Source organism: Streptomyces sp. NPDC030809 (genome assembly GCF_055572195.1).
In genome coordinates this window covers 1-56,295 of the sequence record NZ_JBVIDV010000022.1, presented here as the reverse complement: position 1 = coordinate 56,295, position 56,295 = coordinate 1, and the positions used below count along the sequence as shown (strand labels likewise).

50 protein-coding genes, 5 tRNA genes and 1 pseudogene (1 of these 56 only partly in view) are annotated in these 56,295 nt (G+C 72.5%); 16 read left to right on the top strand and 40 right to left on the bottom strand.

What is annotated here, in order from left to right; all coding sequences use genetic code 11:
• Positions 1-1,407 carry the 5' portion of a proline--tRNA ligase gene (proS, locus tag ACZ407_RS26535; protein ID WP_468132433.1) on the bottom strand. The gene continues 6 nt to the left of window position 1, outside the view, so only the first 1,407 of its 1,413 coding nucleotides appear in the window; its start codon is at positions 1,405-1,407; its stop codon lies off the left edge, out of view.
• A gap of 120 nt (positions 1,408-1,527) precedes the next feature.
• Here proS and ACZ407_RS26530 point away from each other — a divergent pair, with 120 nt between their 5' ends.
• Positions 1,528-2,229, top strand: a complete 702-nt coding sequence (locus tag ACZ407_RS26530) for a methyltransferase type 11 (RefSeq protein WP_468132431.1) — start codon at positions 1,528-1,530, stop codon at positions 2,227-2,229.
• Positions 2,230-2,304: 75 nt separating this feature from the next.
• Here the strand turns inward: ACZ407_RS26530 and ftsH are convergent, their stop codons facing one another.
• The 6 genes from ftsH to nsdA form a co-directional block, all read right to left on the bottom strand.
• Positions 2,305-4,224 (bottom strand): ATP-dependent zinc metalloprotease FtsH, encoded by a 1,920-nt coding sequence (gene ftsH, locus ACZ407_RS26525; protein ID WP_468132429.1) that lies wholly within the window; start codon positions 4,222-4,224, stop codon positions 2,305-2,307.
• Between the two features lie 206 nt (positions 4,225-4,430).
• Positions 4,431-5,996 (bottom strand): signal recognition particle protein, encoded by a 1,566-nt coding sequence (ffh, locus tag ACZ407_RS26520; RefSeq protein WP_468132427.1) that lies wholly within the window; start codon positions 5,994-5,996, stop codon positions 4,431-4,433.
• 101 nt (positions 5,997-6,097) lie between these two features.
• On the bottom strand, positions 6,098-8,530 hold the full coding sequence (locus ACZ407_RS26515) for a [protein-PII] uridylyltransferase (protein ID WP_468132425.1): 2,433 nt from the start codon (positions 8,528-8,530) through the stop codon (positions 6,098-6,100).
• Positions 8,531-8,581: 51 nt separating this feature from the next.
• Positions 8,582-8,920, bottom strand: a complete 339-nt coding sequence (locus ACZ407_RS26510) for a P-II family nitrogen regulator (RefSeq protein ID WP_468132423.1) — start codon at positions 8,918-8,920, stop codon at positions 8,582-8,584.
• Positions 8,917-10,263 carry an ammonium transporter gene (locus tag ACZ407_RS26505; protein ID WP_468132421.1) on the bottom strand — a complete coding sequence of 449 codons (1,347 nt, stop codon included), beginning with the start codon at positions 10,261-10,263 and terminating at the stop codon, positions 8,917-8,919. The genes ACZ407_RS26510 and ACZ407_RS26505 overlap by 4 nt, the downstream gene beginning before the upstream one ends.
• 315 nt (positions 10,264-10,578) lie before the next feature.
• A complete protein-coding gene (gene nsdA / locus ACZ407_RS26500; RefSeq protein WP_468132419.1) occupies positions 10,579-12,078 on the bottom strand; it encodes a transcriptional repressor NsdA in 1,500 nt (499 codons plus the stop codon).
• A gap of 343 nt (positions 12,079-12,421) precedes the next feature.
• Between nsdA and ACZ407_RS26495 the strand changes: the two genes are divergently transcribed.
• The gene (locus tag ACZ407_RS26495; protein WP_468132417.1) at positions 12,422-13,090 is read left to right on the top strand and encodes a bifunctional DNA primase/polymerase; all 669 of its coding nucleotides are present in this window, start codon (positions 12,422-12,424) and stop codon (positions 13,088-13,090) included.
• A 94-nt stretch (positions 13,091-13,184) separates the two neighbouring features.
• Here ACZ407_RS26495 and ftsY read toward each other — a convergent pair whose 3' ends face one another.
• Positions 13,185-14,411 (bottom strand): signal recognition particle-docking protein FtsY, encoded by a 1,227-nt coding sequence (gene ftsY, locus ACZ407_RS26490; protein WP_468132415.1) that lies wholly within the window; start codon positions 14,409-14,411, stop codon positions 13,185-13,187.
• Between the two features lie 139 nt (positions 14,412-14,550).
• On the opposite strand from ftsY, the gene ACZ407_RS26485 reads away from it, so the two are divergent.
• Entirely contained in the window at positions 14,551-16,029 is a 1,479-nt protein-coding gene (locus ACZ407_RS26485; RefSeq protein ID WP_468132413.1) for a purine-cytosine permease family protein, read from the top strand.
• Positions 16,030-16,108: 79 nt separating this feature from the next.
• Positions 16,109-17,095, top strand: a complete 987-nt coding sequence (locus ACZ407_RS26480; protein ID WP_468132411.1) for an LLM class flavin-dependent oxidoreductase — start codon at positions 16,109-16,111, stop codon at positions 17,093-17,095.
• A gap of 45 nt (positions 17,096-17,140) precedes the next feature.
• Here the strand turns inward: ACZ407_RS26480 and ACZ407_RS26475 are convergent, their stop codons facing one another.
• From ACZ407_RS26475 to ACZ407_RS26460, 4 genes are all read right to left on the bottom strand, one after another.
• Positions 17,141-18,571 (bottom strand): sugar porter family MFS transporter, encoded by a 1,431-nt coding sequence (locus ACZ407_RS26475; RefSeq protein ID WP_468132409.1) that lies wholly within the window; start codon positions 18,569-18,571, stop codon positions 17,141-17,143.
• Between the two features lie 183 nt (positions 18,572-18,754).
• Positions 18,755-22,747 carry an AAA family ATPase gene (locus ACZ407_RS26470; RefSeq protein WP_468132407.1) on the bottom strand — a complete coding sequence of 1,331 codons (3,993 nt, stop codon included), beginning with the start codon at positions 22,745-22,747 and terminating at the stop codon, positions 18,755-18,757.
• A 164-nt stretch (positions 22,748-22,911) separates the two neighbouring features.
• On the bottom strand, positions 22,912-23,124 hold the full coding sequence (locus ACZ407_RS26465; protein WP_150207136.1) for a hypothetical protein: 213 nt from the start codon (positions 23,122-23,124) through the stop codon (positions 22,912-22,914).
• A 336-nt stretch (positions 23,125-23,460) separates the two neighbouring features.
• Positions 23,461-23,742 carry an acylphosphatase gene (locus tag ACZ407_RS26460; RefSeq protein WP_468132405.1) on the bottom strand — a complete coding sequence of 94 codons (282 nt, stop codon included), beginning with the start codon at positions 23,740-23,742 and terminating at the stop codon, positions 23,461-23,463.
• Positions 23,743-23,898: 156 nt separating this feature from the next.
• On the opposite strand from ACZ407_RS26460, the gene ACZ407_RS26455 reads away from it, so the two are divergent.
• The gene (locus tag ACZ407_RS26455; RefSeq protein WP_468132403.1) at positions 23,899-24,744 is read left to right on the top strand and encodes a CAP domain-containing protein; all 846 of its coding nucleotides are present in this window, start codon (positions 23,899-23,901) and stop codon (positions 24,742-24,744) included.
• A gap of 87 nt (positions 24,745-24,831) precedes the next feature.
• Here the strand turns inward: ACZ407_RS26455 and ACZ407_RS26450 are convergent, their stop codons facing one another.
• Complete coding sequence (locus ACZ407_RS26450; RefSeq protein WP_468132401.1) at positions 24,832-25,431, bottom strand: flavodoxin family protein; 600 nt, start codon at positions 25,429-25,431, stop codon at positions 24,832-24,834.
• A 133-nt stretch (positions 25,432-25,564) separates the two neighbouring features.
• On the opposite strand from ACZ407_RS26450, the gene ACZ407_RS26445 reads away from it, so the two are divergent.
• Complete coding sequence (locus tag ACZ407_RS26445; protein WP_468132399.1) at positions 25,565-25,960, top strand: winged helix-turn-helix transcriptional regulator; 396 nt, start codon at positions 25,565-25,567, stop codon at positions 25,958-25,960.
• Here the strand turns inward: ACZ407_RS26445 and mutM are convergent.
• The 9 genes from mutM to ACZ407_RS26400 form a co-directional block, all read right to left on the bottom strand.
• Entirely contained in the window at positions 25,933-26,802 is an 870-nt protein-coding gene (mutM, locus tag ACZ407_RS26440) for a bifunctional DNA-formamidopyrimidine glycosylase/DNA-(apurinic or apyrimidinic site) lyase (RefSeq protein WP_468132397.1), read from the bottom strand. The two genes, ACZ407_RS26445 and mutM, sit on opposite strands and share 28 nt — an antisense overlap.
• A 141-nt stretch (positions 26,803-26,943) precedes the next feature.
• Positions 26,944-27,771 carry a ribonuclease III gene (gene rnc / locus ACZ407_RS26435; protein WP_468132395.1) on the bottom strand — a complete coding sequence of 276 codons (828 nt, stop codon included), beginning with the start codon at positions 27,769-27,771 and terminating at the stop codon, positions 26,944-26,946.
• A 19-nt stretch (positions 27,772-27,790) separates the two neighbouring features.
• Positions 27,791-27,964, bottom strand: a complete 174-nt coding sequence (rpmF, locus tag ACZ407_RS26430; protein WP_030195083.1) for a 50S ribosomal protein L32 — start codon at positions 27,962-27,964, stop codon at positions 27,791-27,793.
• Between the two features lie 2 nt (positions 27,965-27,966).
• Complete coding sequence (locus ACZ407_RS26425; RefSeq protein WP_468132589.1) at positions 27,967-28,614, bottom strand: YceD family protein; 648 nt, start codon at positions 28,612-28,614, stop codon at positions 27,967-27,969.
• Positions 28,615-28,767: 153 nt separating this feature from the next.
• A complete protein-coding gene (locus ACZ407_RS26420; RefSeq protein ID WP_468132587.1) occupies positions 28,768-29,793 on the bottom strand; it encodes a cell division initiation protein in 1,026 nt (341 codons plus the stop codon).
• Between the two features lie 94 nt (positions 29,794-29,887).
• Positions 29,888-30,367 (bottom strand): pantetheine-phosphate adenylyltransferase, encoded by a 480-nt coding sequence (coaD, locus tag ACZ407_RS26415; protein WP_468132393.1) that lies wholly within the window; start codon positions 30,365-30,367, stop codon positions 29,888-29,890.
• 26 nt (positions 30,368-30,393) lie between these two features.
• A complete protein-coding gene (gene rsmD, locus ACZ407_RS26410; protein ID WP_468132391.1) occupies positions 30,394-30,975 on the bottom strand; it encodes a 16S rRNA (guanine(966)-N(2))-methyltransferase RsmD in 582 nt (193 codons plus the stop codon).
• 52 nt (positions 30,976-31,027) lie between these two features.
• Positions 31,028-33,226 carry an ATP-dependent DNA helicase RecG gene (gene recG, locus ACZ407_RS26405; protein WP_468132389.1) on the bottom strand — a complete coding sequence of 733 codons (2,199 nt, stop codon included), beginning with the start codon at positions 33,224-33,226 and terminating at the stop codon, positions 31,028-31,030.
• A gap of 49 nt (positions 33,227-33,275) precedes the next feature.
• Positions 33,276-34,964: a DAK2 domain-containing protein gene (locus tag ACZ407_RS26400; protein ID WP_468132387.1), complete on the bottom strand. Its 1,689-nt coding sequence runs from the start codon at positions 34,962-34,964 to the stop codon at positions 33,276-33,278.
• Positions 34,965-35,208: 244 nt separating this feature from the next.
• Between ACZ407_RS26400 and rpmB the strand changes: the two genes are divergently transcribed.
• A complete protein-coding gene (gene rpmB / locus ACZ407_RS26395; RefSeq protein ID WP_064070327.1) occupies positions 35,209-35,394 on the top strand; it encodes a 50S ribosomal protein L28 in 186 nt (61 codons plus the stop codon).
• 185 nt (positions 35,395-35,579) lie between these two features.
• On the opposite strand, the gene thiD is transcribed toward rpmB, so the two are convergent.
• Positions 35,580-36,383: a bifunctional hydroxymethylpyrimidine kinase/phosphomethylpyrimidine kinase gene (thiD, locus tag ACZ407_RS26390; RefSeq protein WP_468132385.1), complete on the bottom strand. Its 804-nt coding sequence runs from the start codon at positions 36,381-36,383 to the stop codon at positions 35,580-35,582.
• The gene (locus ACZ407_RS26385) at positions 36,380-37,357 is read right to left on the bottom strand and encodes a thiamine-phosphate kinase (RefSeq protein WP_468132383.1); all 978 of its coding nucleotides are present in this window, start codon (positions 37,355-37,357) and stop codon (positions 36,380-36,382) included. The genes thiD and ACZ407_RS26385 overlap by 4 nt, the downstream gene beginning before the upstream one ends.
• 257 nt (positions 37,358-37,614) lie before the next feature.
• On the opposite strand from ACZ407_RS26385, the gene ACZ407_RS26380 reads away from it, so the two are divergent.
• Together ACZ407_RS26380 and ACZ407_RS26375 are read left to right on the top strand one after the other, a co-directional pair.
• Positions 37,615-37,848 (top strand): Lrp/AsnC family transcriptional regulator, encoded by a 234-nt coding sequence (locus ACZ407_RS26380; protein WP_468132381.1) that lies wholly within the window; start codon positions 37,615-37,617, stop codon positions 37,846-37,848.
• A 20-nt stretch (positions 37,849-37,868) separates the two neighbouring features.
• Positions 37,869-38,354, top strand: a complete 486-nt coding sequence (locus tag ACZ407_RS26375; RefSeq protein ID WP_468132379.1) for a DUF3515 domain-containing protein — start codon at positions 37,869-37,871, stop codon at positions 38,352-38,354.
• Positions 38,355-38,373: 19 nt separating this feature from the next.
• On the opposite strand, the gene ACZ407_RS26370 is transcribed toward ACZ407_RS26375, so the two are convergent.
• From ACZ407_RS26370 to ACZ407_RS26360, 3 genes are read right to left on the bottom strand one after another with little or no spacing between them, the layout of a single operon-like run.
• A complete protein-coding gene (locus ACZ407_RS26370; RefSeq protein WP_468132377.1) occupies positions 38,374-39,531 on the bottom strand; it encodes a D-alanine--D-alanine ligase family protein in 1,158 nt (385 codons plus the stop codon).
• A 39-nt stretch (positions 39,532-39,570) separates the two neighbouring features.
• Complete coding sequence (locus ACZ407_RS26365) at positions 39,571-40,581, bottom strand: NAD(P)H-dependent glycerol-3-phosphate dehydrogenase (RefSeq protein ID WP_468132375.1); 1,011 nt, start codon at positions 40,579-40,581, stop codon at positions 39,571-39,573.
• Positions 40,578-41,330: a lysophospholipid acyltransferase family protein gene (locus ACZ407_RS26360; protein WP_468132373.1), complete on the bottom strand. Its 753-nt coding sequence runs from the start codon at positions 41,328-41,330 to the stop codon at positions 40,578-40,580. The genes ACZ407_RS26365 and ACZ407_RS26360 overlap by 4 nt, the downstream gene beginning before the upstream one ends.
• A 209-nt stretch (positions 41,331-41,539) precedes the next feature.
• Between ACZ407_RS26360 and cofC the strand changes: the two genes are divergently transcribed.
• Positions 41,540-42,163, top strand: a complete 624-nt coding sequence (gene cofC / locus ACZ407_RS26355) for a 2-phospho-L-lactate guanylyltransferase (RefSeq protein WP_468132371.1) — start codon at positions 41,540-41,542, stop codon at positions 42,161-42,163.
• 9 nt (positions 42,164-42,172) lie between these two features.
• The gene (locus ACZ407_RS26350) at positions 42,173-42,376 is read left to right on the top strand and encodes a hypothetical protein (RefSeq protein ID WP_468132369.1); all 204 of its coding nucleotides are present in this window, start codon (positions 42,173-42,175) and stop codon (positions 42,374-42,376) included.
• A 129-nt stretch (positions 42,377-42,505) separates the two neighbouring features.
• Here the strand turns inward: ACZ407_RS26350 and ACZ407_RS26345 are convergent, their stop codons facing one another.
• The 4 genes from ACZ407_RS26345 to leuC form a co-directional block, all read right to left on the bottom strand.
• Positions 42,506-43,183 carry an HU family DNA-binding protein gene (locus ACZ407_RS26345; RefSeq protein WP_468132367.1) on the bottom strand — a complete coding sequence of 226 codons (678 nt, stop codon included), beginning with the start codon at positions 43,181-43,183 and terminating at the stop codon, positions 42,506-42,508.
• 143 nt (positions 43,184-43,326) lie between these two features.
• On the bottom strand, positions 43,327-43,554 hold the full coding sequence (locus ACZ407_RS26340) for an SCO5555 family protein (protein WP_468132365.1): 228 nt from the start codon (positions 43,552-43,554) through the stop codon (positions 43,327-43,329).
• A 137-nt stretch (positions 43,555-43,691) separates the two neighbouring features.
• Positions 43,692-44,285, bottom strand: coding sequence for a 3-isopropylmalate dehydratase small subunit (gene leuD, locus ACZ407_RS26335; RefSeq protein WP_468132363.1), 594 nt, complete (start codon positions 44,283-44,285; stop codon positions 43,692-43,694).
• Between the two features lie 5 nt (positions 44,286-44,290).
• Positions 44,291-45,724 (bottom strand): 3-isopropylmalate dehydratase large subunit, encoded by a 1,434-nt coding sequence (leuC, locus tag ACZ407_RS26330; protein ID WP_468132361.1) that lies wholly within the window; start codon positions 45,722-45,724, stop codon positions 44,291-44,293.
• Between the two features lie 144 nt (positions 45,725-45,868).
• On the opposite strand from leuC, the gene ndgR reads away from it, so the two are divergent.
• Positions 45,869-46,585: an IclR family transcriptional regulator NdgR gene (gene ndgR / locus ACZ407_RS26325; protein ID WP_114054338.1), complete on the top strand. Its 717-nt coding sequence runs from the start codon at positions 45,869-45,871 to the stop codon at positions 46,583-46,585.
• Positions 46,586-46,878: 293 nt separating this feature from the next.
• On the opposite strand, the gene ACZ407_RS26320 is transcribed toward ndgR, so the two are convergent.
• The 9 genes from ACZ407_RS26320 to ACZ407_RS26280 form a co-directional block, all read right to left on the bottom strand.
• Positions 46,879-46,951: transfer RNA gene (locus tag ACZ407_RS26320), tRNA-Glu, on the bottom strand.
• 15 nt (positions 46,952-46,966) lie between these two features.
• A tRNA-Gln gene (locus ACZ407_RS26315) sits at positions 46,967-47,038 on the bottom strand.
• A gap of 18 nt (positions 47,039-47,056) precedes the next feature.
• Positions 47,057-47,129: transfer RNA gene (locus tag ACZ407_RS26310), tRNA-Glu, on the bottom strand.
• Positions 47,130-47,190: 61 nt separating this feature from the next.
• Positions 47,191-47,263, bottom strand: a tRNA-Glu gene (locus ACZ407_RS26305).
• Between the two features lie 27 nt (positions 47,264-47,290).
• Positions 47,291-47,362 (bottom strand) — tRNA-Gln (locus tag ACZ407_RS26300).
• A gap of 85 nt (positions 47,363-47,447) precedes the next feature.
• Positions 47,448-48,176 carry an HAD family hydrolase gene (locus tag ACZ407_RS26295; RefSeq protein ID WP_468132359.1) on the bottom strand — a complete coding sequence of 243 codons (729 nt, stop codon included), beginning with the start codon at positions 48,174-48,176 and terminating at the stop codon, positions 47,448-47,450.
• Positions 48,177-48,293: 117 nt separating this feature from the next.
• Positions 48,294-49,775 (bottom strand): glutamate--tRNA ligase, encoded by a 1,482-nt coding sequence (gene gltX, locus ACZ407_RS26290; protein ID WP_468132357.1) that lies wholly within the window; start codon positions 49,773-49,775, stop codon positions 48,294-48,296.
• Positions 49,768-50,544, bottom strand: coding sequence for a fumarylacetoacetate hydrolase family protein (locus ACZ407_RS26285; RefSeq protein WP_468132355.1), 777 nt, complete (start codon positions 50,542-50,544; stop codon positions 49,768-49,770). Before ACZ407_RS26285 ends, gltX begins: the two co-directional genes overlap by 8 nt.
• A gap of 96 nt (positions 50,545-50,640) precedes the next feature.
• On the bottom strand, positions 50,641-50,826 hold the full coding sequence (locus tag ACZ407_RS26280; protein ID WP_468132353.1) for a hypothetical protein: 186 nt from the start codon (positions 50,824-50,826) through the stop codon (positions 50,641-50,643).
• A gap of 574 nt (positions 50,827-51,400) precedes the next feature.
• On the opposite strand from ACZ407_RS26280, the gene ACZ407_RS26275 reads away from it, so the two are divergent.
• The 4 genes and pseudogenes from ACZ407_RS26275 to ACZ407_RS26260 all read left to right on the top strand — a co-directional run.
• Positions 51,401-55,204: a sensor histidine kinase gene (locus ACZ407_RS26275; protein WP_468132351.1), complete on the top strand. Its 3,804-nt coding sequence runs from the start codon at positions 51,401-51,403 to the stop codon at positions 55,202-55,204.
• Positions 55,205-55,213: 9 nt separating this feature from the next.
• Positions 55,214-55,627 carry a roadblock/LC7 domain-containing protein gene (locus tag ACZ407_RS26270; RefSeq protein ID WP_468132585.1) on the top strand — a complete coding sequence of 138 codons (414 nt, stop codon included), beginning with the start codon at positions 55,214-55,216 and terminating at the stop codon, positions 55,625-55,627.
• Positions 55,628-55,779: 152 nt separating this feature from the next.
• Positions 55,780-56,175, top strand: a complete 396-nt coding sequence (locus ACZ407_RS26265; RefSeq protein WP_455402987.1) for a DUF742 domain-containing protein — start codon at positions 55,780-55,782, stop codon at positions 56,173-56,175.
• Positions 56,156-56,295: pseudogene (locus ACZ407_RS26260) on the top strand (ATP-binding protein); the annotation flags it as partial. The gene ACZ407_RS26265 and the pseudogene ACZ407_RS26260, both read left to right, overlap by 20 nt.

Below are 56,295 nucleotides of genomic sequence, written 5' to 3'. Positions count from 1 at the left end.
GGAGCGGGCCACGATGGCCAGGGTGCCGGGGGCGTCGTCCTCGGTCGGAACGGAGCCGTCCTCGGCCACCAGGCAGCGGACGGTCACGGCCTGCTCGCCGAGCTTGGCCTCGCCCTCGGGGCCGAGCACGTCCCACGGGATCCGCGCCCAGCCGCCGGCGAGGGCGGCCTCGGAGGCCTCCTCGATGGTGGCCACGTCGGTGGTGCGGGACTCGCGGCGCTCGCGCGACTCGCGCAGGAGCTGGGCCTGGTCCTCGTCGAGGACCTTGGGCAGCAGGTCGGCCAGGGCCTCGATCTGCACCGGCTCCTTGCCGCCGGGGATCCGGCGGGCCAGCATCGCGGTGCCGTTCTCCAGGTCGCGGGGGCCGATCTCGATGCGGACCGGAACGCCCTTGAGCTCCCAGTCCACGGCGCGGCGGCCGAACGGGGTGTCGACGCGGTCGTCCACGTGCACGCGGATGCCGGCGGCCTTCAGCTGGGCGCCCAGCTCGCGGACCTTGGCGACGGCCTCGTCGCCCTTGATCGCCATGACGACGACCTGGATGTGCGCCAGGCGCGGCGGGACGCGCAGGCCGTTGTCGTCGCCGTGGGACATGATCAGACCGCCGACCATGCGGGTGGAGACGCCCCACGAGGTCTGCCAGACCAGCTCCTGCTGCCCCTCCTTGGAGAGGTAGGAGGTGTTGAAGGCCTTGGCGAAGTTGGTGCCGAGCTCGTGGCTCGTGCCCATCTGGAGGGCCTTGCCGTCGCCCATCATGCCCTCGAGGGTGAGGGTGTTGATGGCGCCGGCGAAGCGCTCCTTGGGGGTCTTGCGGCCGAGCACGACGTCGATGCCGAGCACGTTGGTCATGAAGTCGCCGTACACGTTCCGGTGGATGTGCGCGGCGTAGTCGCGGGCGTCCTCGTAGGTGGCGTGGGCGGTGTGGCCCTCCTGCCAGAGGAACTCGCTCGTACGGAGGAAGACGCGCGGGCGCATTTCCCAGCGGACGACGTTGGCCCACTGGTTGATCAGCAGGGGCAGGTCGCGGTAGCTCTGGACCCACTTGGAGAAGTAGTCGTTGATGATCGTCTCGGAGGTGGGCCGGACGACGACCGGCTCTTCGAGCTCCTTGCCGCCGCCGTGCGTGACGACCGCGAGCTCGGGGGCGAAGCCCTCGACGTGCTCGGCTTCCTTCGTCAGGTACGACTGCGGGATGAACAGCGGGAAGTACGCGTTCTGGGCGCCCGCGTCCTTGATGCGGGCGTCCATCTCCTGCTGCATCCGCTCCCACAGGCCGTAGCCGTACGGACGGATGACCATCGTGCCGCGCACTGGGCCGTTGTCGGCCAGCTCGGCCTTGTTGATCAGGTCCTGGTACCAGCGGGGGAAGTCGTCCGCCTGGGGGGTGAGAACGGGAGCCTTTGCCATGGCGCGAATGGTACGGCGCCGGGCACGCTGAGCGTGAATCGGGTCGCACGCTCCTCTGGACGAGCGGCCCGAAGAGCAGTTCTCTGACAACGGGGGCAAGGAGGACGGGAGCGCTTTTCCATGACATCGACGCTCGTTGCCCGGGACTGGGCTGAGATCCAGGAGCGGATGCTCGTACCGCTGTACGAGGCGGTGTACGACCGGCTCGGCATCGGGCCGGGCACGCGGCTGCTGGGGCTCGACTGCGGGGCCGGGCTGGCCCTGCTGCTGGGCGCGGCCCGGGGTGCCCGGGTGACCGGGGCGGAACCGGATCCCGGCAGGCGCGCGCTGGCCCGCGAGCGGCTGCTGGACGTGGCGGCGGGGCCGCCCGGGTCCGGCGGCGCCGCGTACGACGTGCTGACGCTGTTCTCGCCGGACGCGGCGGCGGACCTGGCGGGTGCGCTGCCGCTGGTGCGGCGGGGCGGGGCGGTGGTGCTGGCCGGCTGGGGGCCGCCGGAGCGGTGCGCGACGCTGACGGCCCTGGGTCCGGAGTGGCGGCGGCCGCCGCGCCGGGACGAGCTGGAGGAGCTCGCCGCGGGGGCCGGGCTGCTGTTCGAGGGCTCGGGGCGGGTGTTCTGCCCGTTCGGGTACGCGGACATGGAGAGCGCGGTGCGCGGGCTGCTGGCGGCGGGCCGCTACGCGGGGGCGGAGCCGGGGCTGTTCGAGGGGGATCCGGAGCATCTGGAGAAGGAGCTGACGGAGGCCCTGCACCCGTATGCGCGGGAGGACGGCACGGTGTGGCTGCCGAACGTGTTCCGGTACGTGGTGGGCCGGGTGCCGTAGGGCGCGTGGCGCCGGGTGGGCGGGCGGGTGCGGGGGCCGCGCCCGCCCGGGCGGGCCGCTGCGGTGGGGGGCGGGTCATTTGGCGAGGCGGGTGATGCCGGCGGCGGCGTAGGCCTGGTCCTCCTCCAGGGTCTCGTTCTCCAGGAGGGCGCCGGCGAGGGCGTCCAGCTTGTCGCGGTGTTCGCGCAGGAGCCGGCAGGCGCTCTCGTAGCACTCGTCGACGATGCGCCGCATCTCGCTGTCGACGGTGTCGAGGGTGGCGGGGGCGGCGGAGAGCCCGTAGGCGCTCTGGGCGTCGGAGGGGATGGCGGTGAGCCGTCCGACGCGCTCGCTCATGCCCCAGCGGCCGACCATGCCGCGGGCGAGGTTGGTGACCTGTTCGAGGTCGTTCTCGGCGCCGGTGGTGATGACCCCGTAGACGACCTGTTCGGCGGCCATGCCGCCGAGTGCGCCGATGATGCGGCCGCGCAGGTACTCCTCGGTGTAGGCGTAGCGGTCGGCGTCGGGGGTGGAGAGGGTGACGCCGAGGGCCCGGCCGCGGGGCACGATGGTGATCTTGCGGACGGGGTCGGCGCCGGGCTGGAGCATGCCGAGGAGGGCGTGGCCGCTCTCGTGGTAGGCGGTGCGGCGGCGCTCCTCCTCGGGCATGACCAGGGGGCGTTCGGCGCCGAGCTGGACCTTCTCCAGGGCGTCGGAGAGGTCCGACTGGGTGACGGCGGTCTGTTCGCGCTTGACGGCGAGGAGGGCCGCCTCGTTGGCGAGGTTGGCGAGTTCGGCTCCGGTCATGCCGGGGGTGGTGCGGGCCACCTGGGCGAGGTCCACGGAGTCGTCGAGGGGGATCTCGCGGGTGTGGATGCGCAGGATGGCCTCGCGGCCGCCGCGGTCGGGCGGGCTGACGACGACGGTGCGGTCGAAGCGGCCGGGCCGGGTGAGGGCGGGGTCGAGGACGTCGGCGCGGTTGGTGGCGGCGATGACGACGACCCCTTCGGAGCCGGAGAAGCCGTCCATTTCGGTGAGGATCTGGTTGAGGGTCTGCTCGCGCTCGTCGTGCCCGCCCATGCCGGTGCCGCCGCCGCGGGCTCGGCCGATGGTGTCGATCTCGTCGATGAAGATGATGGCGGGGGCCACCTTGCGGGCCTCGGAGAACAGCTCGCGGACCCGGCCGGCGCCCACGCCGACGATCATTTCGATGAACTCGGAGGCGGAGGCGGAGAAGAAGGGGACCCCGGCCTCGCCGGCGACGGCGCGGGCGAGGAGGGTCTTGCCGGTGCCGGGCGGGCCGGCGAGGAGGACGCCGCCGGGCATGCGGGCGCCCATCCGGCGGTACCGGGCGGGGTTCTTCAGGAAGTCGACGACCTCGCTGAGCTCGCCTTCGACCTCGTCGATGCCGGCCACGTCCTCGAAGGTGGTGCGTTTACCCTCTTCGAGTTCCACGGGCCGGGGCGGGGCCTTGCGGCCGAGGGCGCCGGCCGCGCCGCCCATGGCGGCGCCCATGCGGCGGGCGACGAGTACCCAGAGGGCGACGAGCAGCAGCATGGGGGCGAGGGAGATCAGCAGGTTGGCGAGGAAGCTGCGGTGTTCGACCACCGGGGAGGCGGTGACGGTGACGCCTTTGGAGGTGAGGCCGGCCCAGAGGTCGTCGTCGGCGAAGGCGGGCCGCTGGGTGACGAACTTCGTGTAGTCGCCCTTGCCGCCGGGGACCGGCTGCTTCTCCTTGAGCTGGCCTTCGATGGCGTCGCCCTTGGAGTAGATCTTCGAGACGTTGCCGGCGGCCACCTGCTTGCTGAACTCGGTGTACGAGACGGTGGGCTCGTCCCCGTCGTTGAAGAAGGACAGCACGAGGTTGGTCAGGAGGTAGACGAGGAGGGCCGTGAGGATCAGGCCGCGCCAGCCGCCCGGCATCTTCTTCCCGGGCGGCGGGGCGGGGGGCGCCCCCTCGGAGCGCCAGGGGGTGTCCGCCCGGGCGCGCGGCGGTGCGGGGGTGGGGTTGGGCACGGCGGTCCTCCTCTGCCGACAGCGATCTTGACGTTACGGGAGGAATCGGGCGGCCGCCGTGCGGGGCGGGGCCTGGGCGGGCGGTTTACGGGGGCCTTCCGGGGGCCTTCCAGGCGGGGGGCGCGGGGCCGGGCCGGGGCAGCGAAAAGGGCCTCCGCCGCGGCGGAGGCCCTTGGTGCGTGCACCCGTGCGGGTGTACGGCGCGGCTACTTCATGAACTTCTTGAACTCGTCCGGCAGCTCGAAGTCCTCGCCCGGGGCGCCGCCCGGCAGCCCGAACGGGTTGCCCGGCTCCAGGGCCGCGGCGGCGCCGCCCTGCTCGCGGCGCGCGGCGGCGGCGGCCTCGTCGGCCTTGCGCTTCATCGGGTTGCCGCTCTTGCGCTTGCCCTTGGCCTGCTTGACCTGCTTCTTCTGGCGGCCGGGGCCGCCGCCCATGCCCGGGATGCCGGGCATGCCGGGCATCCCGCCGCCCTGGGCCATGCGGGACATCATCTTGCGGGCCTCGAAGAAGCGCTCGACGAGGTTCTTGACGGCGCTGACCTCGACGCCGGAGCCCTTGGCGATGCGGGCGCGGCGGGAGCCGTTGATGATCGTCGGGTCCTGGCGCTCGGCCGGGGTCATCGACTTGATGATCGCGGCGGTGCGGTCCACGTCGCGCTCGTCGATGTTGTTGATCTGGTCCTTGATCTGGCCCATGCCGGGGAGCATGCCGAGCAGCTTGGAGATGGAGCCCATCTTGCGGACCTGCTCCATCTGGGCCAGGAAGTCGTCGAGCGTGAACTCCTTGGGGCCCTTGGCGAGCTTGGCCGCCATCTTCTCGGCCTCGGCCTGCGAGAAGGTCTTCTCGGCCTGCTCGATGAGGGTGAGCATGTCACCCATGTCGAGGATCCGGCCGGCCATGCGGTCGGGGTGGAAGGCGTCGAACTCGTCGAGCTTCTCGCCGTTCGAGGCGAACATGATCTGCTTGCCGGTGACGTGCGCGATGGAGAGCGCGGCACCGCCGCGGGCGTCGCCGTCGAGCTTGGAGAGCACCACGCCGTCGAAGCCGACGCCGTCGCGGAAGGCCTCGGCGGTGTTGACCGCGTCCTGGCCGATCATGGCGTCGACGACGAAGAGGATCTCGTCGGGGCTGACGGCGTCGCGGATGTCCGCGGCCTGCTGCATCAGCTCCTGGTCGATGCCGAGGCGGCCGGCGGTGTCGACGATGACGATGTCGTGCTGCTTGGTGCGGGCGTATTCGACCGAGTCCTTGGCGACCTGGACCGGGTCGCCGACGCCGTTGCCGGGCTGCGGGGCGTAGACGGCCACGCCGGCCCGCTCGGCGACGACGCTGAGCTGGTTGACGGCGTTGGGGCGCTGGAGGTCGCAGGCGACGAGCAGCGGGGTGTGGCCCTGGCCCTTGAGCCAGAGGCCGAGCTTTCCGGCGAGGGTGGTCTTGCCGGCGCCCTGGAGGCCGGCGAGCATGATCACGGTCGGCGGGGTCTTGGCGAACCGCAGGCGGCGGGTCTCGCCGCCGAGGATGCCGACGAGCTCCTCGTTGACGATCTTGAGGACCTGCTGGGAGGGGTTCAGCGCCTTGCTGACCTCGGCCCCGAGGGCGCGCTCCTTGACGTTCTTGATGAACGAGCGGACCACGGGGAGCGCGACGTCGGCCTCGAGGAGGGCGATACGGATGTCCCGGGCCGCCGCGTCGATGTCGGCCTCGCTCAGGCGGCCTTTGCCGCGAAGGCTCTTGAAGGTCGAGGCAAGGCGGTCGGAAAGCGTATCGAACACGATGGTCGCGGTTCCTCAGGTCGGGGGCGTCTGGTCGCCCTCCAGAGTATCGGGCCCGGGCAAGGGGGTGCCCCCGCCCGTGGCCGAGGGGGCGGGGCGGGTCAGGAGAGCGCGGTCTCGACCGTGGCGGCGAGGGCGGCGGCTTCCTCTGCGGAGAGGGGTTTGCCCTCCGGGCCGGTCACGTAGAGGGAGTCCACCGCGTTGGCGCCCAGGGTGGAGACGTGGGCGCTGCGCACGCGGACGCCGGCGCCCTCCAGGGCCCGCCCGATGCGGTGCAGAAGGCCGACCGCGTCGGGGGCGCGGACCTCCAGGACGGTGGCGAGGGTGGAGACGTCGGGGACCACGGTGACCCGCGGGGGCGGGGGGAAGACCCCGCGGCGGCGCGGGTACGCGGCTTCGCGGTCGGCGAGCCGGGCGGGGACGTCGAGGGAGCCGTCGAGGGCGCGGATCAGGTCCGCCCGCAGCCGGCCGGCCTGGGGCAGGGAGCCGTATTCGGCGGCGACCCGCCAGCGCAGGACGAGCACCTCGCCGAGCGCGTCGGGCAGTTCGAGGGAGCGCAGGTCGGCGGCGCGTACGGTGAGCCGGTGCAGGGCAAGAACCCCGGCGGCGGCGGGCAGCACCCCGGGCTGGTCGGGCACGGCCACGAGCAGTTCGACCCCGACCTCGCTGTCGGCGCCTTCCGTTTCCGTCCGGGCGTGCAGGGCGAGTACGGGTTCGCCGGTGCGCAGCGCCTCGACGGCGAGCCGCTCCTGTTCGGCGGAGGGGGCGGGGGGTCCGGGGGCGGGCGGGTGCTCCCCGCCGAGCAGGGCGGCGGCGCGGGCGGCGAGGTCGGCGACGAGGGAGCCGCGCCAGGCGCTCCAGGCGGCGGGGCCGGTGGCCAGGGCGTCGGCTTCGGTGAGGGCGTGCAGGAGTTCGAGGGTGGTGGCGGAGCCGACGGCGTCGGCGACGGCGCGCACGGTGGCGGGGTCGTCGAGGTCCCTGCGGGTGGCGGTCTCGACGAGCAGCAGGTGGTGGCGGACCAGGGTGGCGATGACGGCCGCGTCCTCGGCGTCGAATCCGATCCGGGCGGCGATGGCCCGGGCGAGGGGTTCTCCGGCGGCGGAGTGGTCCCCGGGCAGCCCCTTGCCGATGTCGTGGAGGAGGGCGGCCACGAGCAGCAGGTCGGGGCGGCCCACCCGGCGGGTGAGGGCGGAGGCCCGGACGGCGGTCTCGACGAGGTGCCGGTCGACGGTCCAGGTGTGCACGGGGTTGCGCTGGGGGCGGCAGCGGACCCGTTCCCAGTCGGGCAGCAGCCGGCTGATGAGCCCTTCGGCTTCGAGGGCCTCCCAGACGGCGACGGTGGGCTCGCCGGCGCCGAGGAGGGTCAGGAGCTGTTCGCGGGCCTCGGCCGGCCAGGGCACGGGCAGTGGCCGGGCCTGGGCGGCGAGCCGGCGTACGGCGTGCGGGGAGACGGGCAGTCCGGCCTGGGCGGCGGCGGCCGCGAGGCGCAGCGGGAGGACCGGGTCGCGTTCGGGGCGGGCGGCGAGGGCGAGCCCGGCCTCGCCGTCCTGCTCCACGACGCCTTCGGCGAGCGGGGCGCGTTCGGCGGGGGCGCTGCGGCCGCCGAGCAGGCCGCGCAGCCGGGGCCGGGCGGAGCGGGCCCGCAGGACCCGGCCGACCTCGCGCCAGGTGACGTCGCCGGCGTAGGAGACGACGCCGGCGGCCTCGTAGACCTGGCGGAGCAGGGCGTCGGAGCCGGGGAGTCCGAGGCCTTCGGCGACCTGGTCCTGTTCCTGGAGGGAGAGCCGGTCGGTGGCGCGGCCGGTGGCGAGGTGGAGGGCGTCGCGGGTGTCGAGGAGCCGGCGGCGGGCCTCGGCGAGTCCCTGGCGGGGGGCGTCGGCCACCCAGGAGGCGGCGACGGCGCGCAGGGCGGTGGCGTCGCGCAGGCCGCCCCGGGCCTCTTTGAGGTCGGGTTCGAGGAGGAAGCGGAGTTCGCCGGCGCGTTCGGCGCGGTCCCGGCACATGGCGTGGAGCTCGGGGAGCCGGCGGACGGCCTGGTTGCGCCAGTCGGCGAGGACGGTGGTGCGTACGGCGGCGGCCAGGCCGAGGTCTCCGGCGACGGCTCGGGCGTCGAGGAGGCCGAGCTGCACCTTGAGGTCCTCGGCGGCCGTCTTCCGGGCCTGGGCGGGGGTGCGTACGGAGTGGTCGAGGGCCAGGCCCAGGTCCCAGACGGGGTACCAGATCCGGTCGGCGAGGGCGGCGAGGGCGGCCGGGGCGGCCTTCCCGTCGTGGAGGAGGAGCAGGTCGAGGTCGCTGCGGGGGGAGAGTTCGGAGCGTCCGTAGCCGCCGACGGCGACGAGGGCGGCGCCCCGGACCCCGGTGTCCCGGACGGCTGCCGCGAAGAGCGCGGCCAGCCAGGTGTCGGTGAGGGCGGCGAGGGCGGCACGCCGCGAGGGCCCGGACTGCGGCTCCTCCTGGAGGAGCCGCAGCCGGGCCGCCGCGTAGCCGCCGGATCGCGGGTCTGCCTGTTCGCTGGTGTCTTCGACGCTCGTCACCGAGGTCTCCCCTTCGCTTCCGGTCGGCTTCCGCTCGGATTCCGGTTGCCGTTACAGCGCGTCCGGGCCGCGTTCGCCGGTGCGGACGCGGACGACGGAGTCGACGGGCAGGCTCCACACCTTGCCGTCGCCGATCTTGCCGGTGCGGGCGGCGGTGACGACGACGTTCATGACGTCTTCGGCGTCGGTGTCGTCGACGAGGACCTCGATGCGGATCTTCGGGACCAGGTCCACGGTGTACTCGGCGCCGCGGTAGACCTCGGTGTGGCCGCGCTGGCGGCCGTAGCCGCTGGCCTCGGTGACGGTCAGGCCCTGGACTCCGAAGGCCTGGAGGGCCTCCTTGATCTCGTCGAGCCGGTGGGGCTTGACGATCGCGGTGATGAGCTTCATGCATCCACCTTCTTGGTCTGCGTGGCGGCGGGGGCGGGCACTGCGGTGCTCCGCGAGGAGGCACCGCCGCCGGCTCCGCTGAAGTCGTACGCGGTCTCGGCGTGTTCCGCCTGGTCGATGCCGGAGACCTCGTCGTCCTCGGAGACGCGCATTCCGATGGCCTTGTCGACGAGGAAGGCGAGCACCGCGGACGCCACGAGAGAGTAGGCGAGGACGGAGAAGACTCCCACGGCCTGCTTGCCGAGCTGTCCGAGGCCGCCGCCGTAGAAGAGGCCGGCTGCGTCGGACTGGACCCCGCCGGTGGCGAAGAGGCCGACGAGCAGCGAGCCGAGGACGCCGCCGACGAGGTGGACGCCGACCACGTCGAGGGAGTCGTCGTAGCCGAACTTGTACTTGAGGCCGACGGCCATGGCGCAGGCCACGCCGGCGATGGCGCCGATGGCGATGGCTCCGAGCGGGGAGCAGGAGCCGCCGGAGGGGGTGATGGCGACGAGGCCGGCGACGGCTCCGGAGGCGGCGCCGAGCGTGGTGAAGGTGCCGTGGCGCAGCTTTTCGTAGGCGAGCCAGGCGAGCATGGCGGCGGCGGTGGCGACCTGGGTGTTGACGAACATGACGGCGCCGATGCCGTCGTCGTTGCCGAGCCAGGATCCTGCGTTGAAGCCGAACCAGCCGAACCAGAGGAGGCCGGCGCCGAGCATGACCAGCGGGAGGCTGTGCGGGCGCATCGGGTCCTTCTTGAAGCCGACGCGCTTGCCGATGACGAGGATCACGCCGAGGGCGGCGGCGCCGGCGTTGATGTGGACGGCGGTGCCGCCGGCGAAGTCGATGACACCCATCTCGAAGAGCCAGCCGCCGGCGCCCCAGACCCAGTGGGCGACGGGGAAGTAGACGAGGGTGACCCAGAGGGCGATGAACAGGGCCCAGGCGCTGAACTTGACGCGGTCGGCGAGGGCGCCGCTGATCAGGGCGGGGGTGATGATCGCGAACATGAGCTGGAAGACGGCGAAGACGTACACCGGGATGGTGTAGCCGTCCCACAGTTCGGTGAGTCCGATGCCGCTGAGGCCGACGTAGTCGGCGGACCAGCCGATGAGGGAGCCGGAGTCGGTGCCGAAGGCGAGGCTGAAGCCGTAGAGCACCCACAGGATCGTGACGATCCCGAGGCTGATGAAGCTCATCATGAGCATGTTCAGGCTGCTCTTGACGCGGACCATGCCTCCGTAGAAGAAGGCGAGGCCGGGGGTCATCAGCATGACCAGGGCGGAGCAGATGAGCATGAACCCTGTGTTGGCGGCAGACAGCTCGGGGGCGTCTGCGGCAAGGGTCGTGATGGCTGGTGCCATCGGCGTCTCCTCGTCGTCGGTACGTTCGCGTGCGGGCGATCGTGGGAAACCTGAGCGGCGCAAGGCGTGCGGCCTGGGGCGGGCCGTCCGGCGACTGGCCGGTTATGAGCCATGAGATTCGCGCAGGCCGGTTTCCGGCGGTGCCGCTCGATGTTTCTGTGCCGTGACGAAGAGGTCGGGCGTGTTACGCGCCCATGAACGGGGCGGGAGGCGCGGCCGGCCGCGACAGCACCCGCATGACCTGGCAGGGGGGAGCCGAGTCGGATGGTGCGGGTCGCTGTCGCGGCCGGGTCCGGGGCCGGGCCGGGCGGGCCGTCAGACGGCCTCGGCGGACTCGGGGAGCTGGGCGGCGATCCGGTCGGTGAGCCGGACCACCTCGCCCACGTCTCCGTATTCGCGGGCCGCGGTGTCCACGGTCTTGCGGAGCCGGGTGTTCACCCGTTCGGACCGCACTTTCCTGGCCACGGGGAGGGCCCGCTCGGCGAGGGCGGCGGCCTGCTCGGGCTCGCGGCGCAGCAGGTGGACGGTGGCCATGCCGATGAGGTTGAGGGCGTAGGAGCGCTGGTGCTCCTCGTCCTTTTCGAAGAGCTCCACGGCCCGCAGCATGACGGGCTCGGCGAGGGAGGCGTACGTGGGGCTGCGCCCGGCCACGTAGGCGAGGTCGCGGAAGGAGTGGGAGTTCTCCCCGTTGAGCTCGGCCTCGGAGAAGAAGCGGATCCAGTCGGGCTCGGGCTCGGAGCCGAACGCGATGTCGGCGAAGGTGTCCTCGGCCATGCGGACGGCCCGCTTGCAGCGGCTGGGCTGGCCCATGTTGGCGTAGGCGCGGGCCTCCATCGCATACAGCATGGCCTGGGTGCGGGGGCCGGCGCAGTCGCGGCTGCCGTACTGGGCGAGGTGGATGAGTTCGAGGGCGTCCTCGGGGCGGCCGAGGTGGATCATCTGCCGGCTCATGTTGGAGAGGATGTACGAGCCCAGCGGCTTGTCCCCGGCCTCCTTGGAGGCGTGGAGGGCGAGGACGAAGTACTTCTGCGCGGTGGGCTGGAGGCCGATGTCGTAGCTCATCCAGCCCGCCAGTTCGGCGAGTTCGGCGGCGACCTTGAACAGCCGTTTCATGGTGGGCGCCGGGTGCGACTCCTGGAGCAGGTCGGTGACCTCGTGGAGCTGCCCGACGACGGCCTTGCGGCGCAGCCCGCCGCCGCACTGGGCGTCCCACTGGCGGAACATGACGGTCGTGGCTTCGAGCAGGTCCAGCTCGGGTTCGGACAGCTGGACCCCGCGGCGGCCCACCAGGCTGCCGCCGGCGCCCGGGTCTCCGGCGGGTACGGGCACGAGCCAGCGCTGCATGGGCTCGATGAGGGCGGGTCCGGCGGAGAGGGCGAGGGAGGCGCCGAGGAAGCCGCGGCGGGCGAGCATGAGGTCGCTGCGGGAGAACTCGCTGAGGAGTTCGACGGTCTGCGGCGCGGCCCACGGCAGGTCCACCCCGGAGACGGAGGGCGACTGGTGGGCGACGCGCAGCCCGAGGTCCTCGATGGCGACGACGGCGCCGAACCGCTCGGAGAAGAGCTCGGACAGGATCCGCGGGATGGGTTCGCGGGGCTGTTCGCCGTCGAGCCAGCGCCGGACCCGGGAGGTGTCGGTGCTGATGTGGTGGGCGCCGAGCTGCCGGGCCCGGCGGTTGACCTGGCGGGCGAGCTCGCCCTTGGACCAGCCGCTGCGCACGAACCACGAGGTGAGCTGCTCGTTGCGGCGCGGTTCGCCTCCGCCGTCCCGGGGGACGGGCTCCTCGCTCATGCCGATCGGGCCACTGCCGCTCACTGGAACGCCCCCATCCACTCGCCTTCGGAACACCCTTGCGCCGGAAGGGAGTCGCCAACCGCATCCTGCCTCCGGCATACCCAAGGATGCGCCTTCCGCAAGGCTCCGTGTACCGAAAGTAATCCTACGATCACCCCTGCCGCGACCCCGATTCCACAATCGCCACCATTCGCCACCCCTTTGAATGAACTCGCCACCCTCCGGGCGCGATTCACTTGACGACTAGGAAGACCAGAAGTTGGCGGAGCGGAGTGCGCCGGGGCGCGCGCGGCGGTGGAGTGCGCCGGGTGCCCGGCCTCCTCCGCGTCGTAACCACCGGCGAGTTCGACCCGTTGGAGGGGGCATGGGCTTCACGATCGGCGGCAGCCGGGGCACCAAGGAGTACCGGGCCGGCTCTCGGCGCCGGGGCCGGATGTCGGAGTGCACAGCGGTGGCGGAGTACACCGGGCTGTGGGGCTGGGACGTGGTTCCCGGAGCGCGGGCGGCGGCCGGCAGCCGGGCCTGTTCCTGCGGAGACGCGCAGTGTCCGGCGCCGGGCGCGCATCCGCTGGCCTTCGACGCCGGGGTGCCGGCGGGCGCGACCCTCGACGAGGTGACGGAGGCCTGGGGCGAGTTCCCCGGTGCGGCGGTGCTGCTGCCCGTGGGCCGGTCCTTCGACGTGATCGAGGTGGCCGAGGAGGCGGGCCGGCGGGCGCTGGTGCGCCTGGAGCGGATGGGGCTGCCGCTGGGGCCGGTGACGGCGACCCCCTGCGGGCGGGCGCAGTTCTTCGTGGCCCCCGGTGCGGCGGCCGAGCTGCCGCAGCTGCTGTACCGGATGGGCTGGGACGACGCCCGGCTGGACCTGAAGGCGCTGGGCGCGGGCAGTTTCGTGACGGCGCCGCCGTCGGACCGCGGCGGGCTGGGGCCGATGCGCTGGCTGCGGCCGCCGGCCCTCGACTCCGCGGGCGGTCCCCCGCAGGCCCGGCTGCTCCTGGGCACGCTGGCCTACATCTGCCACCGCTTCCAGCTGTAGCGGGGCCCGGTCCCGCCGGACGCGGCGAGGGGCCCGGCGGCTGCTGCCGCCGGGCCCCTCGTACCGTTCCGGTGGGGTCCCGCTTCCGGTGGGATCAGTCCCCGATGAGGGCGTCGACGAACGCGCCCGGCTCGAACGGTGCCAGGTCGTCCGGTCCCTCGCCGAGCCCGACGAGCTTGACGGGGACGCCGAGCTCGCGCTGTACGGCGATCACGATGCCGCCCTTGGCGGTACCGTCCAGCTTGGTCAGCACGATGCCGGTGATGTCCACGACCTCCGCGAAGACGCGGGCCTGGACCAGGCCGTTCTGGCCGGTGGTGGCGTCGAGGACGAGCAGGATCTCGTCCAGCGGGCCGTGCTTCTCCACGACGCGCTTGACCTTGCCGAGCTCGTCCATGAGGCCGGTCTTCGTGTGCAGCCGGCCGGCGGTGTCGATGAGGACGACGTCCGCACCCTCGGCGATGCCCTCCTTGACCGCGTCGAAGGCGATGGACGCCGGGTCGCCGCCCTCGGGGCCGCGGACGGTGCGGGCGCCGACCCGCTCGCCCCAGGTCTGCAGCTGGTCGGCGGCGGCGGCGCGGAAGGTGTCGGCCGCGCCGAGCACGACGCTGCGGCCGTCGGCGACCAGGACCCGGGCGAGCTTGCCGGTGGTGGTGGTCTTGCCGGTGCCGTTGACGCCCACGACCATCACGACGCCGGGGGTGTCGGTGCCGCTCTCGGTCTTGACCGCGCGGTCGGTGTCGGGGCCGATGAGGGCCACGAGCTCCTCGCGCAGCAGGGCGCGCAGGTCCTCGGGGGTGCGGGTGCCGAGCACCTTGACCCGCTCGCGCAGGCGGTCGACGAGCTCCTGGGTGGGCGCGACGCCGACGTCCGCGGTGAGCAGGGTCTCCTCGATCTCCTCCCAGGTGTCCTCGTCGAGGTGCTCGCGGGAGAGCAGCGTGAGCAGGCCCTTGCCCAGGGAGTTCTGGGAGCGGGACAGGCGGGCGCGCAGCCGGACCAGGCGCCCGGCGGTGGGCTCGGGGACCTCGATCTCCGGGGCGGCCGGCGCCTCGGGGGCCTCCGGCTCGGCGGGGGCCTCGGCGGCAGGGGCCTGGGCGCCGGCGTCCGGGAGCACGACCTCCTCGATCGTGCGGCGCGGCTCTTGCGCGCCCGGTTCGGCCTCCTCCCCCACGTGCGGTTCGGCGGGCGGGGCTGTGATGGTCGGCGTGCTCGGCGGGGCCGTGGGGGGCAGCTGCTTCTTCTTGCGGCTGCTGACCACGAGCCCGCTGATCGCACCGACCGCGACCAGGGCGATGACTACGGCGAGGATGAGGATGTCCATAACCCCCCCAGTATCGGCCACGGCCGCGGCGGAACCCGGACCTCGGCACATCGCACAAGGCCTTAAGCCTCTGTTTGTGCATTTCGCACCGTTCCTACGATGATGGGCGGATTCCCCCGAACCCCTCACCGGAGCACGCATGCCTGCCCAGGACACCGCCGCCACGACGGACGGCGCGATGGAGACCCGCGGGCTGGAGCCCGTACCCGACGCCGAGCGCACCGGCCGCGTCCGCGAGCTGTTCCCCACCTGGGTCGCCGCCAACATCAGCGTGCTGCTGCTGACCATGGGTGCCGGGCTGGTGATCTTCAACGGGCTGAACATCTGGCAGGTGCTGGTGGTGGCGGTGGCCGCCCCCGCGGTCAGCTACGGGCTGGTCGGCCTGATCTCCCTGGCCGGCAAGCGGGGCGGGGCCCCGGGGATGGCCCTGTCCCGGGCGGTCTTCGGGCAGCGGGGCAACCTGTTCCCGGGTGCGCTGATCTGGGTGGCCCGCTGGGGCTGGGAGACGATCAACGCGGTCAGCGGGGCGTACGCCGTGCTGACCGTGCTGGACCTGCTCTTCGGCATCCGCAAGAACATCGCGCTGACCGTGGTCACACTGCTGCTCTTCGTCGGCTGTACCTTCCTGGTGTCGGGGCTCGGCATCAACGCGCTGCGCCGGTGCAGCATCTGGTCCACGTACCTGTTCGGCGCCTTCAGCGTGCTCGTGCTCGGCTACCTCGTCGCCACGACCGACTGGGCGGCGGTCTTCGGCAGGCCCGCCGGTTCGACCGCGATGATGGTCGCGGGCATCGGCACCATCGCCGCGGGCGGCATCAGCTGGGTGCCCTCGGGGCCGGACTTCACGCGCTACCTGCCGCGTACGGCCTCCTCGCGGGGCGTGGTCGGGGCCACGGTGGGCGGGGCCGGGGTGGTCGTGCTGCCGATGGTGCTGATGGGCGCGGTGATGGCGGTGGGCACGCCCGATCTGGCGAGCGCCCAGGACCCCGTGTCCTTCATCGGGGCGCTGCTGCCCACCTGGATCGCGGTCCCCTACCTGCTGATCGCGCTGGTCGGCATGCTGCTGATCAACTCGATGTCGATGTACTCGGCGGGCTTCACGGCGCAGACCCTGGGCATCCGGGTCCCGCGGGCCTGGGCGGTGAGCGTGAACGCGGCGATCAGCCTGGTCTTCGGCTTCCTGCTGATGGTGGTGGCGACGGGGTTCTTCGGCTCGTTCATCTCCTTCCTGACCCTGCTGGCGGTGGCCTTCTCGGCGTGGATCGGCGTCTTCGGCGTGGACCTGCTGCGGGGGCGCACGTACGACGCGGAGGCGCTGATGGACACCTCCCCGGCGGGGGCGTACTGGTATCGGGGCGGCTTCGCCTGGCAGGCGATGGCGGCCTGGGGCCTGGCGCTGGTGTCGGGGCTGCTGTTCACGCGGGTGGACTGGTTCGCGGGCCCGCTGGCGGCCTCCTGGGTCGGGGAGAACGGCCTGGGCTGGGCGGTCGGCATCCTCGTCTCGGGCCTGCTGTACGCGGTGCTGCCGCGCGGCGCGTCGGCGCCGGCGCGGTCCGGGGAGCGGCCGGCGGCCGGGGGGCCGGCGGAGCACGAGCCCGCCGGATCCCTGTCCAACTGACGCTGCGTCAGCTAGCCTCCCCCTTCGCCCGGCCCGGGCACCCACCGGGCCGCCCGTCCTGGCGAAGGGGGATTCCCGTATGCCCGTCACCGTGGCCCGGTTCAATCTCGTCGATCCGCACGGCACCCCCGAGTCGCTCGCGGCCCGCTACCAGGCGGCCGTGGAGATGGCCGCGTATGCGGACGACCGCGGGATCGACACCGTGCAGACCGAGGAGCACCACGGCACGGCCAACAACTGGCTGCCCTCGCCGTTCGTGTTCGCGGGCGCCGTCTTCGGTGCCACGCGCCGGATCGCGGTCACGGTCTCCGCGATCATCGGCCCGCTCTACGACCCGCTGCGGACGGCCGAGGACATCGCGGTGCTGGACCTGGTCAGCGGCGGCCGGCTGGTCACGGTGGCGGGCATCGGCTACCGGCCGGAGGAGTACGAGCAGCAGGGCGTGGAGTGGGGCCGGCGCGGCCGGCTCCAGGACGAGCTGCTGGAGACCCTGCTCCGGGCGTGGACCGGCGAGGAGTTCACGTACCGGGGCCGGCGGGTGCGGGTGACCCCGCGGCCGTTCACCCGACCGCATCCCATGCTGCTGGTGGGCGGCAGCTCGCAGGCCGCGGCCCGGCGCGCGGCCCGGCTGGGGCTGCCGTTCTTCCCGAGCGCGCACCTGCCGGAGCTGGAGGCGTACTACCGGGAGCGGCTGGCGGAGTACGGGACGGAGGGGTTCTGCATGATGCCGGCGGCGCAGACCCCGCTGCTGCACCTCGCGGAGGATCCGGACCGGGCCTGGGACCTGTACGGGGAGCACTTCCTGCACGAGGCGGGCACGTACGCCTCCTGGCAGTCCAAGGACATCCGCTCGGCGGTGCGCTCGCGGGCCGGCACGGTGGCGGAGCTGCGGGCCGAGGGGGTCTACCGGATCCTGACCCCGGACCAGGCGGTGGGGTACGCGCGGGAGGCCGGGGAGGCGGGCAACCTGGTGCTGCACCCGCTGTGCGGGGGCATGCCGCTCGACGAGGGCTGGCGCAGCCTGCACCTGCTGTGCGAGCAGGTGCTGCCCCGGCTCAAGGGCTGAGCCGGGGCAGCACCGGGTGCGAGGAGAGGGGCAAGGGCGGGGTGGTCAGCCCATCTCCTCCAGCGCCTTGCCCTTGGTCTCCGGCACCCACTTGAGGATGAAGGGGATCGAGAGCACGGCGAAGGCGGTGTAGATCACGTACGCGCCGGACAGGTTCCAGTCGGACAGGGTCGGGAACGAGACGGTGATCGCCCAGTTGGCGACCCACTGGGCCGCGGCGGCCACGCCCAGGGCTGCGGCCCGGATGCGGTTGGGGAACATCTCGCCGAGCAGCACCCAGACCACCACGCCCCAGGAGAGGGCGAAGAAGAGGACGAAGGAGTGCGCGGCGATCAGGGCGACGGTGCCCTGGGCCTCCGGCATCGAGATCTCTCCGGCGACGTCCTTCTTGTACGAGAACGCCCAGGCGGCCAGGCCCAGGGAGAGGGCCATGCCCACCGAGCCGATGAGGGCGAGCGGCTTGCGGCCGATGCGGTCCACGAAGACCATCGCGATCACCGTGCCGATGATGTTGATGATCGAGGTGGTGAAGGAGTAGAAGAACGAGCTCGTGGGGTCGATGCCGACGGACTGCCACAGCGAGGAGCTGTAGTAGAAGATCACGTTGATGCCGACGAGCTGCTGGAAGACGGACAGGCCGATGCCGATCCAGACGATGGGCAGCAGGCCGAACCGGCCGCCGAGCAGGTCCTTGAAGCTGGACTTGTGCTCGGAGCGCATGGCCGCGTCGATCTCGCGGATCCGGGCGTCGAGGTCGGTGCCGGCGCCCTCGACCTCGCCGAGGACCTTCCTGGCCTGCTCGGTGCGGCCCACGGAGATCAGGAAGCGCGGGGACTCGGGGATGACGAAGGACAGCAGCCCGTAGAGCATCGCCGGGACCACCATGACGCCGAGCATCCACTGCCAGGCTTCGAGGCCGCCGATCTTTCCGCGCTGCTGGCCGTCGGCGAGGCTGAGGATGCCCCAGTTGACCAGCTGGGAGATCGCGATGCCGATGACGATCGCGGCCTGCTGGAAGGAGGCGAGCCGGCCGCGGTAGGCGGGCGGGGAGACCTCGGCGATGTACGCGGGGCCGATCACCGAGGCCATGCCGATGGCGAAGCCGCCGACGACCCGCCACATGGCGAGGTCCCAGAGCGCGAACGGCAGGGCGGAGCCGACGGCGCTGGCCGTGAAGAGGACGGCCGAGATCTGCATGCAGCGGATGCGGCCGATCCGGTCGGCGATGCGGCCGGCGGTGGCGGCGCCGATGGCGCAGCCGATCAGGGCCGCGGCGATCACCTGGGCGAGGGCCTCGGAGCCGATGGCGAAGCGGTCCCGGACGGCTTCGACGGCGCCGTTGATGACGGAGCTGTCGTAGCCGAAGAGGAAGCCGCCCATGGCGGCGGCCGCGGTGATGAAGATGACGTGGCCGAGGTGTTCCGGGTGGGGCGTTGGCCCGGAGCCCGGGGAGGTCGCCTGCGCTGTGCTGGTCAAGGTGTGCTCCGTGGGGGTTTCGTCCGTTATCCCAGTGGCGCACAGGTCAAGATCGGGCACCACCGGAAGACGGGGACAGCGGAGCGAGCCTATGTGTTCATTTTATGAAGTCAAGAGCGGGGGTACAGGTGTGCTTGACCTCATTTCGTTCAAGTACTGAACGAAAGAGCCCCCAAGAGCAGGTCAGCGGAGCCGCTGGCTGATCACCTTGGACACTCCGTCGCCCTGCATGGAGACGCCGTAGAGCGCGTCGGCGACCTCCATGGTGCGCTTCTGGTGGGTGATCACGATCAGCTGCGAGCTCTCCTGGAGCTCCTCCATGATCCGGATCAGGCGCTGGAGGTTGGTGTCGTCCAGGGCGGCCTCCACCTCGTCCATCACGTAGAACGGGCTGGGGCGCGCCTTGAAGATGGAGACCAGCAGGGCCACGGCGGTCAGCGACCGCTCGCCGCCGGACAGCAGGGAGAGCCGCTTGACCTTCTTGCCGGGCGGGCGGGCCTCCACCTCCACCCCGGTGGTGAGCATGTCGGAGGGATCGGTGAGCACGAGCCGGCCCTCGCCGCCGGGGAAGAGCCGGGAGAAGACCCCCTCGAACTCGCGGGCGGTGTCCCGGTAGGCCTCCGTGAAGACCTGCTCCACGCGCGCGTCCACCTCCTTCACGACCTGAAGGAGGTCGGCCCGGGTGCGGCGCAGGTCGTCGAGCTGCTCGCTGAGGAATTTGTGCCGCTCTTCCAGGGCCGCGAACTCCTCCAGGGCGAGCGGGTTGACCTTGCCGAGCTGCTGGTAGGCGCGCTCGGCGGCCTTGAGCCGCTTCTCCTGCTCGGCGCGGACGAAGGGGCCGGGCAGGTTGCGGGGGTGCTCCGGGTCCTCGGGCAGCTGCTCGCCCTCGGCGGGCGGGGAGGGGGGTACCGGCTGGTCGGGCCCGTACTCGCGGACCAGTCCGGCGGGCTCCATGCCGAACTCCTCCAGGGCCCGGCCCGCGAGCTGCTCGATGCGCAGCCGCTTCTCGGCGCCGAGCACCTCGCCGCGGTGCACCGAGTCGGTGAGCTTGTCGAGTTCGGCCTTGAGGTCGCGGCCGCGGGTGCGCTCCTCCGCGAGGGCCTGCTCCCGGACGCCCCTGGCCTGCTCGGCGGCGGCCCGCTCCTGTTCGGCCCGTACGACGGACACCTCGATGTGGGCGAGCAGCTGGCGGGCCGCGTCGGCCACGGCGGCGGCCACCTCGGCCTCATGGCGCAGCCGGGCGCGGCGGCGCTCGGCGCGGGCCCGGGCCTCGCGTTCGGCGCGCGCACCGCGGTCGAGGGCGTCGGCGCGGCCGGCCAGCCCCTTGACCCGCTCCTCGTGGGTGCGCAGTTGGAGGCGGGCCTCCATCTCGGTCTGGCGGGCGTTCGCCCCGTCGGCGGCGAGCCGGTCGCGGACCGCGGTGTCCGGCTCCTCCTCCACCGGGATCTCCTCGGCCGCCACCAGCCGGCCCGCCAGCTCGGCCACCTCGGCGAGCGCGCGCTCCAGGGCCTCTTCGGCGCGGGCGGCGGCCGAGGCGCTGCGCTCGGCCTCGCCGGCCGCGCCGCGGGCCACGCCGGCGAGCCGGCCCAGCTGCTGGGCGACCCCGGCTTTCTCCTTCTCCCCGGCCCGGCGCCGCTGCCCCAGCTCCTCGGCGCGGGCCGCGCAGCCTGCCCGGTGCGCGGCCGCGGCCTCCTGGGCGGCGGCGAGGTCGCGGCACCGGATGTCCAGCCGGCCGAGTTCGGCGGCGGCCTCGTCCACGGCGGCCTGCACCTCCAGCAGGCTCGGCGCCCCGGCGGCGCCGCCGTGCGCGAGGTGCGCCCCGAGCATGTCGCCCTCGACGGTGACGGCCAGGACCCCGGGCCGCTCGCGCACCAGCGCCTGCGCGGCATCGAGGTCGGCCACGACCACGTGGTCCCGGAGGATCCGTTCCAGCGCCCGCAGCAGCCCGGGCTCCCCGTCCACGAGCTGCACGACGGGTACGGGCACGGGCGCTGCGGCCGGTGCGGCGGGTCCGCCGTGCGCGGCTCCCGGTGCGGTCCCGGCGCCCGCGCCCGCCGGGACGCCGGTGTCCGTCCCGGCCGGGGCCGTCGCGGCGGACCGCCCCGCGCCCACGGCCGCTTCCGCACCGGCTTCCGCGCCCGTGTCCGCGCCCGTTTCCGGACCGGTTTCCGCACCCGCTTCCGCGCCCGTGTCCGGACGCACCCCGCGCCCCGCTCCGGGGTCCGCCGACGGGTGCGGCAGCCCGGGTACGGGGCCCGGGCGGCCGCCCTCGGGCCCGGCCGCGGAACCCCCGGCCGACGTACCCGCCGCGGGGTCCGCGGCGTCCGGTGCCCGCATGGGCTGCGGCACGGCTCCGGCCACCGCCCGGGCCCCCGCCTGCCCCGGCGCGGCGGTGCGGGCCGGATGCGGTACGAGGGGGTCGGCCGGGGCCGGGGCCCCGGCGGGGTCGGCAGCGGCCGGCGGGGTGATCAGGAAGGCGGCGCGGCCCGCGTCCTCGGTGCGCAGGTGGTGGATGGCCGCCGCGGCGGCGGCCGGGGAGCTCACGGCCAGGGCATCGGCAGCGGTGCCCAGGGCTGCCGCGACCGCGGCCTCGTAGCCGGGGGCGACCGTGAGCAGCCCGGCGGCCGGGCCGAGCAGCCCGGCCAGCCGGTCGCGGGCGGCGAGCAGCGCGCCGGTGCCGTCCTTGCGCCGCAGGCCGAGGGCGAGGGCCTCGTGCCGGGCGGCCACCGCCGCGCGGGACCGCTCGGCCGCGGTGGCCTCCTCCCGGGCCGCGGTGAACGCGGCCTCCGCGGCGGCGAGGGCCGCGCGGGCCGCCTCGTGTTCCTCGGCGAGGGCGGAGTCTTCGGCGTCCAGCCCGGCCACCTCGGCCGCCAGCTGCTCGTACTCCTCCTGCGCGGCCTCCGCCCGGGCGGCGGCGGCCTCGCGGGCCTCCGCCAGCCGGTCGATCTCCGCCTGCGCCGCGCCGGCCCGGGAGCGGGCCGCGCCCACCTGGCCGGAGAGCCGGGCCAGGCCTTCCCGGCGGTCGGCGATGGCGCGCGCGAGGTCCTTCAGCCGGCGCTCCTCCGCGGCCAGGGAGCGTTCGAGTTCCGCCCGGTGCTCGACCGTGTCCTCCAGGGCGCGCTCCGCGGCCTCCAGCGCGGCTTCGAGTTCCGCTTCCTGCTCGCGGATGCGGGCGGCCTCGCGTTCCATGTCCTCCGGATCGCGGCCGCGGCGCTCCTCCTCGACCGGGGTGCGGGCGCTGCGGACCCGGGCCTCGGCGAGGGAGGCGGTGCCGCGTACCCGTTCGGCGAGCTGGGCGAGCTCGTGCCAGGTCTGCTGGGCCTGCCGCAGCCGCGGGGCGAGCGCGGCGACCGCCGCCTCCAGTTCCGCTTCGCGGGCCAGGGCCGCCTTGAGCTGGGCCTCGGCGCTCTCCTTGCGTTCCTTGAGGGCCGCCTCGTCGGCGAGTTCGGCGTCGAGGGCGGCCTGCAGCGCGACGAGGTCGTCGGCGAGCAGCCGCAGCCGGGCGTCGCGCAGGTCGGCCTGGATCACGGCGGCCCGTCGGGCCACCGCCGCCTGCCGCCCCAGGGGTTTGAGCTGGCGGCGCAGTTCTTCCGTCAGGTCGTGCACGCGCGCGAGGTTGGCCTGCATCGCGTCGAGCTTCCGCAGCGCCTTCTCCTTGCGCTTGCGGTGCTTGAGTACGCCCGCAGCCTCCTCGATGAAGGCCCGCCGGCCCGCCGGGTCGGCGTGCAGGACGGAGTCCAGTCGGCCCTGGCCGACGATGACGTGCATCTCGCGGCCGATGCCGGAGTCGGACAGCAGCTCCTGGATGTCGAGCAGCCGGCAGGTGTCGCCGTTGATCTGGTACTCGCTGCTGCCGCCGCGGAACATGATCCGCGTGATGGTGACCTCGGCGTAGTCGATGGGCAGGGCGCCGTCGGAGTTGTCGATGGTCAGCGACACCTCGGCGCGTCCCAGCGGGGGCCGTCCGGTGGTTCCGGCGAAGATGACGTCTTCCATCTTCCCGCCGCGCAGGGACTTCGCGCCCTGTTCGCCCATGACCCAGGACAGCGCGTCCACCACATTGGACTTGCCCGACCCGTTGGGCCCCACGACACAGGTGATGCCGGGCTCGAAGCGCAGGGTGGTGGCGGAGGCGAAGGATTTGAATCCGCGGAGGGTCAGGGCCTTGAGGTGCACGCCGCCGGACTCTACCTGGCGCTTCCGGTTTCACCCATGAAGGTGCAGGGCACATCAGACCTTGAAGAAAACAGCCCCCCGCCTGGGCGAAGGCGAAAGAGAGAAGGGACGCCGAAGCGTCCCTTGCAGGTACTGCTGGAGTAGGGTCTTGCGTCACGCGGCAATCAGGTGAGCGCAGGCTCCGCCTGGGGTACGTCGATGTCAATGCTGTCCAGCAGCGAGTCTCCGTGCTGCGCGGCGGCGGTCAGCGCGTCGTTCTCGGACTGAATCCGTACGAGCTCGGACTCGAGGTCCTGGACGCGCTGCTGAAGCCGTCGCATCTCGGCGAGGAGTCGCGGGTCGGAACCGCCGACGTAACCGAGAAGCGCCTTTGCCATGATGGATGGTCCTCCACACTGAGTGACCGACCGAAGCGGTGTGGGTCGTGAGGGATTCGCACCCGCGATGCCCGGCAGTGTCTGTGTGTCACTGCGGTTCTTCTGCCGACACTGCCAAACAGCTAGGGTGCGCGGGGCTTCCAGCGTCTCACCAAAAAGTTTGACGGTCAACACGATCACGCCCCGTATCGGCGGGCAACCCGGGCCGCTCCAGCGGAACTGGAGCGGCGAGAAGATCGGCTCACTCCGAGCCTTCCACGCGACGGCCGGATCGGCAACGCCGGGTGTGATCTGCGTGAACACCGGATGCCCGGACCCGCTCCGCGCGGCCGCCGGTCAGCGGATCGCGAAGCCCTCGTAACCGCCGCGCGGCTCCCCCCATATTTCGGTCACCCCGTCGACCCGCCCGGGCGTGCCGGGCGACCGCAGCCAGTCGAGGAGCCGGTGGCAATTCTCACGTTGACCTTCGGCGACGACCTGCACCCGCCCGTCGTCGAGGTTGGAGGCGAAGCCGACGAGGCCTCCGATCGTCATGGCGTTCTCCCTGGTGAACCAGCGGAAGCCCACTCCCTGCACATGCCCGCGCACCCAGGCGGTCATGCGTACGTCGTCACTCATGCGCGCAAGCCAACCAGACGACGGGCCGGTGGTCACTTCGCCTTCCGGCGGTTTCGCGTACAGTCGCGGCTCAATGAGACTCACCCATTTGGGCGAGTAACGGCCGATCTTGGACCGGCCGAGTACGTGATCTTGTACGGCCAGGAGGGCCCGCCGATGGGACGCCACCGAAGCACCGCGCCGCGGCGCGGCAAGCGCACCACCGCCCCCGTGCGCACCGGCCTGCTCGGCGTCACCGCCGCGGCGGCGCTCGGGGTGGCCGCGGTGGCCTCCGGCCTGGTGCCGGTCGGCGACAACTTCGTCCTCGGCAGCAGCGAGTCCACCGCCACGGTGCAGGCGCAGCCGAAGGCCACCCCGAGCGCGCCCGCGCGCCCCGCGGGCGGCGGCGGCCTGAAGAGCCTCACCGACAGCTCGGGCTCCGGCACGGGCACCTCCGGTACGGGGCGCTCCGCGGCCTCCCCGGCCCCCAAGCCGGCTTCCGCTTCCGCCCGGCCCCCGGCCCGCCCCGCTGCTTCCGCTTCCGCCCGGCCCTCGGCCGAGCCGAGTACTCCGGCGCCCCGGCGGACCCCGGCACCCGCAGCCTCGACCGCCGCCAAGCCCCCGGCGAGCACCCCCGCCGGGGAGGAGTCGGCCGCGGAGGCCGCGGTGCTGGCCCTGGTGAACCAGGAGCGGGCCCAGGCCGGCTGCCGACCGGTCCGCCAGAACCCGCCGCTGGCGACGCTGGCCGGGGCCTTCAGCAAGGACATGGCGGTCCGCGGCTTCTTCGACCACACCGACCCGGACGGCGCGAACCCCTGGGACCGGGCCACGAAGGCCGGCATCTCGGGCCTGGGCGGCGAGAACATCGCCCGCGGCCAGGCCGACGCGGAGGCCGTGATGGCCTCGTGGATGAGCAGCCCCGGCCACCGCGCCAACATCCTCAACTGCGAGTTCCGCACCCTGGGCGTGGGCGCCCACTTCGGTGCGGGCGGCCCCTGGTGGACCCAGGACTTCGGCTTCTGACGCCTGCCGACCCGGTCCGGAACGAGCCGCGGGCCCCGTCGTGACGACGGGGCCCGCGGCTCGTTCGCTTCCTTGCGCCGCGCCCGGTCAGGCGGCCAGGACCGCGCGGCCGGCCGCGAAGACGCGGGCCTGCTCGGCGATGCGGCGGCCGAGGTGCTCGGCGGTGGCGATGTCCGCCTTGTGCACGCCCTCCGGACCCTCGTCGGAGTTGGTCTGGGCGGCGGCGCCGGAGAAGAAGCCGAGGCGGTTGAGGTCGTTCTCGGAGCCGGTGGTGGAGTTCCAGCCCGGCTTCAGGCCCAGGTTCACCCAGCTCATGCCGTGCTGCGCGGCCAGGGTCTGGAAGAACTGGAGGGTGTGCAGCTTGTCCCCGCTCTTGGAGCCGGAGTTCGAGAAGCCGGCGGCCAGCTTGTCCTGCCAGGCGTCGGTGAACCAGCGCTTCGAGGTGGCCTCGGCGAACACGTGGAAGGCGCCGGAGGCGGTGCCCATGTAGGTGGGCGAGCCGAAGACGATCGCGTCCGAGGAGTCGAGCAGCGCCCACTGGGCCTCGTCGATCTCGTCCACCTTGATCAGGTGCACGGTGGCGCCGGCGTCCTGCGCCCCGTCGCGGACGGCCTCGGCGATGACGGCGGTGTGGCCGTAGCCCGAGTGGTAGGCGATCGAGACGACGGGGGTCGGGGTGGTGCTCATGGGTCCTCCTCGGCAGTGCGCCGCCCCAGGACGGTTGCGGGGCGACCCCCAAAGGAAAGCACTAACTTTTGGGAAGCGCAAACTTTTCCTCAGCGCTTACCGTGCGAGAGTCAACGGGAGTACCCTCGTGGGCATGGAAGACACCGCCCCGGCCACCCAAGACCTGGCGTTCGATGCCTTCGCCCGGAACTGCCCCTCGCGGGAGACCCTGGGCCACGTCACCGGCCGCTGGGGCGCCCTGACGGTCGGCGCCCTCCACGACGGGGCGTGCCGGTTCAACGAGCTGCGCCGGCGCGTGGACGGCGTGAGCGAGAAGATGCTGTCCCAGACCCTCCAGGCACTGGAGCGCGACGGCATCGTGCACCGCGAGGCGCAGCCGACGAACCCGCCCCGGGTCGACTACGAGCTGACCCCGCTGGGGCACGGGGTGGCGGAGCGGCTCATTCCGCTAATTCGCTTCCTGGAGGAAGGCACTCCCGAGGTCCTGGCCTCGCGGGAGCGTTACGACGCCGGACGCGGCGCCCTCTGACAGCGCGGGCAGAAGTAGCTGGACCGGTTCATCCACGGGCGGCGCCGGATCGGGGTGCCGCAGCGCCGGCAGGGCTCGTCCTCGCGCCCGTAGGCGTCCAGCGACCGGTCGAAGTAGCCGGACTCGCCGTTCACGTTCACGTACAGGCTGTCGAAGCTGGTGCCGCCGACGGCGAGCGCCGCGTTCATGACCTCCCGGACGTGGCCGAGGAGTTCGGCGCTGCGCGGCCGGGTGAGGGTGGCCGTGGGGCGCTCGTAGTGCAGCTTCGTCCGCCAGAGGGCCTCGTCGGCGTAGATGTTGCCGACCCCGCTGATCAGCGACTGGTCGAGCAGGGCCCGCTTGACGGTGGAGCGCTTGGCGCGCAGCGCCAGGTGGTACGCGGTCTCGTCGAAGAGCGGGTCCAGCGGGTCCCGGGCGATGTGCGCGATCACGTCGGGCAGTCCGTCGGTGCTGCCCGCGGCGGCCTCGTGGAGGGAGAGCCCCCCGAAGGTCCGCTGGTCGACGAAGCGCAGCTCGGTGCCCCGGTCGTCGTCGAAGCGCAGCCGGATCCTCAGGTGCTTCTCGTCGGGGGCGTCCTCGGGCTGCACCAGCAGCTGGCCGCTCATCCCGAGATGGCCGAGCACCGACAGCTCGTGGCCCTCCAGGGGCACCCACAGGTACTTGCCGCGGCGCTGCGGGACCCCGAGGGTGCGGCCCGCCAGCCGGGCCGCGAAATCGGCTCCGCCGGCCGGGTGCCGGCGCACGGCACGCGGGTGCAGCACCTCGACCGCGGCCACGGTGCGCCCCGCCACCCACCGCTCCAGCCCGCGGCGTACGACTTCGACCTCGGGCAGCTCGGGCACGGTCTCTCCTGGGCAGGGCGGGCAGGACCCCGCCAGCCTATCGGCCCGGGCCGGCCGCCCGGAAAAGGGGACGGCCCCTCCGCACGGGGTGTGCGGAGGGGCCGTCGCCGGCAGAGCCGGGGTGAAGGAAGCGTCGGAACCTCAGGACGCCGAGGCGTCGGCGGGTGTCGGCGTCCCGCCGTCCGTCTCCGCGGCCACCGCGCCCGACCCGGCCGCGGCCTGGGCCGCGATCCGCTCGTCCGCGGCCGCGCGGATCGCGCGCCAGGCGGACTCGGCCGCCTGCTGTTCCGCTTCTTTCTTGCTGCGGCCGGTGCCGGTGCCGTACGAGACACCACCGACGCGGGCGGCAGCAGTGAAGGTCTTCTCGTGGTCCGGACCGGTCTCGGTGACCAGGTATTCGGGCACGCCGAGGCCTTCGGCAGCGGTGAGTTCCTGGAGGCTGGTCTTCCAGTCCAGGCCCGCACCGAGGTTGGAGGACTTCTCGATCAGCGGGTCGAAGAGCCGGTGCACCAGCTCCGAGGCCGCGTCGAGGCCCTGGTCGAGATAGACGGCGCCGATCACCGCTTCGAGGGTGTCGGCGAGGATGGAGGCCTTGTCCCGGCCGCCCGTGCCCTCTTCGCCCCGGCCGAGCCGGATGAAGGAGCCGAGTTCGAGGCCGCGCCCGACCTCCGCCAGCGCACGCGAGTTGACCACCGCGGCCCGCAGCTTGGCCAGCTGGCCTTCGGGCAGGTCGGGGTGGGTACGGTAAAGCGTGTCGGTGACCACCAGGCCGAGCACCGAGTCCCCGAGGAACTCCAGCCGCTCGTTGGTGGGCAGACCGCCGTTCTCGTACGCGTACGAACGGTGGGTCAGTGCACGCACCAGAAGGGCGGACTCGAGCTGATACCCGAGCCGCCCTTCCAGAAGCGTGTGGGACGAGGCCGCGTTGCTGTTGTCTGCCTGCTTCTTACTGCCGGCAACTTCAGACATTGCGCCTCTCACCAGCCGCTCAGACCGAGAGGACCTGGCGCTTGTTGTAGGTGCCGCAGCTCGGGCACGCGATGTGCTGCTGCTTCGGCTCCTGGCAACGCTCACACGAAACCAGGGGGGTGACCGCAGCCTTCCACTGCGACCGGCGGTGGCGCGTGTTGCTGCGCGACATCTTCCGCTTCGGAACAGCCACGGCTACTTCTCCTGCTTCTCGGCGGCGCGTGCAGATCCGGGCCCGTCGCCGCTCATGTTGTCCTTCTCGTCGTCCTGATCGGTCGCGACGAGTCCCTGCAGTGCCGCCCAACGGATGTCGACGGCATCGTGGTGGTGGTCCGGGTCCTCGTTCAGACTGGCCCCGCACTGGGGGCACAGACCGAGACAGTCCTCCCGACACACCGGCTGCGACGGCAGTGCGAGCACCACCGCGTCCCGCAGCAGAGGTTCGAGGTCGAACAGGTCGTCCTCGAGGAAGTACCTGTCCTCGTCGTCCTCGGCGTCGTCGGCCGGCTCCGCCACGGGGCGGCCCCGGCCATCGGCGTCAGGGTACGAGAACAGTTCCTGGAAGCGCGCATTGAGCTCACGCTCGAGCGGCTCCAGACACCTTACGCACTCCCCCACGGCCGATGCACGGGAGATGCCTGTGACAAGCACCCCTTCCATGACCGACTCCAGGCGGAGCCCCATCTGCACCGGAGAGCCTTCCGGCACTCCGATGACACCGGCGAGACCGAGGTCGGCCGGTGCGGGAACCGTGCGGGACACCTTCTGCATCGCACCAGGACGCCGACCCAGCTCGTGTGTGTCGAACACGAGAGGGTTGCGGTGGTCGAGGCGGCGGTTCAGGGCTGTTCCTGCTTTCGGATTCGCTGGGGAGAGCTGCCGGATGCCGCGGAGTCGAGGCACCGTGGGCAGCAGCGATCGCGGCTGCATACGCGCGACCGAAGAGCCAGGATACCCGGCGCTTCGCTCTGGGCCCAATCCGGGACCCCGTGGAGCCTACCGCCCCTGCTCGTATGCGCGCACCTGGTCGAGGTTGATCATGCTGGTGTCGAAGAAGCTCGTCTCGTCGAGCGCACCCCCGGCGTGCGGGGCCGGTCCGCGGCCGGGATCTCCGCCGTGGCCCGCGTGCTCCTGGTGCGTCCCGCCGTAGGGCGCGTAGCCGGGAGCTGCGCCCGCGGCGGAGTACGGGTCGGGCTGCTGCCCGTAGCCGTACGGGTCGGGCTGCTGGGCGTAGCCGTAGGGGTCCTGGTAGCCGTACGGGTCCGGCTGCTGCCCGGCGGTGCCGTAGGCGGCGGCGTAGGGCTCGTACGCGGGCTCCGGCTGGGCCTGGGCGGGGATGGCCGGGGCGGGCTCGGCGAGACCCGCGAGGAAGTCGGCGTCGCTCGTGGCGGTGCGCGGGTCGGCGGCGTCCTGGGCGGCCATGTGGGCGCCGAGGTCGTCGCTGGGGACCCGTCCGACGAGCTTCTGGCGGCCGCGGCCGACGGCCTCCAGGGTCGTGGCGAGCACGGCCTCGAAGGCGCCGAGCTTGGCGGCCATGTACTCGTCCGCGGAGGCGTAGCCCTCGTCGGCGAGGCCCGGCTCGTGGCCGAGGAGCTTGCCGCGGCCGCGCTCGACCGAGCCGATGGTCTTGGTGAGGACGACCTCGAAGTTGGCCAGCTTGCTGTCCACGTAGTCGTCCGCCTCGGCGCGGATCTCCTCCGCCTCGCGGCGGGCCTCGTCGAGGATGCGGTCGGCCTCCGCCCGGGAGCGGCGGGCCACCTCCGTGTCCGAGATCAGGGTGCCGCGCTGGAGGTGGGCGGACTCGATGATCCGCTCGGCCTCCTGGCGGGCCTCCTCCACGAGCTGGTCCCGGCCGCCGATGAGCTGCCGGGCCTGGGCGAGGGAGCCGGGCAGGGCCTGGCGCACCTCTTCCAGGAGGGCGAGCAGCTCGGCGCGGTTGACCACGCACGAGGCCGACATGGGCATGGACCGGGCGCTGCCGACCGCCTCGACGATCTCGTCGAGCTTCTTCTGCACGTCCACCTGTGCTCGCACTCTCTCGGCCTCGGCTGTTCCAGAGACGGACGGCACGACTGTACGGGGAGCAGGCGGCCGTCCGACACCGGATCCGGGGGCCTCAGCGGTTGGCCAGGCGTTCGACCAGGGCGCGGTTGACGGCGGGGGGCAGGAGGTGGGTCACGTCCCCGCCCCAGGCGGCGACCTCCTTGACCAGCGAGGAGGACAGGAAGCTGTAGGTGGGGTTGGTGGGGACGAAGAGGGTCTCGACCCCGGTGAGCCCGTTGTTCATCTGGGCCATCTGGAGTTCGTAGTCGAAGTCGCTGACGGCGCGCAGCCCCTTGACGATGGCGGGGATGTCGCGCTGCTTGCAGAAGTCGACGAGGAGGCCGTGGAAGGACTCGACCTCGACGTTGCCGTAGTCGGCGGTGACCTCGCGGATGAGTTCGATGCGCTCTTCGACGGTGAAGAGCCCCTGCTTCGACGAGTTGATCATCACGGCCACGTGTACGACGTCGTACAGCTTCGAGGCTCGTCCGATGATGTCGAGATGCCCGTTGGTGATGGGGTCGAAGGACCCCGGACAGACGGCGCGGCGCACGCGAACTCCCTCGCTCTCCGGTGCGGTCATGATGCGTTTTCGCTGGTTGAGGCGGCGTGACCGTACCAAAGGGTGCCTTCGCCGTAGCGCCGGGACCGCAGTGGCTCGAAGCCGTCGGGCCAGGGGAACGGCCCGCCTCTGGTGCTGCGCTCCACGGTGACGAGCGCATCCTCCGTGAGCCAGCCCTGGGCGCGGAGTGTGAGCAGGATCTCCCGAAGATCGTCGTTGGTGACGGCGTACGGCGGGTCGAGGAAGACGATGTCGTACGCCTCGGCGGGCGACGGTCCGGTCACGATCTGCTCCGCCTTGCCGGCCCGGAACTCGGCTCCGGGCAGGGCGAGGCTGCGGATGTTGTCGCGGATGGTCTTCGCGGCCTTCGGGTCGGCCTCGACCAGCAGGGCGTGGGCGGCGCCGCGGGAGAGGGCCTCCAGGCCCACCGCTCCGGAGCCGCCGTAGAGGTCGAGCACGCGGGATCCCTCGACCCCGTGGAGCGACTCCCAGGTGGAGAACAGGCCCTCCCGCGCCCGGTCCGAGGTCGGACGGGTGCCGGTGCCTGGCGGTACGGCCAGCCGGCGGCCGCCGGCCACACCGGCGATCACGCGGGTCATCAGGGTTTCCTTCGTCCGGCGGTCAGGGGAACTCCACGATAGGTCGTCCGGGTCAGCCCTTCTCCAGGTACTGCTCCCGTTCGGTGTCCAGGAGGGCGTCCAGGGCGGTCCGCAGGCCGGGCAGGGCGGACAGGTCCGGGTCGGCGGAGACGACCCGGGTGGCCTCCTCGCGGGCCTGGGCGATGACCTCCTCGTCCTCGATGACGGCGAGCATCCGCAGGGAGGAGCGCACCCCGGACTGGGCCTGGCCGAGCACGTCCCCCTCGCGGCGCTGTTCGAGGTCGATGCGGGAGAGCTCGAAGCCGTCGAGGGTGGCGGCGACGGCGGCGAGCCGGGCGCGCGCGGGGCTGGCCTCGGGCATCTCGCTGACCAGCAGGCACAGGCCGGGGGCGGAGCCGCGGCCGACGCGGCCGCGCAGCTGGTGCAGCTGGGAGACGCCGAACCGGTCGGCGTCCATGATGACCATGGCGGTGGAGTTCGGGACGTTCACCCCGACCTCGATGACGGTGGTGGCGACGAGCACCTGCACCTGGCCGGCGGCGAACCGGCGCATGACGTCGTCCTTGTCGGCGGGGTCCATCCGCCCGTGCAGCACTTCGACGGCCAGCCCGGCCAGCGGGCCCTTGGCGAGCTGTTCGGCGGTCTCCAGGACGGCGAGCGGGGGCCGCTTCTCGCCGTCGTCCTCCGCGGTCTTCTTCTTCGGCTCGTCCTCGCCGTCCCCGATGCGCGGGCAGACCACGTACGCCTGGTGGCCGTTCTCCACCTCCTCGCGGACCCGCTCCCAGGCGCGGGTGAGGAAGTGCGGCTTGTCCTTGGCGGGGACGACGTGGGTGGCGATGGGCGAGCGGCCGGCGGGGAGCTGGTCGAGTACGGAGGTCTCCAGGTCGCCGAAGACGGTCATGGCCACGGTCCGGGGGATGGGGGTGGCGGTCATCACGAGCAGGTGCGGGGGCTGCTTGCCCTTCCCGCGCAGGGCGTCGCGCTGCTCCACGCCGAAGCGGTGCTGCTCGTCGACGACGACCAGGCCGAGGTCGTGGAACTGCACCTTGTCCTCGATGAGGGCGTGGGTGCCGATGACGATGCCGGCCTCGCCGGTGACGAGGTCGAGGAGGGCCTGGCGGCGGGCGGGCACGCCCATGGATCCGGTGAGCAGCACCACCTTGGTCCCCTGCTCGGCCCCGCCGAGCATCCCGCCCTCGGCGAGCTCGCCCATCATCTCGGTGATCGACCGGTGGTGCTGCTGGGCGAGCACCTCGGTGGGGGCGAGCATGGCGGCCTGCCCGCCGGAGTCGACCACGGCGAGCATGGCCCGCAGCGCGACCATGGTCTTGCCCGATCCGACCTCGCCCTGGAGGAGGCGGTGCATGGGGTGTTCGGTGGCGAGGTCGTCGAAGATCTCCTCGGAGACGGTCTGCTGGCCCTCGGTGAGGGTGAAGGGCAGCCGGGCGTCGAAGGCGTCGAGGAGGCCGCCGGGGGCCGGGCGTCGGGGTACGGCGGGCAGCTGGGTCTCGGCGAACCGGCGGCGGGCCAGGGCCACCTGGAGGACGAAGGCCTCGTCCCACTTCAGGCGCTGCCGGGCCGCTTCGATGTCGGCCTTGGTGTGCGGCCGGTGGATCTTGAGGAGGGCCTCGGGGAGCGGGACCAGTCCCCGGCCGTCGCGCAGGGCGGGGGGCAGCGGGTCCACGGCGTCCCGGGCGCTGGGCAGCACGGCGTCCACGGCCTTGCTGATCTTCCAGCTCTCCAGCTTGGCGCAGGCGGGGTAGATCGGGATGAGCCGGCCGGCGAAGGCGTCGACGGCCGAGGCCCCGTCCTCGGCGCCGAGCAGCTCGTACGCGGGGTGGGCGAGCTGGAGCCTGCGGTTGAACATGCCGACCTTGCCGGCGAACATCGCCCGGCTGCCGGGCAGGAGCTCCTTGTGCGGTTTGTGGACTCCGGAGCCGAAGAAGACCAGCTGGAGGCGGCCGGCGCCGTCGGTGATGGTGACCTCCAGCCGCTTGCCGCGGCCCCCGTTGAAGGTCAGGACGCGGGCGTCGGCGACCTGGGCGACCACGGTGACGTGCTCGTCGAGCTGGTCGGCGAGGCCGGCGAGCGGGGTGAGCTCGCCGCGCTCGGCGTACCGCCGCGGGTAGTGGTGCAGCAGGTCGCCGACCGTGTGCAGGCCGAGGTTCTCGGCCAGCACCTTGGCGGTGGCGGGGCCGAGCGTCTTCTTGAGCGGTTCGTCGAGCGCGGGCACGCCTTCATTCCACACCATGGCACCGACAGTGCGGCCGTCCGGCGCCGCCCGGCGGCCTGCCGGTCGGCTATTCCACGCCGATGAGCAGCGGTGCGCAGTGCCGGCCGCCGCGGTAGGTGACGGTGTCCACGGCCAGGTGCCGTTCCCGTACGTAGGCCTGGAGGCGGTCGGCGAGGGCGTCGGGGACCTCGGGGCCGAGGACGAGCGTGACCAGTTCCCCGCCGGAGCCGAGCATCCGCTGGAGCACCGCCTCGGCGGTGTCGGGGAGTGCGGTGCCGATCACGGCCACGTCCCCGTCGATGAGCCCGAGGACGTCCCCGGCCTGGCAGATGCCGGCGGAGGTGAAGGACTGGCGTTCGGCCACGGCGAGTTCGCCGTAGCGGGTGGCGCCGGCGGCCGCGGTCATGGCGACCACGTCCTCGTCGAAGCTGCCGTCGGGCTCGTGGACGGCGAGGGCGGCGAGGCCCTGCACGGCGGAGCGGGTGGGGATGAGGGCGACGCGTACGCCCTCGGCGCGGGCCTGTTCGGCGGCCAGGGCCGCGGCCTGCCGCAGCTCGGCGTCGTTGGGGAGCAGGACCACCTCGCGGGCGTGCGCCCGGTGGACGGCGTCGAGCAGGTCGGGGGCGGTGGGCGGCCGACCGGGGCGGGCGAGGACCGGGGTGGCGCCCGCCTCCGCGTACAGGGCGGCCAGGCCCTCGCCGGGGACGGCGGCGACGACCGCGCGCTGGACCCGCTCCCCGCGGGTGCGCAGCCGCTGGTCTCCGAAGTGGGTGATGCGGATCCGGTGCGGGCGGCCGGCCTCGACCCCGGCCTCGACGGCGGCGCCGGGGTCGTCCACGTGGACGTGGACGTTCCACAGGCCGTCGCCGCCGACCACGACGAGGGAGTCGCCGAGGGGGTCGAGTGCGGCGCGCAGCCGCTCGACGGCCGGGTCCTCGGCCTCCAGCAGGTAGACCACCTCGTAGGCGGGCCCGCCCTGGTCGCCCTGGCCGCCTTCGGGGCAGGGTCCGGCGGCGGGGTCGGCCCCGCCGGGCGGCGGGAGGGGGCGGGCGCGGACCGGTTCGGGTGCCGGGGCGCGGCCGGACAGGGTCTGCCAGAGGGCGCCGAGGACGGCGACGAGGCCGCAGCCGCCGGCGTCGACGACCCCGGCGCGGCCGAGGACGCCGAGCTGGCCGGGGGTGCGGTCGAGGGCCGCCCGGGCCCCGTCGTAGGCGGCGCGGGCGACGGCCTCGGGGGCGGCCCCGCCGCCGGCTGCCGCGGCGGCCGTGGCGGCGGCTGCGGCGACGGTGAGCATGGTGCCCTCGACGGGGTGGGCCACCGCCTCGTAGCCGGATTCGGCGGCCCGGCACAGGGCCCGGGCCAGCCGGTCCCCGGGCGGGACGGCTTCCGCGGACGGCGCGGATCGCGCGGCGTCCGCGGGTTCTGCGGCTTCCGCGGTGAGGACCTCGGCCATGCCGCGCAGCAGCTGGGCGAGGATCGTGCCGGAGTTGCCGCGGGCGCCTATGAGGGCGCCGTGGGCGTAGGCCGCCAGGGCTTCGCCGAGGGAGGGGGCCGGGGCGGGGCCGGCGAAGGCCGCGCGGACGGCCTGCGCCCCGGATTCGGCGGTCATGAGGAGGTTGGTGCCGGTGTCCCCGTCGGCCACCGGGTAGACGTTGATCGCGTCGATCTCCTCGCGGGCCCGGCCCAGTGCGGCCACGGCCAGCGAGCTCCAGGTGCGCACCGCATCGGCGTCGAGGGTGTGCGGCGGTTGCGGCACCTGGTGTTCCTCCTTGGGCGGGCGGGTCTGCACCGCAGCGTAACGAAGGGGGGCGGGACCGCGGGGGGCCTCCCGGAGCCGGGAGCGGGGAAGCCATGGTAGTTTTCTAGGACCGCGGCAGTCGTTGTATGCTGCTCCGGTTGCCCGACGCGAGTCGGGCCATCCCCCGGCAAACCACTTCAGATCTCTGATTCCGGTGCGCCGGATTTCACTGTAAGTGCATCTGAAGTCTTTGGAGTGACCTGTGGCTGCCAACTGCGACGTTTGCGGCAAGGGGCCGGGCTTCGGCAACAACATCTCGCACTCGCACCGCCGTACGTCCCGTCGCTGGAACCCGAACATCCAGCGCGTGCGTGCCGTGGTCAGTGGGACGCCGAAGCGCCTCAACGCCTGCACCTCGTGCATCAAGGCCGGCAAGGTCTCGCGCTGACGCTTCACGTCGTAGCGCAGCCCTTTCCGGTTGCCTCGAAAGCCGGTCCGCCTCTGGTGGACCGGCTTTCCGCCTTTTCCGGTGCCGTTTTCCGCCTCTTCCGGGGCCGTTCCGGCCCGCGCCGCAGCCCCGGCCGCCGTTCCCGCGGCGGCCGGGGCTGACGGGTCCTCGGAGCCGCGGGCCCTTCAGGAGGTGCGCAGCCGCCAGGCGTGGTCCACCGGGCCGATGCCCGCACCGAGCGGGAAGCCCGCGCGGATGGCGCCGGTGACGTACTCCTTCGCGGCGGTCACGGCGGCGGGGACGGTGAGGCCCCGGGCCAGTCCGGCGGCGACGGCGCTGGCGAGGGTGCAGCCGGTGCCGTGGGTGTGCCGGTTGGCGCCGCGGGGCGCGCGCAGCCAGTGCTCCTCGGCGCCGTCGGTGAGCAGGTCCACGGCGTCCTCGGAGGCGGGCAGGTGGCCGCCCTTGATCAGCGCCCAGCGGGGCCCGTACCCGAGGACGGCGTCGGCGGCCCGCCGCAGGTCGTCCTCGGTCTCGGCGCGGACGCCGGTGAGCTGCGCCACCTCGTCCAGGTTGGGCGTGGCGACGGTGGCGGCGGGCAGCAGCAGGGTCCGTACGGCGTCCAGCGCGGTCCGCGCCAGCAGCGCGTCCCCGTGCTTGGAGACGCCGACGGGGTCCACCACGGCCGGGGCCCCGGTGGCGGCCAGGAGCCCGGCGACGGTCTCCACCAGGGCGGCGGAGGAGAGCATCCCGGTCTTGACGGCCTGGACGCCTATGTCGTCCGCCACGGCCCGGTACTGGGCCGTGACGGCCTCGGGGGGCAGTTCCCAGACCCCGTGTACGCCGACGGAGTTCTGCGCGGTCACGGCGGTCACCACGCTCATCCCGTGCACGCCGAGCGCCAGCATGGTCTTCAGGTCGGCCTGGATGCCCGCACCGCCGCCGGAGTCGGATCCGGCGACGGTCAGGCAGCGCGGGAGCGGGCCGGTCACGGCGAGACGTCCTCGATCTCGCCGCCGAAGTGGTCCCAGCCGCCGGTGCTGGTCCAGGGGGCGCCGTCCACGGTGACCTGCGGCTGGGCGGAGGGGTGCAGGACCTCTCCGATGACCTTCCAGCGGGCGGGCAGCTTCACGTCCGGGGGGAAGGTGGCCACGATCGCGTGGTCCTCTCCGCCGGTGAGCACCCACTGGAGCGGGTCCACGCCGACGGCCTGGCCGATGTCGTTCATCTGCGTGGGGACGTCGATGGCGGCCGAGCGCAGGTCGATGCGGACCTTGCTGGCCTCGGCGATGTGCCCGAGGTCGGCGACCAGGCCGTCGCTGACGTCGGTCATGGCGGTGGCGCCGAGCCCGGCGGCCGCGGGGCCCGCGTGGTACGGCGGCTCGGGGCGGCGGTGCGCCTCGACGAAGGCCCGCGGGGAGCGGAAGCCGCGCGAGAGGATCGCGTAGCCCGCCGCCGACCAGCCGAGCCAGCCGGTGACGGCCACCACGTCGCCGGGCTGGGCCCCGGCGCGGGTGACGGGCTCGTGGTTGCGCAGGTCGCCGAGGGCGGTGATGGCCACCGTGATGGCATCGCCGCGCACGACGTCGCCCCCGACCACCGCGGCGCCCGCGACCTGGCATTCGTCGCGCAGGCCGTCCATGAGCTCGGTGGGCCAGGTCACCGGCAGTTCGGCCGGGACCACCAGGCCGAGCAGCAGGGCCGTGGGCACCGCGCCCATGGCGGCGATGTCGGCGAGGTTCTGCGCGGCGGCCTTGCGGCCCACGTCGTAGGCCGTGGACCAGTCGCGGCGGAAGTGCCTGCCCTCCAGGAGGATGTCCGTGCTCGCCACGACCCGCCGGTCGGGTGCCGACACGACCGCGGCGTCGTCGCCGGGTCCCAGTCGTACCGCCGGGGTGGTGGTGAGCCGGGAGGTGAGTTCTCGGATGAGCCCGAACTCCCCCAGCTCGCCCACAGTGCCCTTCATCGCTGTGCTCCTTCTGGCCCAGTGGGCTTGCGGTCGCGAGCCGTCACTGCTGTAGGTACCGTCAACAGATACGTCAACTTCTGCTCCCCGTACGCCCCGGTGAGCGCGCTGCCGGACCCGGGGGTCTCCCCCCGGCCCTCGGCTACGCGGTACCGTGGCGTCCCTTCTCCCCTGGGGCCGTCCCGCCGTGTCAGGGGCGGGGCCGCCCCCATCCGAAGGTTAGGGGAGATCATCCTCGTGGCCGCCCTGGAGGTTCCGTGGTACAGGCGTACATCCTCATCCAGACCGAGGTGGGCAAGGCGTCGCTCGTCGCCGAGTCCATCGCCAAGATCCCGGGGGTGATCCAGGCGGAGGACGTGACCGGCCCGTACGACGTGATCGTCCGGGCGCAGGCCGACACCGTCGACGAACTCGGGCGCATGGTGGTCGCCAAGGTCCAGCAGGTGGAGGGGATCACCCGCACCCTGACCTGCCCGGTCGTCCATCTGTAGCCCCCGTCTAGTCTTGGCCGGTGACGTCTTTCCGCCGCCGGCCCTTCCATGTGCTGCCCGCGCTGGCCGCAGTCGTACTGCCGGCCCTCGCGGGGTGCTCCTCAGGTGACGCGCGCGTGCAGGTGGAACCTCCGCCTGCTCCGCCCGCGGACATCGCGAAGCTCTGTGCGGCGCTGCACGAGGAGCTTCCCTCCGAGGTGTCCGGGAAGGACCGGAGCGACCCCGAACCGGCTTCCGGGCTGACCGCCGCGTGGGGTGGCGGAGCGATCGTACTGCGCTGCGCGGTTCCCCGGCCCGCGGAGATGGACGATCCGAAGGCCGACGGGGTCGATGTGGACGGCGTCGGCTGGCTGCTCCAGCGCACGCAGGACGGCGGGACGCGGTTCACCACCACCTACCGCAAGGCGTACGTCGAGGTCACGCTCGCTCCGGAGGCGGGCGCGGACATGGGGGCGCTGACCTTCTTCGCGGGGCCCGTAAAGAAGTCGGTCCCGTCCACCATGTGAACGGGACCGACCACGGGCTCTAGCGCAGGCCGGTCGAGCGCCGCATGGCCGCCTGGATGAGGCGGTCGACGAGCTCGGCGTACGAGATGCCCGACTCCTGCCACATCCGCGGGTACATGGAGATCGGCGTGAAGCCCGGCATCGTGTTGATCTCGTTGATCACGAAGCTGCCGTCCTCGGTGAGGAAGAAGTCGGCGCGGACCAGGCCCTCGCAGGAGGCGGCCTCGAAGGCGTCGACGGCCAGGCGCTGCACCTCGGCGGTCTGCTCCGGGGTGAGCGGGGCGGGCACGATCCCGGACGCCGAGTCGATGTACTTCGCCTCGAAGTCGTAGAAGTCGTGGCTGGAGACCGGCGGGATCTCGGCGGGCGCGCTGGCGCGCGGGCCGTCCTCGAACTCCAGGACCCCGCACTCGATCTCGCGGCCGCGCAGCAGCGACTCGACGAGGATCTTCGGGTCGTGGCGGCGGGCCTCGGCGATGGCCTCGTCCAGGCCGGAGAGGTCGTCGACCTTGGTGATGCCGATGGAGGAGCCGGCCCGGGCGGGCTTCACGAACAGCGGCCAGCCGTGCTCGCCGGCGAAGTCGACGATGCGCTTGCGGGCGCCCGCCTGGTCCTGCTCCCACTCGCGCGGGCGGATGGTCAGGTAGGGGCCGACGGGGAGGCCGAAGCTGGTGAAGACCCGCTTCATGTACTCCTTGTCCTGGCCGACGGCCGAGGCGAGCACGCCGGAGCCCACGTACGGGATCCCGGAGAGCTCCAGCAGCCCCTGGAGGGTGCCGTCCTCGCCGTACGGGCCGTGGAGCATCGGGAAGACGACGTCGACCTCGCCCAGGGCCTTGGGAACGGCTCCGGGCTCGGTGTAGACGACCTCGCGGACGGCGGGGTCCACGGGCAGCAGCACGCCGCCCTCGTCGGACTCGGCGAGCTCCTCGACGTCCGGCAGCTTGCGGTCGGCGATGGCCATCCGCTCGGGGGCGTCGGCGGTCAGCGCCCACCGGCCGTCCCGGGTGATGCCGATGGGCAGCACCTCGTACTTCGAACGGTCGATGGAGCGCAGCACGGCGCCGGCCGTGACGACGGAGATGGCGTGCTCGGAGCTGCGCCCGCCGAACACGACGGCGACGCGGGGCTTGCGGCCCTGCTGCTCAGGGGTCTGGGGGAGGTTCTCGCTGCTCATATCGCCACGAGGGTACCCGCTGATGGTTCCGGAACGGAGTCAGCGGCGTTCCGGTTTGGCGCTGCGCGCCATGAGTTCCTTGAGTGCGACGAGCGGCGGCTTGCCGTGGTGGACGATGTCGACCACCGTGTCGGTGATCGGCATGTCCACTCCGTGGCGGCGGGCCAGATCGGCCACCGACTGGCAGGACTTGACCCCCTCGGCGGTCTGCCGGGTGACCGCGATGGTCTCCTCCAGGGTCATCCCGCGGCCGAGGTTGGTGCCGAAGGTGTGGTTCCGGGAGAGCGGCGAGGAGCAGGTCGCGACGAGGTCGCCGAGGCCCGCGAGGCCGGAGAAGGTGAGCGGGTCGGCGCCCATGGCCAGCCCCAGCCGGGTGGTTTCGGCGAGGCCGCGGGTGATGAGCGAGCCCTTGGTGTTGTCGCCGAGTCCCATGCCGTCCGCGATGCCGACGGCGAGGCCGATGACGTTCTTGACGGCGCCGCCGAGCTCGCAGCCGACCACGTCGGTGTTGGTGTACGGGCGGAAGTACGGGGTGTGGCAGGCGGCCTGGAGGCGCCGGGCCACGTCCTCGTCCACGCAGGCCACGACGGAGGCGGCGGGCTGGCGGGCGGCGATCTCGCGGGCCAGGTTGGGGCCGGTGACCACGGCGACCCGTGCGGCGGGGACCTTGGCGACCTCTTCGACGACCTCGCTCATCCGCTTGGCGGTGCCGAGTTCGATGCCCTTCATGAGGGAGACGAGCACGGTGTCGGGGGCGAGGAGGGGGGCCCATTCGGCGAGGTTGCCGCGGAGGGTCTGGGAGGGGATGGCGAGGACGGTGAAGTCGGCCCCGCGGGCGGCCTCGGCGGGGTCGGTGGTGGCGCGCAGGTTCTCCGGGAGCACGGTGTCCGGGAGGTAGTCCGGATTGGTGCGGCCGTTGTTGACGGCGTCGGCGAGCTCCTGGCGGCGGCCCCAGAGGGTCACCTCGCAGCCGGCGTCGGCGAGCACCATGCCGAAGGCGGTGCCCCAGGAGCCGGTGCCGAACACGGCGGCCTTGACGGGACGTGTCACTTCTTGCCCTCCCCCGCGGCCTTGCGCCGCTGTTCGGCCCGCGCCGTGCGGTGGTCGTAGGGCCGGGCGGGGGCGGGCTCCCCGCGCAGCTCCTCCAGCAGGGCCGTGATGGCGGCCATGATCACCTCGGTGGCCTCCTTGAGCACGTCCGGGGTGGGTTCGCGGTCGTAGAACGCGGAGAGGTCCACCGGCGGCCCCGCCAGCACCTGGAGGGTCTTGCGGGGGAACAGGCGGACCTTGTTCTCCCGGGCGTAGGGCGGCATCGCGAGGTTCGCGCCCCACTGGGCCACGGGGATGACGGGGGCCTTGGTCATGAGGGCCACCCGGGCGGCGCCGGTCTTGCCGGCCATCGGCCACATGTCGGGGTCCCTGGTCAGGGTGCCCTCGGGGTAAAAGGCCACGCATTCGCCGCGTTCAATGGCGTCGACGGCGGCCCGGAATGCGTCCAGGGCGTTGGTGGTCTCGCGGTAGACGGGGATCTGGCCGGTGCCGCGGAGGATCGAGCCGACGAAAGGCGCCTTGAAGAGGGCGGCCTTCGCGAGCAAACGGGGAACCCGGCCGGTGTTGTACTGGAAGTGCGCGTAGCTCAGCGGGTCCAGATACGAGTTGTGATTGACCGCGGTGATAAATCCGCCCTCGGCCGGAATGTGTTCCATTCCCCGCCAGTCCCGCTTGAACAGCACTACCAGCGGCGGTTTCGCGATGACCGCCGCCAGGCGGTACCAGAAGCCGATTTTGCGGCGGGACACTCGGACACCTTCCTCTAGGACCGGGCGGATCTCGGGGGCCTCGTGGGACGGACAAGTGTCGCTCCCGGCCCGGTCTCTGTCGAGAACACCGTACGCCCCGGCCGGGAGAACGTACCCCGGGCGGGGCGGCCGGGGGTGACAATGGGGCCCGCTCGCACGCCTGAACGCTTTGGGGAGGAGGGGCCGCCGCGAACGCCGTCTGGACCCTGGTGGTCCCGCTCAAGCCGCTCTCCCTGGCGAAGAGCCGCCTCGCGGCCTCGGTGGGCGGGGCCCGCCCCGCGCTGGCGCTGGCCTTCGCGATGGACACCGTCGCCGGGGCCCTGGCCTGCGCGGCCGTACGGGATGTGGTGGTCGTCACGGACGACCCCGCGGCGGGGCGGGAGCTGGCGGGGCTGGGGGCGCGGATCGTGCCCGACCTGCCGGCCGCCGGGCTCAACGCTGCGCTGGCGCACGGGGCGCGGGAGGCCCGAAGCGGGCGGCCGGGGGCGCCGGTGGCCGCGATGAACGCGGACCTGCCGGCACTGCGGCCCCGGGAATTGCAACGCGTGCTCGATACCGCAGCGACATTTCCCCGGGCATTTCTGGCGGATGCGGCAGGAATCGGCACAACGCTGCTTTCGGCCGCTCCGGGAGTGGAATTGGCACCCGCGTTCGGGGGACGTTCCCGGGCCCGGCATTCCGCTTCGGGGGCCGTGGAAATCCTGCTGCGCGGGGTGGCGAGCGTGCGCCGGGACGTGGACACGGGCGCGGACCTGCGGGCCGCGGCGGCCCTGGGGCTGGGTCCGTGGACGGCGGCCTGCCGCCCCGTGCCGGAGCCGGTCCCGCGCCGGTAAAATCCGCGCATGCAGGCGACCGCGTACACGTACGACTCCCAGACCCGCAGCGGCAGTGTGCTGCTGGACGACGGCACCCCGGTGCCCTTCGCGGCGGCGGCCTTCGACGCCGGCGGGCTGCGGCTGCTGCGGCCCGGCCAGCGGGTGCGGATCGAGACCGAGGGTGCGCTCCCGGACCTGCGGATCACCCTCGTCACCCTGCAGACCTTCTGACCCCGCCCGCCTCCACGGGCGCACCCGCACCCCCTCCGAGCTGCGCGGACGGCGCGCGGCGCCGGGCATGCCGCGGGCCGGTGTCCCCGGCGGGGGGCACCGGCCCGGCGTGTGACAGGGCGGCCGCCGTTACTTCTTGCGGGCGGTCGTCTTCTTGGCGACGGTCTTGCGCGCCGTGGTCTTCTTGGCGGGGGCCTTCTTCGCGACGGCCTTCTTGGCGGGCGCGGTCTTCTTGGCCGTGGCCGTCTTCTTGGCGGGCGCGGCCTTCTTGGCCGCGGTCTTCGCCGGGGTCGCCTTCTTCGCAGCGGCCGTGGTCTTCTTCGCCGTGGCCGTGGTCTTCTTGGCGGTGGTCTTCTTCGCGGCGGCGGTGGTCTTCTTCGCCGCCGTGGTCTTGGTGGCCGTCGCCTTCTTGGCGGTCGTGGCCTTCTTGGCCGCGGCCTTCTTGACCGTCGTACGGCTGCCCGCTGCGGCGGCCATCAGGCTGCCCTTCGGGGCCTTCTTGACGGCGACCTCGTCGCCCTTCGGGAGCTTCTTCGCCCCGCTGACCAGGTCCTTGAAGCCCTGACCGGCGCGGAAGCGCGGAACGGAGGTCTTCTTGACCCGGACGCGCTCACCCGTCTGCGGGTTGCGGGCGTAGCGGGCCGGGCGATCGACCTTCTCGAACGAGCCGAAGCCCGTGACCGAGACCCGGTCGCCCGCGACGACCGCACGGACCATGGCGTCGAGTACCGCGTCGACAGCGTCCGCGGCCTGCTGACGGCCACCGAGCTTGTCGGCAATCGCTTCTACGAGCTGCGCCTTGTTCACGTCTTCCCCTTCGGAGACATTGCCAGAACGAATGTGTTCAAGCTTTTTCGCACGTTAGGCGGATATATACCGCAAATCAAACACGAAACGGGCTAATCACCCTAGTGCCGCAACGATGTGGACCGTTGCGGAGTTCCTTCGCATCAGTCGCCTTCAGGGAATCGACCCTCGTCGAGGTCCTTCATCAACCTGTCCAGGCGCCTTGCCGCATCGGCGAGATCGTGCTTCGCCGCGGCCGTGACGACCAACAGCTTCCGGGTCAGCGCCATCCTTACGCCCTCCGGGACTTGCAGTGCGCGCACCCTTGTGTGCGCTTCTTTCAGCCGGTCCGCGACGAGTTCGTAGAGCTCGAGTTGACTGTCGCGTTCCATGCACAGATTGTGCCATCTGGGGCGAGTTGTCGCCTCACAGGGCCTCAACATACGACTGTGCCCCCTGCCGGAGGGCAGGGGGCACAGTGTTCGCACGGCGTTCGCCGACTGGCGAATAAGCGCTGATCAGGCAGGAATCAGGCCTGAATCGTGCGCGGCTTGTAGGCCGGCCGGGAGCTTTCGTACCGGGCAATGTCGGCTTCGTTCTGAAGGGTGAGGGAGATGTCGTCCAGACCCTCCAGCAGCCTCCAGCGCGCGTTGTCGTCGAGTTCGAACTCGGCCTCGATTCCAGCCGCGCGCACCTGGCGGGCGACGAGGTCCACGGTGATCTCGGCGGTGGGGTCGGCCTCGGTCAGCTCCCACAGCCGGTCGACGGTCTCCTGCGGGAGGACGACGGTCAGCAGGCCGTTCTTCAGCGAGTTGCCGCGGAAGATGTCGGCGAAGCGGGAGGAGATCACCGTCTTGAAGCCGAAGTTCTGCAGGGCCCAGACGGCGTGCTCGCGGGAGGAGCCGGTACCGAAGTCGGGGCCCGCGACCAGTACGGTCGCGCCCTGGCGCTCTGGGCGGTTCGTGACGAACTCCGGGTCCTTGCGCCAGGCCTCGAAGAGCCCGTCCTCGAACCCGTCGCGGGTGATCTTCTTCAGCCAGTGGGCCGGGATGATCTGGTCGGTGTCCACGTTGCTGCGGCGCAGCGGCACGGCCCGGCCGGTGTGGGTGGTGAAGGCTTCCATGGCTCTCAGACTCCGGAGGGGGCGGGGACGGCCGGGGAACCGGCGAGGTCGGCGGGCGAGGCCAGGTGGCCCAGGACCGCGGTCGCGGCGGCGACCTGCGGGGACACCAGGTGGGTGCGGCCACCCTTGCCCTGCCGGCCCTCGAAGTTGCGGTTGGAGGTGGACGCGGAGCGCTCACCCGGGGCCAGTTGGTCGGGGTTCATGCCGAGGCACATGGAGCAGCCCGCGTGCCGCCATTCGGCGCCGGCCTCCTTGAAGACCTTGTCCAGGCCCTCTTCGACCGCCTGCAGGGCCACGCGGACGGAGCCCGGCACGATCAGCATGCGTACGCCGTCGGCGACTTTGCGGCCCTCGATGATGCCGGCGACCGCGCGCAGGTCCTCGATGCGGCCGTTGGTGCAGGAACCTACGAAGACGGTGTCGACCTTGATCTCGCGCAGCGGCTGGCCCGCGGTCAACCCCATGTACTCCAGGGCCTTTTCGGCGGCCAGGCGCTCCGAAGCGTCCTCGTACGAAGCCGGGTCGGGGACGCTCGCGGACAGCGGGGCGCCCTGGCCCGGGTTGGTGCCCCAGGTGACGAACGGGGACAGCGCGGAGCCGTCGATGACGACCTCGGCGTCGAAGACCGCGTCCTCGTCGGTGCGCAGGGTCTTCCAGTAGGCGACGGCCTCGTCCCAGTCGGCGCCCTGCGGGGCGTGGTCGCGCCCCTGGAGGTAGTCGAAGGTGGTCTGGTCGGGGGCGATCATGCCCGCCCGGGCCCCGGCCTCGATCGACATGTTGCAGATGGTCATGCGGGCTTCCATCGAGAGCTTCTCGATGGCCTCTCCGCGGTATTCCAGGATGTAGCCCTGGCCGCCGCCGGTGCCGATCTTGGCGATGATCGCCAGGATCAGGTCCTTGGCGGTGACGCCCTCGGCCAGCTCGCCGGTGACCGTGATCGCCATGGTCTTCGGACGGGCCAGCGGCAGCGTCTGGGTGGCCAGCACGTGCTCGACCTGGCTGGTGCCGATGCCGAAGGCCAGCGCCCCGAAGGCGCCGTGCGTGGAGGTGTGGGAGTCACCGCAGACCACGGTGGTGCCGGGCTGGGTCAGTCCCAGCTGCGGTCCCACCACGTGGACGACGCCCTGCTCGACATCGCCCAGGGAGTGCAGCCGGACGCCGAACTCCGCGCAGTTGCGGCGCAGCGTCTCCAGCTGGGCCCGGGAGACCGGGTCCGCGATCGGCTTGTCGATGTCGAGGGTGGGGGTGTTGTGGTCCTCGGTCGCGATGGTGAGGTCGAGGCGCCGGACCTTGCGGCCGTTCTGCCTCAGCCCCTCGAAGGCCTGCGGGCTGGTCACCTCGTGCAGCAGGTGCAGATCGATGAAGAGGAGGTCGGGCTCGCCCTCGGCGCGCCGGACGACATGGTCGTCCCAGACCTTCTCCGCGAGTGTCCTACCCATCGCCTTCCCTCCGGCCGGCGGCTGAGCTGCCGGCACTTGCTAGAGACCCTGAACCCCGTTGCTCGTGGGTCCGCACATACAGACTGGCGGGTTCTTGGAAAATTTGAACTTGCGTTTCACAGTGTGAGACGTGAATATCGTTGCATGGACAACTCTAGCGGCGTCGGCGTTCTCGACAAGGCAGCTCTGGTTTTGAGCGCACTGGAGTCCGGTCCGGCCACCCTCGCCGGGCTGGTCGCGGCGACAGGGCTTGCACGACCCACGGCCCACCGTCTGGCCGTGGCACTGGAACACCACCGGATGGTGGCGAGGGACATGCAGGGCCGGTTCATCCTCGGACCGCGGCTGGCGGAGCTCGCCGCCGCGGCCGGCGAGGACCGGCTGCTGGCCACGGCCGGACCGGTGCTCACGCACCTTCGCGATGTGACCGGCGAGAGCGCGCAGCTCTACCGGCGACAGGGCGACATGCGCATCTGCGTGGCGGCGGCCGAACGGCTGTCCGGCCTGCGGGACACCGTCCCGGTGGGCTCCACGCTGCCCATGAAGGCCGGTTCGGCGGCTCAGATCCTCATGGCCTGGGAGGAGCCCGAGCGGCTGCACCGCGGCCTGCAGGGCGCCCGGTTCACGGCCACCGCCCTCTCCGGTGTCCGGCGCCGCGGCTGGGCGCAGTCGATCGGTGAGCGGGAGCCCGGCGTGGCCTCCGTCTCGGCGCCGGTGCGCGGCCCTTCCAACCGCGTGGTTGCCGCCGTGTCGGTCTCCGGGCCGATCGAGCGCCTGACCCGCCACCCGGGCCGGATGCACGCCCAGGCGGTCATCGACGCGGCCGCGCGCCTCACCGAGGCCCTGCGCCGCGCCGGCTGACCGGTTCCGATTCTGCCCGCCCTCCCCGGTGCCCGGGGCGCCTGCGACGCCGCACACGTCCGCACAGGCGCCTCCGGGCACCTTCTGCTTGCGCGGGCGCCCCGGTTCCGGATAGGGGCGGCGGACGGGCGCCGGGCGTCCTGTCGCCGGGACACGGCGGGGGGCGCGGCCGGGGCTCGTGCGCGGGACGTACGGGCGTACGGGCGTACGGGCGTACGGGCGTACGGGCGTACGGGCGTACGGGAAAAGGAAGAAGGCCCCTCGCGATGAACGCGAGGGGCCTTCTCCGTGCGTACCCCCGACCGGATTCGAACCGGCGCTACCGCCTTGAGAGGGCGGCGTGCTAGGCCGCTACACAACGGGGGCTTGCGAGTTACTGCGCTGGGCTACCAGGACTCGAACCTAGAACAAAGGAACCAGAAACCTTCGTGTTGCCAATTACACCATAGCCCAATGAGGTCTAGACCTCAGTACCCCCGACCGGATTCGAACCGGCGCTACCGCCTTGAGAGGGCGGCGTGCTAGGCCGCTACACAACGGGGGCCCTAGCGATCCTGCATCGAGACGTCCGGGAGCTACCCAGGAGACCTCGCGGGAAGGATCTGTACCCCCGACCGGATTCGAACCGGCGCTACCGCCTTGAGAGGGCGGCGTGCTAGGCCGCTACACAACGGGGGCTAAGCACTGCGTTACTGCTGCACTGCGCTGGGGTACCAGGACTCGAACCTAGAATAAGGGAACCAGAAACCCTCGTGTTGCCAATTACACTATACCCCACCGAAAGTCAATCCCTTGTCGGGACTTTCTTTCGAGCGGCGCCTCCGTCCGGCCTTTCGGCCCGCTCGGCGGCGCAGAAAGAACATTACCGGATGTCTGACCGTGCTCCAAAACGGGTATCCACGGCCAGCAGATCCGGGAGAAAGTGCAGGCCGGTGATCCGGTGCACTCCTTCGGGTGCCGGGCCGCGGCCGCCGTCCCGGTCCAGCCAGAAGGAGAGCAGCCCGGCGTCCCGGGCCCCCCTGCCGTCGATCTCCGGCTGGTCGCCCACGTAGGCCACCTCCTCCGGCGGCAGCCCCAGCGCCTTGCAGGAGAGCAGGAAGGCCTCCGGCTCCGGCTTGCTGACGCCCAGCTCGGCGGCGCACAGGAGCACCTCGAAGCGGTCCCGCAGGCCCAGGGCGCGCAGCTTGGGGTCCTGGTTGGCGAGGGTGGAGTTCGAGAGCACCCCGTGCCGGTGGCTGTCCGCCAGCCGGTCCAGCACCGGCACCACGTCGGGGAACACCACCCACTCCGCCTTGAAGTGGCCGATGTACCGCTCGATCCAGGCGTCGGCGGCGTCGTCGTCCAGGTCCGGCTCGCCGAGGAACTCGCGCACCCGCTCGCGCCGCTGGTCCTCGAAGGAGATGCCGCCGGCGGCGAAGCGCGCCCAGTGGGTCTCCGTCACCCGGCGCCACAGGGCGAGGGCCTCGGCGTCGTCGCCGAAGCGGCCGGCCAGCCCCTCGGCCGCGAGGTGCCGGGCCAGGCCGGTGCGGTCGGCTCCCGTGTAGTCGAAGAGGGTGTCGTCGATGTCCCAGAGCACGGCGCGGATCGGCATGTGACCGACGCTACAACGCCGCAGGGGCGGCCGCCGGGCCTCTCGGAAAATGAGAGGCCGGCGACCGCCCCTGCGCAGGACGGTCCCCCGGCGCGGGCCGGGGACGTGACGAACGGCTCAGCCGGCCAGCTTGGCCAGGGCCGCGTCGATGCGGGCGAGCGAGCGCTCCTTGCCCAGGATCTCCAGGGACTCGAAGAGCGGCAGGCCGACGGTGCGGCCGGTGACGGCCACCCGGACCGGGGCCTGGGCCTTGCCCAGCTTGAGGCCGTGGGCCTCGCCGGCGTCGAGCACGGCCTGCTTGAGCGACTCGGGGTCGTTCCAGTCCGCGGCGTCGAGCTTCTCGCGGGCGGTGGCCAGCAGGGCCGCAGGCTCGCCCTTCATCGCCTTGTCCCACGAGGCCTGGTCCTCGACGGGCTCCTTGCGGAACAGGAAGTCCACGTTGGCGGTGATGTCCGACAGGACGGTGACGCGGGTCTGGGCGTACGGCGCGATGCGCTCCCAGGCCGCGGCGTCGAAGTCCTCCGGCTCCCAGTTGGCGTGCGGGGCCTGCAGCCACGGCGTGCAGGCGTCCGCGAAGGCCTTCGGGTCCATCCTGCGGATGTGGTCGCCGTTGATCGACTCGCACTTCTTGAGGTCGAAGCGCGCCGGGTTGGCGTTCACGTCCGTGATGTCGAACTTCGCGACCATCTCGTCGAGCGTGAAGATGTCCTGGTCCTTGGAGAAGGACCAGCCGAGCAGCGAGAGGTAGTTCAGCAGGCCCTCGGGGAGGAAGCCGCGCTCGCGGTACAGGTTGAGCGAGGCCTGCGGGTCGCGCTTGGAGAGCTTCTTGTTGCCCTCGCCCATCACGTACGGCAGGTGGCCGAACTGCGGGATCTCCTTGGCGACGCCGAGCTCGATGAGCGCCTTGTAGAGGGCGATCTGCCGCGGGGTGGAGGACAGCAGGTCCTCGCCGCGCAGGACGTGCGTGATCTCCATCAGCGCGTCGTCGACCGGGTTGACCAGGGTGTAGAGCGGGGCGCCGTTGGCCCGGAGGATGCCGTAGTCCGGCACGTTCTCCGGGGTGAAGGTCAGCTCGCCGCGGACCAGGTCCTGGAAGGTGATCGGCTCGTCGGGCATCCGGAAGCGCACGATGGAGGTGCGCCCCTCGGCCTCGTACGCGGCCTTCTGCTCGGGGGTCACCACGCGGCAGGTGCCGTCGTAGCCGGAGGGGCGGCCCTCGCGGCGGGCGAGCTCGCGGCGCTCGTCGAGCTCCTCGGCGGTGCAGTAGCAGTGGTACGCGTACCCGCCGTCGAGCAGCTTCTCGGCGATGCCCGCGTAGATGTCCATCCGCTGGGACTGACGGTAGGGGGCGTGCGGGCCGCCGACCTCGTCCGGGCCCTCGTCCCAGGTGAAGCCGAGCCAGCGCAGCGAGTCGAGGAGCTGCTGGTACGACTCCTCCGAGTCGCGCGCGGCGTCGGTGTCCTCGATGCGGAAGACGAACGTGCCGCCGTGGTGCCGGGCGAACGCCCAGTTGAACAGGGCGGTGCGGACCAGGCCCACGTGGGGGTTGCCGGTCGGCGAGGGACAGAACCGTACGCGTACGGGAGATGCGCTAGCCACGCTTGATCACCTTGTTGGTGAGAGTGCCGATGCCTTCGATGGTGACGGCGACCTCGTCGCCGACGTTGAGGGGGCCGACCCCTGCCGGGGTGCCCGTGAGGATGACGTCGCCGGGGAGCAGCGTCATGGCCTCGGTGATGTGCACGACGAGGTCCTCGATGGAGCGGACCATCTCGCTCGTGCGGCCCAGCTGGCGCTGGACGCCGTTGACGGTGCACTGGACCGCGAGGTCCGAGGGGTCGAGCTCGGTCTCGATCCAGGGGCCGAGCGGGCAGGAGCTGTCGAAGCCCTTGGCCCGGGCCCACTGCTTCTCGCGCTGCTGGACGTCGCGGGCGGTGACGTCGTTGGCGCAGGTGTAGCCGAGGATGACGTCCTTGACCCGCTCGCGGGGGACCTCGCGGCACATGCGGCCGATGACGACGGCCAGCTCGGCCTCGTGGTGCAGTTCCTGCGAGAACGAGGGGTAGACGATCGGGTCGCCGGAGCCGACCACGGCGGTGGAGGGCTTGAAGAAGGTGATGGGGGCCTCGGGGACCTCGTTGCCGAGCTCCGCCGCGTGCTCCGCGTAGTTGCGGCCGATGGCCACGACCTTGTTGGGGAGCACGGGCGGCAGCAGGCGAACCTTGCTGAGGGCGACCTTCGTGCCGGAGAGCTCGAAGTCCGCGAAGGGGATGCCCTTGATGATGTCGAGGACGAGCTCGTCGGGGGCTGACCCCTCTACGGCGCCGAAGGCGACGTTGCCGTCGATCGAGAACCTGGCGATGCGCACGTGTTGCGTCTGCCCCTCTTGTGTTCCGCTGTCTGGAGTCTGCCGATCCAGGCTAACGCGGCGGGCCGTGCGGGATCGCGTTGCGTCGCGGGCGGACTACTCCGCGGCGACGGCGGCGGGGGCGACCATCAGGACGGTGCGGCGCGGGTTGGCGGTCTGGGCCGGCAGCTCGACGGTGTGCTCCGGGGCCGGGGCGCCCTGCAGTTCCTCGGCGTCCTTCAGGTGCGCGAGGGTGGTGCGGCGCGGGTTGGCTATGTTGCGGAACATCATCGTCGTCTTCATTGCTGTCTCGGAACCCTGTCGGTGACGGGCACCCCGCGGGCGCCGGTTGTCGGATGTGCGATGCCTGTAAACAGCCAGGCTAAACATCCGACTCCCCGCGGATGTGGGGAAGTAGCGGCTCCGGGTGTGTGAGTTTGCTCACCAGCAGGCGGGCATTAGGGCCATAACGGACAGTCAATCCGGCCCGGAAAAACGGACATTGCGCCACTGAATGCTCCATTCCGCTCCTGATCATGGCGACTGGGACACCCGGACCGCGTAAGTGATTCATAAGAAATAGTCCGTTTTCTCCAAGAACGACTTCCACGTCGCGTAGCACCCCCGTCACAAGCGGTCACGGATCAAGAGGTGCGCTACTCGCACCTTGTTGGAGATCCGGCACTGTGCTGGAATTCCGGGGACCGCCGCGGGATTCAGCCGGCGCGCACCGGGCGCAACGCAGCGCCGAGCGGCGGTCGTGAAAGGGGAGAAGCGCCGGTCACCGACGACCACCATGGGGCTCGTTAGTGCCCCATCGACTCGACACCGTCCCACCGCTCGCGGGGGGACGCCTGGTCCAGAGGTTGCGACGCTAGTGCAGGGACGTTTCAAGAAGGATGGGTCTCCCCAGGCCCGCCAGGGCCGAGGGGAAGCTGCGGCGGAGCAGGAGCCGCGCGGCGCGAACGACCGTGGCTCCTCGCCCCAGCACGCCCAGAACCACGGGCCGGCTGCGGGCGGCGTCGCCGCCGGTGCGGCCACCGAGCCCGGCGCTCCGGCGAAGGCCCGGGGCAAGGCCAAGGGCAAGGGCCGGAACAAGAGCCTGAAGGACCAGCCCCAGGCGCCGCAGGACCAGGCGATACCCGCCGCCGCGGCCCCCCAGGGGTCCGGCTCCCGGCTCGCCCTCCAGAACTGGCGCATCAGCACGCGACTCGTGTCGCTGCTCGCCCTGCCGGTCGTCGCCGCCACCTCGCTCGGTGGCCTCCGTATCAACGAGTCGATGACCGACATCCAGCAGCTGGAGCACATGCAGCTGCTGACCACGATGACCAAGCAGGCCACCGCGCTGGCCTCCGCGCTCCAGGAGGAGCGCGACAAGTCCGCCGGCCCGCTGAAGAACAGCAAGGGCAAGGCCAACAGCCTGGTCGACAGCGTCCGCAAGAACACGGACGACGCCGCCACCGCCTTCGTCGACGCCACGCAGTCGATCGACGAGCAGGAGCGCAGCGACGAGACCCTCGAGTCGATCCGCTCGAACGTGCTCCAGATCAGCCAGCAGCTGATGACCATCGAGGACATCCGCAAGCACGCGTACGAGAACGGCGCCCAGCAGACCGTCTCCGAGTACAACCAGCTGATCCTCTCGCTGCTCAGCCTCTCCCAGGACATGGCGCAGGCCACCTCCAGCCCGGAGATGATCAAGCGCACCCGCGCCCTGGCGGCGTTCTCCTCCGCCAAGGAGTACGCGTCCATCCAGCGCGCGGTCATCTCCGCCGCCCTGCCGGAGTCGAACGCCAAGCCCGGCTCGCTCACCGAGAACGACCGGCTCTACGCGCTCGCCGCCCTCAAGAGCGAGGGGCAGGCCCGCAAGACCTTCGACCTCGTGTACCAGGGCAAGGCCGAGGACCTCACCGAGAGCCTCAACGACGGCCACGCCGAGATCTCCGCGGCCGAGCACTACGAGCGCCGCATCCTCGGCACCCAGGGTCAGTTCGCCAAGGAGAAGCCGCGCTCCTGGATGGACTTCTACGACCAGGCCGACGTCAAGCTCACCGCCATGAAGAAGGTGGAGCTCTCGCTCCTCGACGACATGGAGCAGGAGGCGCGCAACCTCAAGAACGAGTCCCAGCGCGACGCCATCATCAACGGTGCGCTGATCCTCCTCGTCCTCGGCGTCTCCCTCGTCGGCGCCTTCGTGGTGGCCCGCTCCATGATCCGCTCGCTGAAGCGGCTCCAGGACACCGCGACCCGGGTCGCCCAGGACCGCCTGCCGGAGCTCGTCAAGCAGCTCTCCGAGTCCGACCCGCAGGACGTGGACACGTCCGTGGAGTCGGTCGGTGTGCACTCGCGCGACGAGATCGGCCAGGTGGCCGCGGCCTTCGACGACGTGCACCGCGAGGCGGTCCGCCTCGCCGCCGAGCAGGCCCTGCTCCGGGGCAACGTCAACGCGATGTTCACCAACCTCTCGCGGCGTTCCCAGGGCCTCATCCAGCGCCAGCTCTCGCTCATCTCCGAGCTGGAGTCCCGCGAGGCCGACCCGGACCAGCTGTCCTCGCTCTTCAAGCTCGACCACCTCGCGACCCGCATGCGCCGCAACGGCGAAAACCTCCTCGTCCTCGCGGGCGAGGAGCCGGGCCGCCGGTGGACCCGCCCGGTCCCGCTGGTCGACGTGCTCCGTGCCGCCGCCTCCGAGGTGGAGCAGTACGAGCGCATCGAGCTGGCCTCGGTGCCCGGCACCGACGTGGCCGGCCGCGTGGTCAACGACCTCGTGCACCTCCTCGCCGAGCTGCTGGAGAACGCCACCTCGTTCTCCTCCCCGCAGACCAAGGTCAAGGTGACCGGTCACGCCCTGCCGGACGGCCGGGTGCTGGTCGAGATCCACGACACCGGCATCGGCCTGTCCCCCGAGGACCTGGCCGCGATCAACGAGCGGCTCGCCTCGCCGCCGACCGTGGACGTCTCCGTCTCCCGCCGCATGGGCCTCTTCGTGGTCGGCCGCCTGTCCCTGCGACACGGCATCCGCATCCAGCTGCGCCCGTCCGACTCGGGCGGTACGACGGCCCTCGTCATGCTGCCCGTCGACGTGGCCCAGGGCGGCCGCAAGCCGGGCGCCCCGGGCGCCGGCCAGCCGGGCCAGGTTCCCGGCCAGGGCCAGCCCCAGGCCCAGGGCGGCCAGGCCCCCGCGGCCGGCCGGCCGGGCGGCGGCGCCCCGCAGGGCGGTCCCCAGGGCGGCCGGCTCGCCGGCGGCCAGCAGCGCGGGCAGCTCGCCGGCGCGGGCCAGGGCGGGCGTCCCCAGGGCGGCCGTCCGCAGGGTCCGGGCCAGGGCGGCCAGCGCCCGCAGGCGCCGAACGCCTTCGGCGCGGGTGCCCCGATGAGCCCCGGCCGCGGTGCGCAGGGCGGTCCGCAGGCGGGCCAGCAGGGCGGTCTGCTCCAGGGCGGCCCGCAGCCCTCGCCGAGCCGTCCGGCCGCGCCGCAGCCCGCCTCCGCGGGCTTCCCGCAGGGCAGCGGCTTCGAGCGGCCCCAGGCGCCGGAGCGCCCGGCCGCCCCCGCGGCCCCCACCGGTCCGCTGCGCGCGGACGGCAGCGCCCGCCCGCAGCTGCCGCCGCGCGGCGGTTCGCGCGGCGAGCTGCCGGGCACCGCCCCGCAGACCACCAGCTGGGGTGCCGACCAGGCGGCCCGCGGCGGCCAGGACGCCCCGCGCGGCCACGACGACCGCCAGGGCCCCGGCTCCACCGCCGAGTTCGCCCGGCCGGACTTCAACGCGCCGCTGCCGCAGGGCGGCAGCACGACCGGCCAGTTCGCGCGGCCCGAGGTCCCGGGTGCCGCGGACCCGTCCCAGACGGGCCAGTTCGCCCGCCCGGACCTCCCGTCCGGCTCCACCACCGGCCAGTTCGCCCGGCCGCAGGTGCCGGCGGTCCAGGACCCTGCGTCCACGGCCCAGTTCGAGCGGCCCGACTTCCAGGCCCCGCGTCCCGGCGGCCCGGGTGTCGGCGGCTACGGGCAGCAGGGCGGCCCGGCTGCGCAGCCGTTCCCCCCGCAGCAGTCCACCGGCCAGTTCCCGGCCGTGCAGGCGCCGCGGGCGGACGCTCCGCAGCTGCCGCAGGCCCACCAGCCGGAGGCGCTGCCGCCGGCCGGCGGACCGGGCGACGCCCGCACCCCGCTCTTCGACACCCTCGAGTCGAACTGGTACCGCGCGGACGCCGGGCTGCCGCCCCAGTCCGCCGGACCGGCCGTCCCGCCGCAGCCGCAGCCGCAGTTCCAGCAGCAGCCGTTCGCGCCGCAGGCCCCCGCGCCGCAGCAGGCCCCCCAGGCCCCGCAGCAGCCGGTCCAGGAGCGCGGCAACGACGCGCTGACGGCCACGGGTGCCACCCCGACGGTCACCTGGCGCAGCTCCCCCAACGACGAGCTGATGAAGCAGGCCGAGCGGGTGCGCCAGCCGGCCGCGGGCGGAATCACCACCTCGGGTCTGCCCCGCCGGGTCCCCCGTGCGAACCTGGTGGCGGGCACGGCCCAGCAGCAGCCCGACACGCAGTCCGGTCCGCAGGTCTCGCGTGCGCCGGACGACGTGCGCGGCCGCCTCACCAACCTCCGCCGGGGTATCCAGCAGGGTCGCCAGGCGGGCAACAACGGTCCGGCCACCGGCAGTTACCGCACCGGCCCCACTCACCAGCAGGAGCGTTAGTTGAGTTCCATGAGCCAGGCGGCACAGAACCTGAACTGGCTGATCACCAATTTCGTGGACAACACCCCCGGGGTGTCCCACACCGTGGTGGTCTCCGCCGACGGCCTCCTTCTGGCGATGTCCGAGGGCTTCCCGCGGGACCGCGCCGACCAGCTGGCGGCGGTCGCGTCCGGTCTGACCTCGCTGACCGCCGGTGCCTCCCGCATCTTCGAAGGCGGCCACGTCAACCAGACCGTGGTGGAGATGGAGCGCGGCTTCCTCTTCCTCATGTCCATCTCCGACGGGTCCTCGCTGGCCGTGCTCGCGCACCCCGAGTGCGACATCGGCCTCGTGGGCTACGAGATGGCCCTCCTGGTGGACCGGGCGGGCAGCGTCCTCACTCCGGACCTGCGCGCCGAGCTCCAGGGCAGCCTCCTCATCTAGACCGCCATTCCTCCGGCCGGGCGGTACTCCCGGCCGGGGGACCGGGGCGTACCCGGACCTTTTCCAGTACCACCGTCAGGCCGAGAACCCCCGTCCCCCCACCGGCCCTCTACGACGGCAGGCTGACCTCTGCTGTCCAGCCCGGAGGATCAATGACCCCGCCCCCCGCCTTCTCCGATTCGTACGGCGACCAGTCGTACGCGGAAGGCGACCAGCCGCTGGTGCGTCCCTACGCGATGACCGGTGGCCGGACCCGGCCCCGCTACCAGCTCGCCATCGAGGCGCTGGTCAGCACCACGGCCGACCCGGTCCACCTCTCGGGCCTGCTGCCCGAGCACCAGCGCATCTGCACGCTGTGCCGGGAGGTCAAGTCGGTAGCCGAGGTCTCGGCACTGCTGCAGATGCCGCTCGGCGTCGCCCGCATCCTCGTCGCCGACCTGGCGGAGGCCGGAATGGTGGCCATCCACCAGCCGGGCAACGGCGAGGCCGGCGGAACGCCGGATGTAACGCTCCTCGAAAGGGTGCTCAGTGGACTTCGCAAGCTCTAACGGAGGTTCCGTCGGTGGGGCGCCCCGCTCCACCACCTCCGCGAAGATCGTGGTGGCGGGCGGCTTCGGCGTGGGCAAGACCACGTTCGTCGGCGCCGTCTCCGAGATCAACCCCCTGCG

Bases quoted from the DNA above. Each gene is read 5' to 3' on its own strand.
- leuC (WP_468132361.1), bottom strand. From the start codon at position 45,724: ATGGGTAGGACACTCGCGGAGAAGGTCTGGGACGACCATGTCGTCCGG.
- ACZ407_RS26485 (WP_468132413.1), top strand. From the start codon at position 14,551: ATGCCTGCCCAGGACACCGCCGCCACGACGGACGGCGCGATGGAGACC.
- ACZ407_RS26340 (WP_468132365.1), bottom strand. From the start codon at position 43,554: ATGGAACGCGACAGTCAACTCGAGCTCTACGAACTCGTCGCGGACCGG.
- ACZ407_RS26530 (WP_468132431.1), top strand. From the start codon at position 1,528: ATGACATCGACGCTCGTTGCCCGGGACTGGGCTGAGATCCAGGAGCGG.
- leuD (WP_468132363.1), bottom strand. From the start codon at position 44,285: ATGGAAGCCTTCACCACCCACACCGGCCGGGCCGTGCCGCTGCGCCGC.
- ACZ407_RS26510 (WP_468132423.1), bottom strand. From the start codon at position 8,920: ATGAAGCTCATCACCGCGATCGTCAAGCCCCACCGGCTCGACGAGATC.
- ACZ407_RS26480 (WP_468132411.1), top strand. From the start codon at position 16,109: ATGCCCGTCACCGTGGCCCGGTTCAATCTCGTCGATCCGCACGGCACC.
- ACZ407_RS26385 (WP_468132383.1), bottom strand. From the start codon at position 37,357: ATGAAGGGCACTGTGGGCGAGCTGGGGGAGTTCGGGCTCATCCGAGAA.
- ACZ407_RS26495 (WP_468132417.1), top strand. From the start codon at position 12,422: ATGGGCTTCACGATCGGCGGCAGCCGGGGCACCAAGGAGTACCGGGCC.
- rsmD (WP_468132391.1), bottom strand. From the start codon at position 30,975: ATGACCCGCGTGATCGCCGGTGTGGCCGGCGGCCGCCGGCTGGCCGTA.
- ACZ407_RS26265 (WP_455402987.1), top strand. From the start codon at position 55,780: ATGACCCCGCCCCCCGCCTTCTCCGATTCGTACGGCGACCAGTCGTAC.
- ACZ407_RS26270 (WP_468132585.1), top strand. From the start codon at position 55,214: ATGAGCCAGGCGGCACAGAACCTGAACTGGCTGATCACCAATTTCGTG.
- ACZ407_RS26295 (WP_468132359.1), bottom strand. From the start codon at position 48,176: ATGCCGATCCGCGCCGTGCTCTGGGACATCGACGACACCCTCTTCGAC.
- recG (WP_468132389.1), bottom strand. From the start codon at position 33,226: ATGGTGTGGAATGAAGGCGTGCCCGCGCTCGACGAACCGCTCAAGAAG.
- ACZ407_RS26465 (WP_150207136.1), bottom strand. From the start codon at position 23,124: ATGGCAAAGGCGCTTCTCGGTTACGTCGGCGGTTCCGACCCGCGACTC.
- ACZ407_RS26460 (WP_468132405.1), bottom strand. From the start codon at position 23,742: ATGAGTGACGACGTACGCATGACCGCCTGGGTGCGCGGGCATGTGCAG.
- ACZ407_RS26450 (WP_468132401.1), bottom strand. From the start codon at position 25,431: ATGAGCACCACCCCGACCCCCGTCGTCTCGATCGCCTACCACTCGGGC.
- ACZ407_RS26445 (WP_468132399.1), top strand. From the start codon at position 25,565: ATGGAAGACACCGCCCCGGCCACCCAAGACCTGGCGTTCGATGCCTTC.
- ACZ407_RS26280 (WP_468132353.1), bottom strand. From the start codon at position 50,826: ATGAAGACGACGATGATGTTCCGCAACATAGCCAACCCGCGCCGCACC.
- ftsY (WP_468132415.1), bottom strand. From the start codon at position 14,411: ATGGACATCCTCATCCTCGCCGTAGTCATCGCCCTGGTCGCGGTCGGT.
- ndgR (WP_114054338.1), top strand. From the start codon at position 45,869: ATGGACAACTCTAGCGGCGTCGGCGTTCTCGACAAGGCAGCTCTGGTT.
- ACZ407_RS26505 (WP_468132421.1), bottom strand. From the start codon at position 10,263: ATGGCACCAGCCATCACGACCCTTGCCGCAGACGCCCCCGAGCTGTCT.
- ACZ407_RS26455 (WP_468132403.1), top strand. From the start codon at position 23,899: ATGGGACGCCACCGAAGCACCGCGCCGCGGCGCGGCAAGCGCACCACC.
- ACZ407_RS26370 (WP_468132377.1), bottom strand. From the start codon at position 39,531: ATGAGCAGCGAGAACCTCCCCCAGACCCCTGAGCAGCAGGGCCGCAAG.
- ACZ407_RS26350 (WP_468132369.1), top strand. From the start codon at position 42,173: ATGCAGGCGACCGCGTACACGTACGACTCCCAGACCCGCAGCGGCAGT.
- rnc (WP_468132395.1), bottom strand. From the start codon at position 27,771: ATGTCTGAAGTTGCCGGCAGTAAGAAGCAGGCAGACAACAGCAACGCG.